A 56,455-nucleotide genomic window follows, 5' to 3' on the forward strand; every position below is an offset into this window, starting at 1 on the left:
CCGAGAACAACCTCTCGGTGGTGGTCGATGCCGGCTGGATCACAAAGGAAGCTCTCTGCCAGGGCGTGGAGAACGGCCCGCCGCCCTGCGACTGATCCGAGCTCGGGTCTTTCCAACCCTTCGGCCGGGGCGCGCCGCGCGCCCCGGCACCTGTGGCCCGCCGGCGCGGCGGGCGCGAGATCGAGAGACAATCCGCCATGACCGACACGGCTCCCCCTCCGGCAGTCCCGGCGAAGCGTTCGCTGTTCGCCCAGCTGGAGCTCGACAACCGGCTCCTGGGCATGATCGGCGCCTTCGTCCTCGTCGCCATCATGTTCAACATCCTCACCGACGGGCGCTTCCTGACCCCGCGCAACATCTTCAACCTCACCATCCAGACGGTTTCGGTGGCGATAATGGCCACGGGGATGGTGTTCATCATCGTCAGCCGTCACATCGACCTGTCGGTCGGCTCGGTGCTGGCGACCACCTCGGCGGTGATGGCGATGGTGCAGACGGTGGTCACGCCCGACTGGCTGGGGCTGGGGCTCAATCACCCCGCGACCGCGCCCATCGCCATTCTGGCGGGGCTTGCCGTGGGTGTGGCGATCGGCGCCTTTCACGGCTGGATGGTGGGCTATCTCGGCATTCCCGCCTTCATCGTCACGCTGGGCGGACTTCTGGTCTGGCGCAACGTCGCCTGGTATGTCACGCGCGGCCAGACCATTGGCCCGCTCGACGAGACGTTTCAGCTCTTCGGGGGGATCAACGGCACGCTCGGCGAGACGGCAAGCTGGATCATCGGCGCCCTTGCCGCGGTGGCAGCGGTGGCAGCACTTCTGAATGACCGGCGGCGCAAGCAGGCGCATGACTTCCCCGTCAAGCCGCTCTGGGCCGAAGCGACGGTGGCGGTGATCGTCGTTGGCGCAATCATGGGCTTCATCGCCGTTCTCAATTCCTACGAGATCCCGACGCGCCGGCTTGCACGCATGTTCGAGGCACGCGGCGAGACCATGCCCGAGGGCTATACTGCGGCCTACGGGCTGCCGATTTCGGTGCTGCTGCTCATCGCCGTGGCGGTGGTGATGACGGTGATCGCCCGGCGCACTCGGCTTGGCCGTTACATCTACGCCAATGGCGGCAACCCCGATGCCGCGCTTCTGGCCGGCATCAACACCCGTTTCCTCACCGTCAAGGTCTTCGCCATCATGGGCTTTCTCTGCGCCCTGTCGGCGGTGGTGGCCTCGGCGCGGCAGACCTTCCACTCCAACGACATCGGCACGCTCGACGAGCTGCGGGTGATCGCCGCCGCCGTCATCGGCGGCACGGCGCTCTCGGGCGGGATCGGCACCATCCACGGTGCGATCCTCGGCGCGCTCATCATGCAGTCGCTGCAATCGGGCATGGCGATGGTCGGGGTGGACACGCCGTTTCAGAACATCGTCGTCGGCGCCGTGCTGGTGCTCGCGGTGCTCATCGACACGATCTACCGCAAGCGCCTGGGGGTCCGGACATGACAGAGACACGCACAACCCCGCTCGTCGAGCTGCGCCACATGAAGAAGGCCTTCGGCGGCATCCACGCCGTCGATGACGTGAGCATCGACCTCTACCCCGGCGAGGTGGTGGGCGTTCTGGGCCACAACGGCGCGGGCAAGTCGGTGCTGATGAAGCTCTTGTCCGGCGCCGAGCGCCGCGACGGCGGGCAGATCTTCATCGACGGGCGCGAGGTTGACATCAACACCCCGCGCGATGCCCGCGACCTCGGGATCGAGACCATCTACCAGACGCTGGCGCTCGCGGACAACCTCGACGCCGCGGCCAACCTGTTCCTCGGCCGCGAGCTTGTCACCGCCACCGGCATGCTCGATGACGCGCGCATGGAGGCGGAGACGCGCAAGATCATGGCCCGCCTCAATCCCAACTTCCGCCGCTATACCACGCCGGTCGCGGGGCTTTCGGGCGGGCAGCGCCAGTCGGTGGCGATCGCGCGGGCGGTCTATTTCAACGCCCGCATCCTGATCATGGACGAGCCCACCGCCGCGCTCGGCGTGCAGGAGACGCGGATGGTCGCCGAGCTCATCGTCGAGCTCAAGCGGCAGGGCCTCGGCATCTTCCTGATCGATCACGACATCCACGCCGTCAAGCAGCTCTGCGACCGCGCCAGCGTGATGAAGAACGGCCGGCTCGTGGGCACGGTGAAGGTGGACGAGGTCACCGAGGATGATCTTCTGGGCATGATCATCCTGGGCAAGATGCCCGAGCATCTCGCGGCCTGAGATGTATCTCGGTCTCGATCTCGGCACATCGGGGCTGAAGGCGCTTCTGATCGGCGAGGATCAGGAGCCGAGGGCCGAGGCCTCGGCGCCGCTCTCCGTCTCACGCCCGGCAAGCGGCTGGTCCGAACAGGCGCCGGCCGACTGGATCGCGGCGGCGGAGGCGGCGCTCGATGCGCTGGCCGCCGAGGCCGATCTTTCCGCGGTGCGCGGCATCGGGCTGTCGGGGCAGATGCACGGGGCGACGCTCCTCGATGCCTCGGGCGAGGTGCTGCGCCCCGCCATCCTGTGGAACGACACCCGCGCCGCCGCCGAAGCCGCCGAGCTTGATGCCGACCCCGCCTTTCGCGCCATCACCGGCAACATCGTCTTTCCCGGCTTCACCGCGCCAAAGCTTCTCTGGGTCGCCCGGCACGAGCCGGGGATCTTCGCCCGCGTCGCCAAGGTGCTTCTGCCCAAGGACTACCTGCGGCTGTGGCTGACCGGCGAGGCGGTCTCGGAGATGTCCGACGCCGCCGGCACCAGCTGGCTTGACGTGGGCGCCCGCGACTGGTCGGAGCCGCTTCTGGCAAAGACCGGCCTGTCGCGCGCGCACATGCCCCGGCTCGTCGAGGGCTCGGAGGTCTCGGGCCATCTGCGCCCCGAGCTCGCTCGCCGCTGGGGGTTTTTGCCTTCGGTGCCGGTGGCGGGCGGCGGCGGCGACAATGCCGCCTCGGCCGTTGGCGTGGGCGTGGTGGAGGCGGGCCGCGCCTTCGTGTCGCTCGGCACCTCGGGCGTGCTCTTTGCCGCCACCGAAGGCTTCGCGCCCGCGCCCGAGACGGCGGTGCACAGCTTCTGCCATGCGCTGCCCGACCGCTGGCACCAGATGGGGGTGATCCTTGCCGCGACCGACGCGCTGAACTGGTTCGGCCGGCTGGTGGGGCAGGGGCCGGCCGAGCTCACCGCTGCGCTCGGGGCCGAGCTTCAGCCACCGGGCAGGACGCTTTTTCTTCCCTATCTCGGCGGCGAGCGCACGCCGCTCAACGATGCGGCCATCCGAGGCGCCTTCATCGGGCTCGAGCACGCCACCGACACCGCCGCGGCCACCCGCGCGGTGCTCGAGGGGGTGGCCTTTGCCATTGCCGATTGCGCCGCGGCGCTTGCGGCGACCGGCACCCGCATCGAGCATCTTCTGGCCGTGGGCGGCGGGAGCCGATCGGACTACTGGCTGACGCTTCTGGCCACCGTGCTCGGCACCGACATCGCCCGGCCCGAGGCCGGAGACTACGGCGGCGCCTTCGGGGCGGCGCGGCTTGCCATGATGGCTGCCACCGGCGCCGGCGCCGAGATCGCCACGCCGCCGCCGGTGGAGCGCCATTTCACCCCCGTCGCGGAGCTTACGGGCGCCTTTGCCGAGGGGCTTGCCCGCTACCGCGCCGCCCAATCCGCAATTCGAGGACTGACATGACCGACTTCTTCGCCGGCATCCCGAAGATCGCCTATGAAGGCCCGGAGACGGACAACGAATTCGCCTTCCGGCACTACAACCCTGACGAGATCGTTGCCGGCAGGCGCCTTGAGGACCATCTGCGCTTTGCCGTGGCCTACTGGCACAGCTTCGCGTGGGAGGGGGGCGACCCCTTTGGCGGGCGCACCTTCGACCGGCCCTGGTATCCGCAGGACACGATGGAGAACGCACGGCTGAAGGCCGACGCCGCCTTCGAGATGTTCGCGCTTCTCGGTCAGCCCTTCTTCTGCTTCCATGACGCCGACGTGCGCCCCGAGGGCGCGACGCTGGCCGAAAGCGTCGCGCGGCTTGACGAGATCACCGACTATTTTGCGGAGAAGATGGAGGAGACCGGCACCCGGCTCCTGTGGGGCACGGCCAATCTCTTCACCCATCGCCGCTACATGGCCGGGGCGGCCACCAACCCCGACCCGGAGGTCTTCGCCTATGCCGGGGCCACGATAAAGGCCTGCATGGACGCCACCATGAAGCTCGGCGGCGAGAACTATGTGCTGTGGGGCGGGCGCGAGGGCTACGTGACGCTGCTGAACACGGACCTTTCGCGCGAGGCCGACCAGATGGCGGCGATGCTCGCCAAGGTCGTCGATTACAAGCACAAGATCGGCTTCAAGGGCACGATCCTTGTCGAGCCGAAGCCGCAGGAGCCCTCGAAGCACCAGTATGACTATGACGTTGCCACCGTTTACGGCTTTCTCAAGCGCTACGGGCTCGAGAACGAGGTGAAGGTCAACATCGAGCAGGGCCATGCCATCCTTGCCGGCCACAGCTTCGAGCACGAGATCGCGCTTGCCGCGAGCCTCGGCATCTTCGGCTCCATCGACATGAACCGCAACGACTACCAGTCGGGCTGGGACACCGACCAGTTTCCCAACAACGTGCCCGAGGTGACGCTCGCTTACTACGAGATTCTCAAGGCGGGCGGCTTCACCACGGGCGGGACCAATTTCGACGCCAAGATCCGCCGCCAGTCGATCGACCCGGCCGATCTGATCCTCGCCCATGTCGGCGCGATGGATGTCTGCGCCCGCGCGCTCAAGGCCGCGGCGGCGATGCTCGAGGATGGCACGCTCGAGCGGCTGCGCGCCGAGCGCTACGCGGGTTGGGACACCGAAGAGGGCCGGCGGCTTCTGTCGCGCGAGACCGGGCTTGAGGCGCTCGATGCGCTGGTGCGCGAGCGTGGACTTGACCCGCAGCCGCGCTCGGGCCGGCAGGAGCGGCTGGAAAATCTCGTCAACCGCTTCGTCTGAGCGGGGCCCGCACGGCCTCTCGGCCGGCGGGCTTGCCGGCTTTTGCTGTTAGCGCTAACGTCAGCCTCCATGTGGTGGCGCCGCCTTTGCGCCGCCCGCCTCTTTCGCCTGCCGCCGCGGCGGAGTAGTCCGGGAACATGGGAAAGACGAAGAGGCCTGCCGTGACAGCAACGCCCCCCGCATCGGACCGGCTGCAGCGCGACATCCTGCGGCATCTGAAGTACACGCAAGGCAAGGACCGCGCGCACGCCACCCTTTATGACTGGCGCATGGCGCTTTCCTTTGCCCTGCGCGATCAGGTCGTTGACCCGTGGTTCACGGCGACTCGGCGCACCTATGACGAGGACCGCAAGCGCGTCTATTATCTTTCGGTGGAGTATCTCATCGGCCGGCTGATCGAGGATGTGGCCATCAACCTCGGTCTGCGCGAGGCCTCGCGCGCGGCGATCGAGGCTCTGGGCGTCGACTGGGAGGCGCTGGTCGAGAACGAGCCCGACGCCGCGCTCGGCAATGGCGGGCTCGGCCGGCTCGCCGCCTGCTACATGGAATCCATGGCCACGCTGGGCGTGCCGGCGATGGGCTATGGGATCCGCTACGAAAACGGCCTCTTCCGGCAGATCTTCCGCTCCGGCCAGCAGGTGGAAACGCCCGAAGACTGGCTGCAGGAGTTTCACCCCTGGGAGTTCGACCGCCCCGAGGCGGCCTATGAGATCGGTTTCGGCGGCAACGTGGCCGAACACGGCGGGCGCACGGTCTGGACCCCGGCCGAGAGCGTCTACGCCGTGGCCCATGACACCGCCATCATCGGTTGGCAGGGGCGCTGGGCCAACACGCTGAGGTTGTGGAGCGCGCGCCCCACGACGCGCTTTGACCTTGCCCGCTTCAATGCCGGCGACTTCGCCGCCGCGCAGGCGCCGGAGATGCTGGCGCGCACGATCACCCGGGTGCTTTACCCCGACGACTCCACCTGGGCGGGCAAGGATCTGCGGTTGAAGCAGGAGTATTTCCTCGCTTCCGCCTCGATCCAGGACATCCTGCGCCGCTACCTCTCCACCCATGAGGACTTCCGCGCGCTGCCCGAGAAGGTCGCCGTGCAGATCAACGACACGCACCCGGCGCTGGCCGCGCCGGAGCTCGTGCGGCTTCTGGTCGATCAGCACGGGCTCGCCTTCGACGACGCCGCCGAGATCATGCTGGGTGTGTTCGGCTACACCAATCACACGCTGATGCCCGAGGCGCTCGAGCGCTGGTCCACCTGGGCCATCGGCAACACGCTGCCGCGCCACATGCAGATCATCGAGCGGCTCGACGACTGGCACGCCCGGCGCAAGCCGGCACGTCCGCCGTCAACGGCCATCGTGGCCCATGACGAGGTGCGCATGGGCAATCTTGCCTTCATCGCCTCGCACCGGGTCAATGGCGTAGCCCGGCTGCACACCGAGCTGATGAAGAAGACGGTCTTCGCCGATCTGCACGCGCTTCATCCCGAGCGCATCGTCAATGTCACCAATGGCGTGACGCCGCGGCGCTGGATCGCCCAGGCCAACCCGGGGCTGGCCGGGCTCATCACCGAGACCATCGGCGAGGGCTGGCAGACCGATCTCGAGAGGCTCGCGGGGCTCGAGGCGCATGTGGAGGACGCCGCCTTCCGCGACGCCTTCGCCGCCGTCAAGCGCGCGGGCAAGGAGCGCGTTGCGCAGTGGCTCGCGGCCGAGCATGGGCTGAGCGTCGACCCCGCGGCGATGTTCGACGTTCAGGTCAAGCGCATCCACGAATACAAGCGCCAGCTTCTCAACATCCTTGCCACCATCGGGCTGTGGCTGAGGATGCGCGACGATCCCGGCCGCGACTGGGTGCCGCGGGTGAAGATCTTCGGCGGCAAGGCCGCGCCGGGCTATCACGCCGCCAAGGAGATCATCCGCCTCATCAACGACGCCGCCGCCGTCATCAACGCCGATCCCGCCACGAAGGGGCGGCTCAAGGTGGTCTTTCCGCCCAACTACAACGTCTCGATGGCCGAGAAGCTCATGCCCGCGGCCGATCTGTCCGAGCAGATCTCGACGGCCGGCATGGAGGCGTCGGGCACCGGCAACATGAAGCTGGCGCTGAACGGCGCGCTGACCATCGGCACGCTCGACGGCGCCAATGTGGAAATCCGCGAGCGGGTGGGGGCGGAGAACTTCTTTCTGTTCGGGCTCACCGCCGAGGAGGCCGAGGCGCGCCGCCGCCTGCCCGACCATGCGCGGCTCGCGATCGAGGAGACGCCCGAGCTTCAGCGCGTGCTCAAGGCCATTGGCGACGGAGTGTTCAGCCCCGGCGAGCCGCATCGCTATCACGGGCTTCTCGACCGGCTGTGGAATCACGATCACTTCCTCGTCGCCTCCGACTACGCGGCCTACGTCGCCGCGCAGGACAAGGTGGAGGAGGCGTGGCAGGATCGTGACCGCTGGCTGCGCATGGCCGCGCTCAACACCGCGCGGATGGGATATTTCTCCTCGGACCGGTCGATTCGTGATTACATGAGGGATGTCTGGGCCGTGGAGCCGGCGATCTGATGGAGGGGTAAGTGCCTGGTGCTCGGCTGGTAATGATTGGAGGATATGCCCGGCGCCAAGCGCCGGGCAGCGCCCGACCCGCCCCCCACGGGGCGGGCGCTTCGCTTTCCGCCCCGTCGGGCCGGGCGCTGGAGCTCCCCCGCCGGGCGGTGGCGGTGTCGCCATGAGCCGATCGGCGGGAATACGCGTTGAATCCCTCTTTCCCCCGCGCGAGGCGGCGCTTGCGCTTGTCGAAGGCCGGCATGGCGACCCCTTCGCGCTACTCGGGCCGCATGAGCGGGGCGGGCGGCGCTGCGTGACCGCCTTCGACCCCGGCGCGGAGGCCATGTGGCTCGTCACCGGCCGCGGCACGCTGACCGAGATGACCGCGGTGCCGGGCGCGCCGGGCCTCTTCGTGGGCCCGCTCTCGCCCCGCGCGCGGCGCTACCGGCTGCGCGGCGCCAATGCCCATGGCACATGGGAAATCGAGGATCCCTACCGCTTCGGCCCCGTCCTTGGCGAGATGGACGAATATCTGATCGCCGAGGGCACGCACCTTCGGCTGTGGCATGCGCTGGGTGCGCATCTGCGCGAGATCGACGGGGTGAAGGGCGTTTCCTTCGCCGTCTGGGCGCCCAATGCCGAGCGCGTGTCGGTTGTGGGCGACTTCAACCTGTGGGACGGGCGGCGCCACCCCATGCGGCGGCGCGGCGGCTCGGGCGTGTGGGAAATCTTCATCCCCGGCCTCGCCGAGGGCGCCGTCTACAAATACGAGATACGCGCCCGCGGCGGTGCGATCCTGCCGCTCAAGGCCGACCCGGTGGGCTTCGGCGCCGAGCATCCGCCCGCCACCGCCTCGGTGGTGCGCCGCCCCGGCTGGGACGGCTGGCAGGACGGGCGCTGGATGCAGGAGCGCGGGGCGCGCCAATCGGTCGATGCGCCGATCTCCATCTACGAGGTGCATCTGGGCAGCTGGCGGCGCGCCGACGAGGGGCGCCGGCCGCTCTCCTATCTCGAGCTTGCCGAGACGCTCGTGCCCTATGCCGCCGAGATGGGCTTCACGCATCTGGAGCTCCTGCCCGTCTCCGAACACCCCTTTGACGGCTCCTGGGGCTATCAGCCGATCGGGCTTTACGCCCCCACCATCCGCCACGGCACGCCGCAGGAGTTTGCCGCGCTTGTGGATGCCGCCCATCGCGCGGGGCTCGGGGTGATCCTCGACTGGGTGCCGGGGCATTTCCCGACCGATGTGCACGGGCTCGCCCGCTTCGACGGCACCGCGCTTTACGAGCACGAGGATCCGCGCGAGGGATTCCACCGCGACTGGAACACGCTGATCTACAATTACGGGCGGGTGGAGGTGGCCAACTACCTCGTCTCGAACGCCCTATACTGGCTCGAGGAATACCACGCCGACGGGCTGAGGGTGGATGCGGTGGCCTCCATGCTCTACCGCGACTACTCGCGCCCGCCCGGCGAGTGGATCCCCAACCGCGACGGGGGGCGGGAGAACTACGAGGCGATCGCCTTTCTCCAGCGCACCAACACCGTCTGCTACCGCGAGGCGCCGGGCATCGCCACATGGGCCGAGGAATCCACCGCCTGGCCCGGCGTGACGCGGGCCGTGGATCACGGCGGGCTCGGCTTCGGCTACAAGTGGAACATGGGGTGGATGAACGACACGCTGCGCTACATGGCGCACGAACCGATCCACCGCCGCTTCCACCACCACGACATGACCTTCGGGCTCACCTACGCCTGGTCCGAGAACTATGTGCTGCCGCTCAGCCATGACGAGGTGGTGCACGGAAAGGGCTCGCTGATCGCGAAGATGCCGGGGCCGGACCCCGACAAGTTTGCCAACCTGCGTGCCTATTTCGGCTTCATGTGGGCCCATCCGGGCAAGAAGCTTCTGTTCATGGGGGGCGAATTCGCCCAGTGGGCGGAGTGGGATCATGCCCGGTCGCTCGACTGGCACCTTCTGGAGGACAGCCCCCAGGCGCATTTGCACCGCGGCGTGCAGCGGCTCGTGCGCGATCTCAACACGCTTTACCGCGCCACGCCCGCGCTGCATGTGCACGACACCCGCCCGCAAGGCTTCCGCTGGCTCGAGGTCAACGACGCCGAGAACTCCGTCTATGCCTGGTTGCGCTTCGGCCAGCCGGGCGATGCGCCGGTGGCGGTGGTGGCCAATTTCACCCCGGTCGAGCGCGTGGGCTATCGCATCGGCCTGCCGAGGGCGGGGCGCTGGCGCGAGGTGATGAACACCGATGCCGCCATCTACGGCGGCGGCAACCGCGGCAACATGGGCGGCGTGACGGCCGAAGAGAGGCCGTGGCATGACCAGCCCGCCTCGACGGTGGTGACGCTGCCGCCCCTGAGTGTCATCATGCTCATGCCGGAATGAAGCGAGGGAGGAGAAGCCCATGCGGCCCAGCGTCAACACCCGCCTGTCGAACCGCTCGATGGCCTTCGTTCTCGCCGGAGGGCGCGGCTCGCGGCTCAAGGAGCTGACCGACAAGCGCGCGAAACCGGCGGTCTATTTTGGCGGCAAGGCGCGGATCATCGACTTCGCGCTGTCGAACGCGCTCAACTCCGGCATCCGCAAGATGGCGATCGCCACGCAGTACAAGGCGCATTCGCTCATCCGCCACATCCAGCGCGGCTGGAACTTCTTCCGCGCCGAGCGCAACGAGTATCTCGACATCCTGCCGGCCTCCCAGCGCGTGGACGGCGGGCACTGGTATCTCGGCACGGCGGACGCGGTGACCCAGAACATCGATATCGTCGACAGCTACGGCGTGGAGTTCGTGGTGATCCTCGCCGGCGATCACGTCTACAAGATGGACTACGAGGTGATGATCCGCCAGCACGTCGACACCGGCGCCGATGTCACCGTGGGCTGCCTCACCGTGCCGCGCGAGGAGGCCCGCGCCTTCGGGGTGATGAAGGTGGACGCTCATGGCCAGATCACCGAGTTTCTCGAGAAGCCGGAGGATCCGCCGGGGATGCCGGGCGATCCCGACATGGCGCTTGCCTCGATGGGCATCTATGTCTTCGACTGGCGCTTCCTGCGCGAACTCCTGCTGGCCGACGCCCAGGATCCCGACTCCTCGCACGACTTCGGCAAGGATCTGATCCCGCAGGTGGTGAAGGGCGGCCGGGCGATGGCGCACCTGTTCATCCATTCCTGCATCACCTCGGGTCTCGAGGAGGAGCCCTACTGGCGCGATGTCGGCACGGTCGATGCCTTCTGGCAGGCCAATATCGACCTCACCGACTTCACCCCCAAGCTCGACATCTACGACAATTCCTGGCCGATCTGGACCTATGCCGAGAACGTGCCCCCGGCGAAGTTCATCCATGACGAGGACGGCCGGCGCGGCCATGCCATCAGCTCGCTGGTGGCCGGAAACTGCGTGGTCTCGGGCGCGGAGGTGCGCAACTCGCTTCTCTTTACCGGCGTGCGTGCCCACTCCTACTCGGCGCTGGAATACGCCGTGGTGCTGCCCGAGGTGGTGATCCACCGCGGCGCGCGGCTGAGGAAATGCGTGATCGACCGGGGCGTGGAAATTCCGCCCGGGCTCGTCGTGGGCGAGGACCCGCAGGAGGATGCGCGCTGGTTCCGCGTCACCGAAGGGGGTGTGACGCTGATCACCCAGCCGATGCTCGACCGGCGCGCCGCCGAAACCGGCGAGGGGTAAGGGCATGGGCCGCGTCCTCTCCGTCGCTTCCGAATGCGCGCCGCTCGTCAAGACCGGCGGGCTTGCCGACGTGGTGGGCGCGCTGCCGCCGGCGCTTGCCGGGCAGGGCTGGGAGATGCGCGTGCTGATCCCGGCCTACCGGGGGCTTCTGGACCGGCTCGAGGTGCGGTCCGAGGTCATGGCGCTCGGCGATCTCTTCGGTGGCCCCGCGCGGCTTGTGGCCGGGCGGGCGGGCGCGCTCGAGGTGCTGGCCCTTGACGCCCCCCATCTCTACGACCGCGACGGCGGCCCCTATGCCGGCCCCGACGGGCGCGACTGGCCCGACAATCCTGAACGCTTCGCCGCGCTCGCGCGCGCGGCGGCGCGGGTCGCGGCCGAGGGGCTCGAGGATGGTTGGAAGCCCGACATCCTGCATGCCCATGACTGGCAGGCCGGCCTTGCGCCCGCCTACCTGCGCTACGAGGGGCTCGGCGTGCCCTCGGTGATGACCATCCACAACATCGCCTTCCAGGGGATCGCGCCTGCCGGGAAGCTCGCCGCTCTCGGCCTGCCGGGCTGGGCCTTCACCCCCGATCAGCTCGAGTATTTCGGCAACATCAGCCTCCTGAAGGCCGGGCTGGTCACCGCGGATGCCATCACCACCGTCAGCCCCAGATATGCGGAGGAGCTGATGCGGCCGGAATTCGGCATGGGGCTTGAGGGCGTGCTCGCCGCCCGCGCCGCCGACTTCACCGGCATCCTCAACGGCATCGACACCGGCATCTGGAACCCCGGGACAGATGCGCTCATCCCGCGCCGCTACACCTCGCGCAGCCTTGCGCGCAAGGCCGAGAACCGCGCCGCGCTCATCGAGCGCTTCGGGCTCGGCGAGGTGCCGGGGCCGCTTGCCGTGGTCGTCAGCCGCCTCACCGGCCAGAAGGGGATCGACCTCCTGCCCGAGGTGATCGGCGATTTCGTCGCCGTGGGGGGCGGGCTGGCGCTTCTCGGCTCGGGCGATCAGGCGCTTGAGGCGGCGATGCACGCGATGGCCGAGGCGCATCCGGGCCGCGTGGGCGTGAAGATCGGCTATGACGAGGTGCTGTCGCATCTGATGTTCGCGGGGGGCGATGCGGTTCTGGTGCCCTCCCGCTTCGAGCCGTGCGGGCTGACGCAGATGTATGGGCTTGCCTACGGCACGCCGCCCCTGGTCGCCGCCACCGGCGGGCTGGCCGACACGGTGATCAACGCCAACCCCGCGGCACTGGCCACGGCCGCGGCCACCGGCATCACCTTCCACCCCGTCGATGCGCTGGCGCTTGCGCAGGCATTGCGCAGGCTCTGCCGCCTTCACGCCGAGCCGCAGACCTGGCGGCGGCTGCAGCTCAATGGCATGAAACAGCCGCTGGGCTGGGAGGCTTCGGCCGCGGAATACGCCCGCCTTTACGCCCGCCTCGCCCCATGACCGGCCTGCCGCCCGAGGATTTGCCGGCAATTTTGCCCGGCCTGTCGCTCTCGGCCGGCAGCCCCGAGCCCTTGGGCGCCACGCCCACCGCTTGGGGCGTCAACTTCGCGCTCTTCTCGGCCAATGCCGACCGGGTGGAGCTGTGCCTCTTCGACGCGACCGGGGAAAAGGAGCGCGCCCGCATCCCGCTCACCGAGCGCTCGGGCGACATCTGGCATGTGCATGTGGAGGGGCTTCTGCCCGGCCAGCTCTACGGCTACCGTGTCCATGGCCCCTACCTTCCGGCCGAGGGGCACCGCTTCAACCCCGCGAAGCTGCTCATCGATCCATATGCCCGCGCCCTTCATGGCGCGATCCGCTGGCATGACGCGCTCTATGGCTACATTCCGGGCGACCCTCAGGCCGATCTCAGCTTCAACCCGCTCGACAGCGCGCCCTTCATGCCCAAATGCGTGGTCACCGAAGCGCCCCCGCCCGCGCCGGGGCCCCGGCCGCGCATCGCCGAGACCGAGACGCTCATCTACGAGGCGCATCTGAAGGGGCTCACCCGGCTGCATCCGGGCGTGCCGGAGCCGCACCGGGGCCGCGCGCTCGGCCTCTGCGCGCGGGCCATCCTCGATCATCTGCGCAGGCTCAACGTCACCTCGCTCGAGCTTCTGCCGGTGCAGGCGCATGTGGATGACCGCTTCCTCGTCGAGCGGGGGCTGTCGAACTACTGGGGCTACCAGCCGCTCGCCTTCTTCGCGCTGCATCCCGAATACGCCGGGGCAGGCGGTCTTGCCGAGTTTCGCACGGCGGTGCAAAGGCTCCATGGCGCGGGGATCGAGGTGATCCTCGACGTGGTCTACAACCACACCGGCGAGGGAGATCATCTCGGCCCCACGCTCTCATGGCGGGGCATCGACAATCTCAGCTACTACCGCCTTGTCGAGACGGGGCGCTACTACGCCAACGACACCGGCACCGGCAACACGCTGAATCTCACCCACCCGATGGTGCTGAGGATGGTGATGGACAGCCTGCGCCACTGGGTCGAGGCGGCAGGCGTCGACGGCTTCCGCTTCGACCTTGCCACGGTGCTTGCGCGCGAGGCGGAGGGCTTCGACGCGGGTTCGGGCTTTCTCGACGCCATCCGGCAGGATCCGGTTCTGCGCGCGGTCAAGCTCATCGCCGAGCCGTGGGATCTCGGCCCCGGCGGCTATCAGCTCGGCGCCTGGCCATGGCCGTTTCTGGAATGGAACGACCGCTTCCGCGATGGCGTGCGCCGCTTCTGGCGCGGTGACGCGGGGCTTGTCGGCGATCTTGCCGCGCGGCTCACGGGCTCGGCCGAGCTCTTCGACCACTCGGGGCGCCCCGCCACCTCCTCGGTCAATTTCATCACCGCCCATGACGGCTTCACGCTGGAGGATCTCGTCAGCTACCGCGTCAAGCACAACGAGGCCAATGGCGAGGGCGGGCGTGACGGGCGCGACGAGAACTTCTCCGACAATCTCGGCGTCGAGGGCCCCACGAGTGACCCGGCCATCCGCGCCGCCCGCGACGCGCGCAAGCGGGCGATGCTGGCCACGCTCTTTCTCTCGCAGGGCACGCCGATGCTGCTTGGCGGCGACGAGATCGGCAACAGCCAGTCCGGCAACAACAACGCCTACGCCCAGGACAACGAGATCGGCTGGATCGACTGGCGCGCGCCCGACGACCGTCTTGCCGCCTTCGTCGCCCGCCTCGCCGCGCTGAGGCGCGCCCATCCCGTGCTGCGCCAGCGCCGCTTCCTGCACGCCCGCCCCCGGCTCGTTGACGGCAAGCCCGACATCTTCTGGCGCCTGCCTTCGGGACGCGCACCAGACCCGGCCGATTGGCGCGACCCGGCCTGGCGCGCGCTCTGTGTCGAAATCCGCGCCGCCGCCGGCACCCCGCGCTACGCCGCCACCGACGACGCGATCTTTGCCGTCTTCAACGCAGGCGATAGGGTGGAGGTGCGCCTGCCCGACTGCCCCGCGGGGATGTGCTGGCAGGAAATCCTCGACAGCGCCGCGCCCGAGGCCGGCACGCGCGCGGTGGAGGGCGCAACCGTCGAGGTGGCGGCGCAGTCGGTGAAGGTCTTCACCCGCGCTCCGCGCGATCAGGGAGGAAAACCATGAGCGAGCACGTCACCAACGTCGAGACGCAACCCATCCCCGGCCAGAAACCGGGCACCTCGGGGCTGCGCAAGAAGACGCCGGTGTTCATGCAGCACCACTATCTGGAGAACTTCATCCAGTCGATCTTCGACGCCACCGGCGGGGCGCAGGGCAAGACCTATGTGCTCGGCGGCGACGGGCGCTATTTCAACGACCGCGCGGTGCAGGTGATCCTGCGCATGATGGCGGCCAACGGCGCGCGGCGGGTGATCGTGGGGCAGGGCGGGCTTCTCTCCACCCCCGCCGCCTCGCATCTGATCCGCCTCAATCGCGCCGACGGCGGCATCATCCTCTCGGCCAGCCACAACCCCGGCGGGCCGGACGAGGACTTCGGCGTGAAGTTCAACATCGCCAATGGCGGGCCCGCCCCCGAAAGCGTGACCGAGGCGATCTGGCGCGCGAGCCAGCAGATCACGCGCTACCGGATTCTCGAAACCCACGACGTGGACCTCTCCTCCCCAGGCCGCCGGCAGCTCGCGCAGATGGAGATAGATGTCGTCGATCCGGTCGCCGACTACGCCGCGCTGATGGAGAGCCTCTTCGACTTCAACGCGATCCGCGCCATGATCGCCGGCGGCTTCCGGCTGCGCTTCGACGCGATGTGCGCCGTCACCGGCCCCTACGCGGTGGAGATCCTCGAGAACCGCCTCGGCGCGCCGCGCGGCACGGTGGTGAACCGTCTGCCCCTGCCCGATTTCGGCGGGCTGCACCCCGACCCCAACCCGGTCTGGGCAAAGCCGCTGATGGACGAGCTTTTCGGCGCGAACGCCCCCGATTTCGGCGCCGCCTCGGACGGTGACGGGGACCGCAACATGATCCTCGGCCGCGGCATCTATGTCAGCCCCTCCGACAGCCTCGCGGTGATCGCCGCCAACGCCCATCTGGCGCCGGGCTACGCGAAGGGCCTCGCCGGCGTCGCCCGCTCCATGCCCACCTCCCAGGCGGTGGACCGGGTGGCCGCAAAGCTCGGCATCGACTGCTACGAGACGCCCACAGGCTGGAAGTTCTTCGGCAATCTCATGGATGCCGGCCGCGTGAACCTGTGCGGCGAGGAAAGCTTCGGCACGGGCTCGGACCACATCCGCGAGAAGGACGGGCTCTGGGCGGTGCTGATGTGGCTCAACATTCTCGCCGCCCGGCGCGAGAGCGTGGCCGACATCCTCGCCGCCCACTGGCGCGAATTCGGGCGCAACTACTACTCGCGCCACGATTTCGAGGGCCTCGAGACACAGGCCGCCGAAACCATGCTGGCCGATCTGCGCGATCGCCTCGCGCGCCTGCCGGGGCAGGAGATCGAGGGCATGCGCATCGCCGCGGCCGACGACTTCGCCTACCGCGACCCGGTGGACGGCTCGGTGACCGAGCATCAGGGCCTGCGCATCCGCTTCGCGGATGGCGCGCGCATCGTGATGCGCCTGTCGGGCACCGGCACCAGCGGTGCGACGCTGAGGCTCTACCTTGAGCGTTTCGTGCCCGGCCCCGACAGGCTTGCCGAGGACACGCAGGAGATGCTCGCCCCTGTGGTCCGCGCCGCCCATGCGCTCGCGCAAATCGAGGCTCATCTGGGCCGCAGCACCCCCGACGTGGTCACCTGAGGGGCGCGACGCTGAAGGAAGCACGCGCCGCAAGCCCCGATCATCCTGGCGAAAATACCCCCGCCGGAGGCATGAAATCTACGCTCCCCCCGGCGGTCAGGGGTTGATGCGGGTGTAGAGCGTGCCCTTCATCGACACGCCGGCCATGATGCCTGCCTGACCGAACACCAGCGCCACAACCGGCACGCCCATGGTCACCGTGTCGCCACCGAAGTTGCCGCCCTCGTCAGCCACCGCATATTCGATGTCCGCGCCAAGCGTGATCGAGTCGGCCGCCCGGAACGCCTCCAGCGCCGCATCGGTCATGAAGAAGAGCACATGGCTGTACTGCTGGGCGCCGATCTGCAGCCCGAAGCTTGCCGAGGAGGCCGCCCAGTAGCTGTCGGTCACCCCGCCCACGCGCAGCGCGCCCTTGCCATAGGCGCCGCCCAGGAACAGGCCGGCCTTGGTCACCACCGGCATCACCAGCATGCCCACCGCACGATCCCTGAGCGCCACGGTGTCGGGGTAGGTGGTGAAGAGATAGTCGAGCGTGGCATCGACCCGCGCGTCGATGGCCTCCGCCCCGCTCGGGCGCGGCCGGCGCGGGGTGTTGTTCGAACATGCGCCGAGCGCGAATGCCCCGGCCGCGCCAAGCCCGCTCAAAATGAGCGCCCGTCTGGTCGATGTTGTCATGGCTGCCGCCCTCGTCCTGCCTGATCCTTGCCTCGGGCAGCCCCTCTTGCGGAGGCGTTCGCCCGTCATACCGTGTCCGTCTTTTACGGGATCGTGCCGCATCTGTCATCATCATCGGCGCAGGCCGCAGACGCACCGGCGAAACGCCGCCGGCGGTGCTGGCCGGATGTGCATCTGCGCACAAACACTGTGGCCCGGCAGGCGTTGCATGCAACCGGCCCCGCAGCCCAGATGGGAACCGCAGACACACCCACAACGCAACACGGGATTCGTGGAAAATGGAACGTCTTCAGCAATACGCAATGCCTCTCGGCCGGGTGCTTCTGGCCTTCATCTTCGTCCTTTCAGGGTTGATGAAGCTCGGCGACATCCCCGGAAACATGGCCTACATCGAGTCGGGCGGTCTTCCCGGCGTGCTGATCTGGCCGACGATCCTCCTTGAAGTGGCGGGAGGCATGGCCGTCGCCCTCGGCTGGCAGACGCGCCTCGCGGCACTGCTTCTTGCCGGTTTCACGCTTCTGACCGGCCTTCTCTACCATCTGATCCCGGCCGGGAGCGCCGAGGGCATGATGGCACAGATGCAGATGATCATGTTCCTCAAGAACCTGTCGATCACCGGCGGCCTGCTCATCCTGTTCGCAACCGGCGGGGGCGCCTATGCGCTCGACGCCCGCCATGGAGGGGCCGCGCCCGCGTGACGCGGCTCAGCCGCCGCGCGCCATAAGGCGCGCGGCGCGCGGCGCGAAGTAGGTCAGGATCCCGTCGCAGCCGGCGCGCTTGAAGGCCAGAAGCGATTCCATCATCACCTTCTCGCCGTCGAGCCAGCCGTTTTGCGCCGCGGCCATGAGCATCGCGTATTCGCCCGACACCTGATAGGCGAAGGTCGGCACCGCGAAGGCCTCGCGCACCCGCGCCACCATGTCGAGATAGGGCATGCCTGGCTTGACCATCACCATGTCCGCCCCTTCGGCGATGTCGCGGGCCACGCAGCGCAGCGCCTCGTCCGAATTCGCCGGGTCGATCTGATAGGTCTTCTTGTCGCCCTTGAGCGCGCCCGAGGCGCCCACCGCATCGCGGAACGGGCCGTAGAAGGCCGAGGCATATTTCGCCGCATAGGACATGATCGTCACATCCTTGTGCCCGGCCGCCTCCAGCGCCCTGCGGATCGCGCCGATGCGCCCGTCCATCATGTCCGACGGGCCGAGGATGTCGGCCCCCGCCTCGGCCTGCGCCAACGCCATCTTCACCAGCGCCTCGACCGTCTCGTCATTGAGGACGACGCCATCCTTCACGATCCCGTCATGGCCGTTGGCGTTGTAGGGGTCGAGCGCGACGTCGGTCATCACCGCGATCTCCGGCACCGCCGCCTTGATCGCCCGCACCGCCCGGTTCGAGAGGTTGTCGGGGTTCCACGCCTCCTCGCAGCCTTCGGTCTTCAGCTCCGGCTCGATGTAGGGAAACAGGCAGATCGCGGGAATGCCGAGCTCCACTGCCTCGCGTGCGGCCCCCACCACCCGGTCGATGGTCAGGCGCGCGACGCCGGGCATGGACGGGATGGGCGTTTCGGCATCCTCGCCCTCCATCACGAAGACCGGCCAGATCAGGTCGGCCGGCGAGAGGGAAGTCTCGCGCACCAGCCGGCGCAGCGCCTCGGTCCGGCGCAGGCGGCGGAAGCGGGTGGCGGGAAAGGGAGCGGAAGGGCCGGGCGTTGGCATGGGCAGCACTTTCGGTTAAGCGACGCCTTCGGACATACAGGGCAAGCGGCCCGCGCCACAAGGGGCGGAAGCGGCGCGCCGGCAGCAGGGGATCGCGGTGGACTGGTACACGACCGTCTTCGAAGTGATCGACATGCGATCCTTCTCCAACCTGTGGTACTGGATCATGCTGGCGATCCTGTGGTCCACCGTCACCCACTGGGTGCTCGGCGTGCCGTGGGACATGGTGCACCGCGCCCGCCGGCATGGGGGCCAGCTCGAGGCGGATCTGCACACGCTGGTGATGATCTATGCCCGCCGCATGGTCCATATCGCCGATGTGGCCGGCTTTGCGCTGGTGTGGTTCGCCTCGGCCATTCTCTCGGCCCTGGCGGTGATCGGATTCTGGCATGGGGTCGAGTTCGCCCAGGCCGTGTTCCTGATGCTGTTTCCGCTGGCGATCGTGATGCTGCTGAGCTTCCGCGTCGCGCGGCGCGTGCTTGATGCGGGCGAGAGCGGCGAGGCGCTCTACCGGCGGCTCGGCCGCCACCGGCTGGTCGTGCGCATGATCGGGATGGTCTCCATCTTCGTCACCGCCATGTGGGGGATGTACCAGAACCTCGCCGTCGGCCCCCTTGGCGGCTGAAATTCCGGCCCGGCGCTCGGCGGCGCAGGCTTTCCTTCGGGCCGTCCCGGCGCATATGCTGGCGGGCGGAATCGGCGAAGGGGTCGGGTGCGATGAGCGGCAGTCGGGTGCGGCTTGGGGTCGATATCGGCGGCACCTTTACCGATCTGGTGCTCGAGGCGGGGGACAGGCTGCATTCCGCCAAGGTGCTCACCACCCATGCCGCGCCGGAGGAAGGCATCATCACCGGCCTCGCCGAGGTCTGCGCGCGCGCCGGCATCGAGCCTTCGCAGATCGGCCAGATCATCCACGGCACGACGCTGGCGACGAACGCGCTCATCGAGCGGCGCGGCGCGAAGACGGCGCTCGTCACCACCGAAGGCTTCCGCGACGTCATCGAGATGCGCAGCGAAAGCCGCTTCGAGCAGTATGACCTGAACCTGCAGCTCCCCGAGCCGCTCCTGCCGCGCAACCGCCGCTACACGCTGCGCGAGCGGGTGGATGCCGACGGCGGCGTGCTGATCCCGCTCGAGCGCGCCGAGGTCGAGGCGCTGGCGGCCGAGCTTGCCGCGGCCGGTTACGAGGCGGTGGCGGTGGGGTTCCTGCACGCCTATGCCAATGACATTCACGAACGGCTGGTGGCCGAGGTGCTCGCCGAGCGGCTGCCGGGTGTGGCGGTGTCGCTCTCCTCGCGCGTGAGCCCGCAGATGCGCGAATACGAGCGTTTCAACACCACCGTCGCCAACGCCTACATCCAGCCCTTGATGAAGTCCTATCTCGAGCGGCTCGGCGCGCGGCTCAGGGCGGAAGGCGCCGATTGCCCGGTGTTCCTGATCCACTCGGGCGGGGGGCTGATGTCGCTCGAGAGCGCGGCGGAGTTTCCGGTGCGGCTCGTCGAATCGGGGCCGGCGGGCGGCGCGATCTTTGCCGCGCATCTGGCGCGGGCGCATGGGCTGGGGCGCGCGCTCAGCTTCGACATGGGCGGGACCACGGCCAAGATCTGCCTCATCAAGGGCGGCGAGCCGCGGCGCGAGCGCGTCTTCGAGGTCGCCCGCAGCTATCGCTTCAAGAAGGGCTCGGGCATGCCGATCTCGATTCCGGTGATCGACATGGTCGAGATCGGCGCAGGCGGCGGCAGCCTCGCCCATGTCGATGCCATGCGCCAGATCCGCGTGGGCCCCGAAAGCGCCGGCTCCGAGCCGGGCCCCGCCGCCTACGGGCGCGGCGGCACGCGCCCCGCGGTGACCGATGCCGACCTCGTCCTTGGTCGGCTCGACCCGGGGAATTTCGCCGGCGGTGCCATCGCCCTTGCGCCCAATCTTGCGCAGGCCGCGCTTGCCGAACATGTCGGCCGGCCGCTTGGCATGGGGGTGGAGGAGGCGGCCTTCGGCGTGTCGGAGGTGGTTGACGAGACCATGGCCAATGCCGCGCGGGTGCATGCGGTGGAAAACGGCGAGGATCTCGCGGGCTACACGATGATCGCCTTCGGCGGCGCCGCCCCCCTGCATGCGGGGCGGCTGTGCGAGAAGCTCGGCATCGCGCGCTGCCTCGTGCCGGTGGGCGCGGGGGTGGGCTCGGCCATCGGCTTTCTGCGCGCGCCCTTCAGCTTCGAGGCGAGCCGCTCGGTGTTCATGCGCCTGTCCGCCTTCGATGCGCACCGGGTGCGCGCGCTCTTCGAGGAGATGGAAGAGGAGGCGACCGCCTTCGTGCGCCGCTGCGATGAGACGGCGCGGGTCCGCACCGCGCTGAAAGCCTACATGCGCTATGCCGGACAGGGCTGGGAAATACCGGTGCCGCTTGCCCCCGAACTTGCCCGCGCCCCGCGCGCCGAGGCGCTCCGCGCGCGTTTCGAGGCCGAGTATGAGCGGCTCTTCGGCCGCATCGTCTCGGGGCTCGAGGCGGAGGTGACCGTCTGGTCGCTCGCCGCCTTCACCGAGGCGCCCGTGCCCGCCCGCCTGCCGCCCGTCGAGGCCCTGCGCCTGCGCCGCCCCGCCACCACGCGCCCGCTTTTCGACCCGGCGCGCTCGCGCTTGCTCGAGGCGGGGGTGTTTGCCCGCGCCGATCTTGAGCCGGGCGAGGCGGTGGAGGGCCCCGCGCTCGTCGTCGAGCGCGAAACCACCGTGGTGGTGCCGGCAAGCCGGATGCTCGTCGTGCACGCCGACGGCACTCTGGAGCTGCGGCAGAAGGAGAAGAATGATGGCTGAAGCAGGGACCGGACCCAGCAAGGTTGCCTGGCAGGTGATGTGGAACCGTCTCGTCTCGGTCGTCGAGGAGCAGGCACGCGCGCTGATCCGCACCGCGTTTTCGCCCTCGGTGCGCGAGGCGGGCGACCTGTCGGCCGGGGTTTATGACGCCCAGGGGCGGATGCTCGCGCAAGCCGTCACCGGCACGCCGGGCCATGTCAACGCCATGGCCGAGGCGGTGGGCCATTTCATCCGCCGCATCGGCCGGCAGAACATGTTCGAAGGCGACGTGTATCTGACCAACAACCCGTGGGAAGGCACCGGCCATCTGCATGACATCACCGTGGTCACCCCGGTGTTCCGCGAAGGCATTCTGATCGGCTTTTTCGCCTGCACCGCCCATGTGACCGACATCGGCGGGCGCGGCTTCGGCGCCGACGGCGAGTCGATCTACGAGGAAGGGCTGCACCTGCCGATCATGAAATTCGCCGAGCGGGGCAGGGTGGACGAAACCCTGCTCACCCTCATCCGCGCCAATGTGCGCGAGCCCGACCAGCTCGTGGGCGACATATACGCGCTTGCCGCCTGCAACGAGGTGGGCCTGCGCAGGCTCCACGACATGCTGGGCGAATTCGCCCTGTCCGACCTCGCGGGCCTCGCCGCCTTCATCCTCGAGCATTCCCGCGCGGCGACGCTCGCGCGCATCAAGGCCCTTGCGCCCGGCAGCGCCACCGCCTCGATGACCATCGACGGCTACGAGCGGCCCATTGACCTCTGCGTTCGAGTGACGATCGAGGGGGAGCGCATCCTCGCCGACTGGGCCGGCAGCTCGGGCGTCGATGCCAAGGGCATCAACGTGCCGCTCGTCTATACCAAGGCCTATACCGCCTATGCACTGAAATGCGCCATCGCTCCCGAGATCCCCAACAACGCGGGCTCACTTGCGCCCTTCGAGATCACCGCGCCCGAGAACACCATCGTCAACGCCCTGCCGCCCGCGCCGGTGGCGCTGAGGCACGTCATCGGCCACATGCTGCCCGATGTCGTCTTCGGCGCCCTTGACGAACTCATGCCCGGCACCGTTCCGGCCGAGGGCGCGGGGGCCCTGTGCAACTTTCAGCTCTCGCTGCGCCCCCGCTCCGATGCCCCGCCCCCGCCGGGCGTGCGGCGCGCGGAAGTGCTGATGTTCAACTCCGGCGGCTCGGGCGCGCGCCCCGCGCTCGACGGGCTCAACGCAACGGCCTTCCCCTCGGGCGTGATGACCATGCCGGTCGAGGCGATCGAGCACGCCGGCCCCGTGATCGTCTGGCGCAAGGAGCTGCGCCCCGATTCGGGTGGGCCGGGGCGCCAGCGCGGCGGGCTCGGGCAGGTGATGGAGGTGGGCGCGCGCGAGGGCCACGAGTTCCACCTCTCGGCCATGCTCGACCGGCTCCGCCACCCCGCCCGCGGCCGGCGCGGGGGCGGGCCGGGCGCGGCCACGATCATCACCCGCGAGGACGGCACGCCGCTCGGCGGCAAGGGCCGGCACTTCGTGCCGCACGGCGGGCGGGTGCACATGGCCTTTCCCGGCGGCGGCGGTTACGGCCCGGCCGAAGAGCGGGCGCGCGCCCTCGTTGAGCGCGATCTGGCGCTGGGCTACATCAGCGCCGAGACCGCCCGCGATCTCCACGGCCTTTCGACCGAGCGCATCGCCGAGGTGCTGGCGCGCGCGCGCCGGGGCGAGATCTTCGGAGGAGAGCAGCCATGACCCTGCCCGCGCCTCGCGGCGATGCAGCTTCCGCCCCCCTCGACCGCCTCGCCAACGAGGCGCTCGCGCTGTGGGATCTGCCGCCCGGCGCCGCCGCACGGCTCATCAACCTCTCCGAAAACGCCACCTATCTGGTTGAAGCGCCGGGCGGCTGGCGGTCGATCCTGCGCGTGCACCGCGAGGGCTACCACTCGCGCCGAGCCATCGAATGCGAGCTGGCCTGGGCGCGCGCGCTCAGCGAGGCCGGCGCGGTGGAGACGGCGCCGCCCATCCCGGGCCGCGATGGCGCGCTGGTCCAGAGCCACCCCGTGCCGGGTGGGGCGGGCGCGCGGCGGCTGGTGATGTTCGAGCATCTTCCCGGCACCCATCCCGACGAGCGGGGCGACCTTGTGCCGGCCTTCCGCACCCTGGGCGAGATCGCCGCGCGCACGCATCTGCACGCCATCTCCTGGGCCCGGCCCGAGCCCTTCGAGCGGCTGCGCTGGGACGAGCGCGCCGTCTTCGGCCCCGAGCCCATCTGGGGTGACTGGCGCGCCGCGCCCAATGTCACCCCCGCCATCGCCGCGGTGCTCGAGCGGCTCGAGGCCACGCTCAGGCGCCGGCTCGCCGCCTACGGCAAGGGGGCCGGGCGGTTCGGGCTGATCCATGCCGACATGCGGCTGGCCAATCTGCTGATCGAGGGTGACAGCATCCGCCTCATCGACTTCGACGACTGCGGCTTCGGCTGGTTTCTCTACGACTTCGCCGCGGCGGTGAGCTTCATCGAGGATAACCCGGCGCTGCCCGCGCTCAAGGCCGCCTGGCTTGATGGCTACCGCCGCCTGCGCCCGCTGCCTGCGGAGGAGGAGGCCGAGATCGACAGCTTCGTGATGCTGCGGCGCATGGCGCTTCTGGCCTGGATCGGCAGCCACATCGAGGCCCCCGAGCCGCAGGCGCTGGCGCCACATTTCGCCGCCGTCACCGCCGAACTCGCCGAAGCCTGGCTCACCCGCAACGGCTGAGCCTCAGGCGCGCCCGTAGCCGGCGATCCTTGCGTGCACCTCGGCCATCTGTTCCGCGTTCAGGCGCGGCGGCTCGCCCATGGGCAGGCAGAGCAGATACTGCCGCGCGAGCGCTTCGAGCTCCTCGGCCAGCCACCAGGCGTGATCAAGGTCGCGTCCGGCCACGATCATGCCGTGATGGGCGAGCAGGCAGGCATTGCGCCCCTCGAGCGCGGCCAGCGCATGGGCCGAAAGCGCCTCGGTGCCGTAGGTCGCATAGGGCGCGCAGCGCACGTCATCGCCGCCGAAGACCGCCACCATGTAATGAATGGGCGGGATGTCCCGCTCCATGATCGCGAGCGCCGTGCAATGGGGCGGATGGGCATGCAGCACCGCCCCCGCCTCCGGCCGCGCCGCAAGGATGTCGCGGTGAAAGCGCCACTCGCTCGAGGGCTTCCATCGCCCCTCCGCACGCCCGTCCATCGCCAGATACACGATGTCCTCGGGCACAAGGCTCTCGTAGGGCCGGCCCGAGGGGGTGATCAAGAGCCCCTCGCCATGGCGCAGGCTGACATTGCCGGACGTGCCCTGATTGAGCCCCGAGGCGTTCATCTTCAGGCAGATGTCGATGATCGCCTGCCGCTTGCGCCGCTCTTCCGTCTCCATCCCGGCCTCCCTGGCATCCTCTCCGTCCCTTAGCCTTTGGCCGCCGCGAGGGAAAGCGCCGCGCCCGCCCCTTGACGCGCGCCGCGCTGCTGTCACCCTGCGCATACGCGTCCAGCCACAGGGGAGTGTGCCATGAGCGACCGCCCGATCGCGCTTGTCACCGGTGCCGCGCGCGGCATCGGCCGCGCCTGCGCCGAGATCCTTGCCGAGGCCGGCCACCGCCTCGTCATCGTCGATGTCGATGCCGAAGGCGCCGAGGAAGCGGCCGCCTCCATCGGCGGCGGCGCCTTCGCCCATGTCTGCGACATGGGCGAGCCGGTCGAGGTCGACGCCCTGTTCGACCGGGTCGAGGAGGAGGCGGGGCCGGTTTCGGTGCTGGTCAACAATGCCGGGGTCGCGCTGCCGGCGGACTTCCTGGACTATTCCGTTGACGACTTCCGCCGGGTGCTCGACATCAATCTCGTCGGCCCGTTCCTTGCCACCCAGCGCGCCGCGCGCGCGATGGTCGCCCACGGCATCGAAGGCGCCATCGTCAACATCTCCTCGATCAATGCCGAGGTGGCGATCCCGTCAATTCCGGCCTATTGCGCCTCCAAGGGCGGGATCCGGCAGCTGACAAAGGCCGCGGCGCTGGCGCTCGCCCCCTACAACATCCGCGTCAATGCGGTGGGGCCGGGCTCCATCGACACCGCCATGCTCGCCGGCATCAACGCCAACCCCGAGGCGATGGAGGTCGTTCTCTCCCGCACGCCCCTGCGCCGCCTCGGCACCGCCCGCGAGATCGCCGAGGTCGTGGCCTTCCTCGCCTCCCCCAAGGCAAGCTACATCACCGGCGAGACGATCTACGCCGACGGCGGCCGGCTCGCCCTGAACTACACGGTGTGAGCGGTTTCATCATCCTGGTCCAAATACCCCCGCCGGAGGCACCGCGCCGCAGGCGCGGCGGCAGGGTTCCGGGGCGGCTGGCTCAGTCGCCCCGGTCCCCATGCACCGCGAAGGCGACGAGATCGGCCGCCTCGGGCACGATCACGCGGATGCGCTCGCGCACGCCCGCCTCGACAAGCTCGCGCTCGACCACCAGAAGCGTGTTGGTGTCGTGATCCTCGCACATCGCCCGCATGTCGGCGATCTCGCCCTCCGCCACCGGCCATGCGGCCTCCAGCGACGGCGCCCCCCAGCGCTCGACGAAATGCTGCGCGAGCGCGCGCGTCGCCGCCTCCAGTTCCTCCTGCGTGACCGGCGCCACGGCCACGAATGTGGCCCGCCCGAAGCTTGAAAGCCCCAGCCAGCCGTTGGCGAAGGCCTGCCGCGCCTTGCCCACAAGGTCGGCCTCGCTCCAGTCGGAGAAGGCAAACGCCCCCGACACCGCCCATTCGCCGGGCTCGGCCACCGGGTCGAAGACGTTCACGTCGCTCTCGTCGAGCCGGATCACGCGGGCAAGCTTCGGCTCGGTTGACATCAGGGCGCCTCCAGCATGGTTGTGAGCGGTATGATGCGCGTGCCGCTGCCGGTGCGAAGCAGCATGCCGCCATGCTCGTCGAGCCCGGCGAAGAAACCCGCCTGCGGTTCGGTGATGTCCTGTTCGAGCGTGTCGCATTTCGCCCGCCAGGCGGCATGGGCGGGGCCGAGACCGTCGGCCATGAAGGAATGCACCCAGACGAGCATGTGCCGCGCGAAGCTCGAGATGAGCGCCGGCACGGTGACATCGGCGCAGCCCTCGGCATGGAGCCAGGTGCGGTCCGGTGTCCTGCCCGTCTCCGTGCCCGGCTCGGGGGAGACGTCAAGCTCCACACCCACGACCAGCCAGTCGGGCTCGGCGGCGGGGTCGGTGGTGGAAGCGGCCGCCCTGATCCGCCCGCAGGCCGCGCCATTGACCTTCACGCCGGCAGGCCAGGTGAAATGCACCGCCACCTCGGGGGGCGCGAGGGCGCCGATCGCGTCAGCGAGGCCAAGCTCCACCGCAAGCACCACGCCCATGGCATGACGAAGGGGCGTCTCCGGCGCGAAGGTCACCGCAAGGCGCAGCGCCCGGTCGGTCTCGGCGTAATGCACGGTGCCGGGCTCGACCTCGCCGCCCTGCGCCTGCGCCACGGCCCTGGCAAAGGGATCGACGCGCGCCCCCAGCGGCACGCCGGTCTGAAGCGGCGGGAAGGTCGGCCCCTCAAGTCCCGGCTCGACGCTCATCGCCGCCTCCTCACGCCCCCGCTCTCGCCTCGGCCTCGATAAGCTGGTCGGCAATGCGCCAGAAGGCCTGCGCCTCGGGGCTTTCCGGGCTCGAGACCACGATCGGCGCGCCGCTGTCGCCGCCCACGCGGATGGCCAGATCGAGCGGCACCTCGCCGAGGAAGGGCACACCGAGCTTTTCGGCCTCCGCCCGCGCGCCGCCATGGCCGAAGGGATAGTGGGTCTTGCCGCACTCGTCGCAGACGAAGCCGGCCATGTTCTCGACGATGCCGAGGATCGGCACGTTGAGCTTGCGGAACATGTCGATGCCCTTGCGCGCATCGATGAGCGCAATGTCCTGAGGCGTGGAGACGACGACCGCGCCGGCCACCTCGAATTTCTGGCACAGCGTCATCTGCACGTCGCCCGTGCCCGGCGGCAGATCGACGATCAGGTCGTCAAGCTGGCCCCATTGCACCTGGGTCAGCATCTGCTGCAGCGCCCCCATCAGCATCGGCCCGCGCCAGGCGATGGCCTCGCCCTCGGGTGCCATGAAGCCAAGGCTCATCACCGTCACCCCGTGGCCCCTGAGCGGCAGGATGGTCTTGCCGTCGGGGCTGGCGGGCCGGCCGGTGATGCCGAGCATGCGCGGCTGGGAGGGGCCGTAGACATCGGCATCGAGCAGGCCCACGCGCCGGCCGCGGCCGGCAAGCGCCACGGCGAGGTTCGAAGCCAGCGTCGACTTGCCGACCCCGCCCTTGCCCGAGGCCACGGCGATGATCCGGCCGACGCCCTCAAGCCTCGCCGGGGCTGCCGGTCGCCGGGGCTGGGGTGCGGGGCCACCGTCCCGCAGTTTCGGCGCCGGGCCGCGGGGCGCCTCGGGCCGTGCCGCGCCCTGAGGGTTGTGGGCGGTCATCACCGCGCGCACGCGCTCCACGCCCTCGAGCGCCTCCACCGCCGCGCGCGCGGCCTCGAGAAGCGGCTGGGCGGCGGCTCCACGGGCCGGATCGACTTCGAGAACGAAGCTCACCTCGCCCCCCTCGACACGCAGCGCCTTTACCTGATCGGCTGTCAGAATGTCCCTGCCGGTGGCCGGATCGACAACCCTTGCCAGTGCCGCGCGCACTTGCGCCTCATCAACCACGTCTCATCCTCCGTTTCGTTCCACCCGTCTGCCCAGCCGTCGCTCCGCCCCGGGAAGGGGGCGCGTCGTCTCCGCCGCTGGCGCCGGAGCGGGCGTCAGTTCGCGTCTCTGCCGGGATCTATCTCACCGGTGATCTCGTGGCGCATGTCGAGCCCGTCAAGGGTGATGACGGCGCGCGCCCGGATCGGGCCTTCGGGCAGCGTTCCCGCTTCCCGGGCGGCACGCACCGCCGCCTCGATTTCGCGCTGCGATGTCACCCCGACGGTCTTGAGAAACTTTCTCAGCGACATGTTGAAGGCATCTTCGCTCATGGGCTCAGCTCCTGTGTGCGCCATTGATGTCCTGCCCGCCGCTCCGGCCCCTTGCTGCCACGGCCCCTTGCTGCCACGGCCCCTTGCTGCCACGGCCCCGCAACGCGCGGGCGCCCGTGTGCGTTGCCGAAGAAACCAGTAGCCTCCGCGCGCCGTCAGCGGTTAGCATCCTTCCCGGAGAAACGCCATGACGCGAGCACGTGCGCCCTTCCTTCTTCCGCCGCCGCTGCTGGCCGGCCTTATCGCGCTGATGCTCGCGGTCGTCTTGGCTTCGGGGCAGGCGCAAGCCCAGGACGGCCCCCTGCGCCTCGCCGCGCCGCCCGAGATGGTCGAGAACGGTTTTCTGCGCCACCTCCTGCCGCGTTTCAAGCTCAAGCATCGCATCGCCGTCGCGCCGGTCGCCCCCGACGCACCCGCCGACATGGTGCTGAGCGCCGAGGGCGAGGGTGTTCCGGTCTTCGCCGAGGCGAAAGAGGGCGGGCGGCGCTTCCGCTTGCGCCTCGTCAGCCGCAACCCGCGCACTGAGAAATTCCTCGAGTGGCTCACGAGCCCGCCCGGCCGCGCCGCGATCGAGGGCTTCCCGCGCGGTGGCCCGCCGCTCTACACCGCGAACGTCGCCGAGGAAGTCGCCGAGGCCGCTCCCGAGATCACCGGCAATGCCGCGCGCGGGGCCGAGCTTGCGCTGGTGCACTGCGGGCGCTGCCATGTGATCGACGAGCGCAACCGCATGGCCGGGATCGGCTCGACCCCTTCCTTCGGCGCGCTGCGGGCGCTTGACGACTGGCACGAGCGTTTCTCCAGCTATTACGCGCGTAACCCGCATCCGAGCTTCACCGAAATCCTCGGCGTCACGCCACCCTTCACCGAAGACCGCCCGACCCATGTGCAGCCGGTCACCCTGTCGCTCGAGGATGTCGACGACATCCTCGCCTTCGTCGAGGCACTCGAGCCGAAATTCCTCGGCGCGCCGGTCAGAAGCGCCGGCCCCGGTGCGGGCGAGTGACCCCGCGCCCGGCGTCGCCGTGGCGCCTGCTCGGTGCCCCGAGTGATGCCCGCCGCGTCGCCCTTGGCGCTCAATTGGGCTTCTTGCGCTCGTCACGATAGTCGTCGGTGGTGCGCGGCTTCGGCCGCTCGCCAAGAAAGAACGGCGCGTTTTCCTGGTGGAACTGCGCCTTCACCCGACAGTCGTCGCACATCTGAATGAGCTTGACGTTGTCCGAGCCGGTGAACATGCGGTGCTTGCCCTCGAGCTTTTCGACGATCCGCTCGATGGTGGAGCGCACGCCGAAGGGCTTGCCGCAGGAGATGCATTCGAAGGGTTCTTCCTCGTTGAGCACCCGGTGGCCGAGCGCGTCGGGGTCGAGCCACATGCGCGGGGTGAGGCGGATGGCATCCTCCGGGCAGGCGCGCGCGCAGATGCCGCATTGCAGGCAGGCGGCCTCCTGAAAGCTCACCTGCGGCTTGTCGGGGTTGTCGAGAAGCGCGCCCGACGGGCAGAGCGAGACACAGGCAAGACACAGCGTGCAGGCGTCGGTGTCGATCTCCACCGCGCCGTAGGGCGCGCCCCCGGGCAGCGGCAGGACGCTCTCCTGCGCCTCATGCGCCACCGCGAGCGCGCCGGCCACAAGGCGGGCGACCTCGCGGCGGCTGCCCGCGGGCAGCACCGGCTCGGGCAGGGGGGCGGCAAGCCCGCGGGGGGCAGGGTAGAGCGCTTCCTCCAGCGCGTCGGGGCTCTCTGGAGCAAGGATGTCCAAGGCGTCCGCCGCCGCCGGCGCTAGCGCCCGGGCGAGCGCCAGCTCGCGTTCGGGCACGGTCATCTCCGTGTCGGGGGCGGTCAGGATCGTCACCCGCCCGAAGCCCACCCCAAGCGCGGCGAGCATCTCGGCATGGCCGAAGCCTTCGACGTTGTTGACCTCGAAGGGGATCACATCGGCCGGCAGCCCGCGCCCGAAGCGCGCCGAAAGGCGGATCATTTCCGCCCCGAAGCCGTCATGGACGAGCAGCCTCGGCACCCCGCCCCCGGCGGCGCGATAGCCGCCGGCAAGCGTGCGCAGCCGGGCGAACAGAAAGCCCACGGGCGGATCGTCATAGCTTGCCGCGCCCGAGGGGCAGACAGCCGCGCAGCCGCCGCAGCCCGCGCAGATCAGCGGGTCGATGGTGACGTGATCGCCGTCGGGGCTGATCGCGCCGGTGGGGCAGATGTCGAGACAGCGCGTGCAACCCTGCTGGCCGGCACGGGAATGGGCGCAGAGCTGCGCGTCGAACCGCACGTAAAGGGTCTTTTCGAACTCGCCCTGCAGCCCGGCGGCGTCGAAGATGGCGCGCTCCACCGCTGCCGGGTCGCGCGGGTCGGCGCGCAGATAGCCGTCGCGCTTGTGGGGGGCGGGGAAGAGCGGCGCTGCACCGCGGCGCAGATCAAGGATGATGTCGCAGGCCGAGCTCACCCGCGCGGTGGGCGCGCCGAAACGCCCCGCGGCGCGTCCGCCGGGCTCGAGGGAGGCGAAATTCTCGACCACCACCGAGAAACCGCCCAGCGCGCCGGCCGCCTGGCTGAGCCGCCCGCGTCCGACATCCATCGCGGCCGTGGGCACCAGATCCTCCGCCTCGGGCATCTCGTCGGGATCGATCAGAACCGTCACCGCGAGGCTGTCGGCAAGGCGCCGTCCCGCCGCGATCGCCGCCGCGCCCCCGAGAACGAGGCAGGTGCCCTGCGAGACCACGTCGCGCATGGGCGTCATCGGCGCTTCGAGCGCTGCCTCGGCGAGCAGCGCGGCCTGTTTCGCCGTGGCCTTGCCGTCGGCCGTCCAGCCGGCGCGGTCGCGGATGTCGGCCGTCGCGAGCCGCTCCTCCGCCTCCAGTTCTTCGGCCAGATCGGCAAAGCGGGCCGCCATCTGCCCGCAGGCGACGAGCGTCCGGCCGCCCGCCGAAAGCGCCTTGGCGGCGCGCTCGATCTCGTCGGTGCACAACCGGCTGGCACGGATCACCTCCGCCGCCCCGCTGGCCTGCGCGGCGGTTTCGGGGTCGAGCGCCATGCTCCCCTCGCAATCGCACAGAATGAGCCTGTCGATGCGCGCCATGCCGGATTTCCTCCCCTTGTGCCGCGGGCCGCGCGGCGCCGGGGTCCATATTGGTCAAGTCTTTTGACAGGTGCAATCATCTGGTTCTAGACTGCCCCCGATTGCGGTTTCGCGCGCACTCAAAGGCGGACGGCGGCGAGATGAGCGACGGGATGAGCGAGGACATGAGCCACCCATCGGGCAACGCGCGCCGGGGCGGCGATGACGGCGAGGGCGGTCGGCCGAAGGCGCCGCGCAGCGTGTCGATGCCTGTCGGCGTGGTGATCGAGCGGCGCCCCGGCGTGACGCGCTGGCAGCGCTGGGTCTATCGCCCGGTCGCGGTGCTGCCGGGGGCGGGGCCGGCCGACTGGCGGCTTCTGCGCAGCGAAGGGGGTATCGACACCTACCACGCAGCGACCAGGACGCTCGAGCTTCACCGCGCCGATGTGGAGGCCTACAAGATTTCCCTGAGCATGACGCCGCCGAGCGTTTTCGTCGTGCTGCGCCCGGACGATGCCGGCACCGGCGGACATCCCTTCAAGGTGCATGCCGTCACCGCCTCCGCCTACGAGGCGCAGGACTATCAGGACAGTGGCGACGAGATCGTGGAGCCGGTAGCGATGACGCCGGGCCTCGAGGCGTGGGTGCGCGGTTTTGCCGATGCGCATTTCGTCGCCGAGCCCTTCAGGAAGCGCCGCCGAGGCGGGAAGCGCCCCGAACCGGTGGAGGAGGGCCTCGGTGATCCGCGTATCCGGCAGGCGGCGGACGTCTATCGCGCGCCGGTGGAGATCAGGCGGGCGACGCTGAGGAAAGCGCCCCGCCGCGGGGACGGAGGAGATCAGGATTGAGCGGCGCGCCGGATTCGCTTTTCTCCCGCTGGTCGCGGCGCAAGTTGGCCGGACGGCGGCGCGCGGGCCATGCGGCGCCTGGCGGCGAGGGCGAGGGCGGCGAGGAGCGCCACGTGCCAGAGACCGCCACCGAGGCCACCACCGAGTCCGCCGCCAGGGCCGCCACCGGGGCCGCTGCGAAGCCCACCGCACCGGCGGCTGCCGAGCTGGCTCCGCCGGCTCCGGGCGATTCGGTGCAGGAGGGGGCGGCAGCGCGCGAGGTTCTCGAAAAGCTCGGGCTGCCCGATCCCGACACCCTCGGGCCCGGAGACGACTTTCGGGCCTTCATGGCGCGCGAGGTGCCGGCCTTCCTGCGGCGGCGCGCGCTGAGAAGGCTGTGGCGGCTCAATCCGGTGCTCGCCAACATCGACGGGCTCGTCGATCATGGCGAGGATTTTCACAGCCCCGAATTCAGGCCGGCGGTCCTGACCACAGCCTATCAGGTGGGCAAGGGAATGATCCTTCAGGAGGCGCCGGCCCCGGAAGAGGTGTCGTCGCCGGTCGCTGATACGGCGAATCGGTCAGTTGAGATGACCAGTTTTCCGCAGGCTGCGGCGGCGGATGAACACCCTGCGACGCGCGCGCCAGAGGCCGGGACGCGGCGCGCGGAGGAGAGTGCGCCGGATGACGATGGCGCCGCGCCCGTGGCCCGAGAGGCCGCGCAGGCCCGGCAGACAAGCGGGGCAGAGGCGCATTCGCGCCCGGAAGATCGGCCGGCGCGGCTTCCGCGCCCGGCGCGCATGCGTTTCCGTCCGGCCTGAGCGGGCAGCCTGAAGCGCGCGGTTGCGACAGATTGTCATTGCCCTGATGGCGTTGTTTGCGTAGCGTAAGGGTACGGAGGACGTTGAAAAGCAATGGCAGACAATCCCGGTACCGCGGTGGTCGAAGACAGGGCGCTTCCCGAAGAGGAGCAGTTGCGCGCCGATCTCTATGGTCTTCTGGCGCGGCTTCTCTCCGCGCCGCCGGGGGCGAAGGAGCTTGGGGCGCTCAGGGCGCTCAAGGGCGACGACAGCGCGCTTGGCCGTGCCGTCACCGCGCTCGGAAAGGTGGCCGCCGTCACCTCCGTCGAGGCGGCCGAGCGCGAATACAACCGCCTCTTCATCGGCGTCGGTCGCGGCGAGCTTCTGCCCTACGGGTCATATTATCTGACCGGTTTTCTCAACGAAAAGCCGCTTGCCGTGCTGCGCGAGCACATGGCCAAGCTGGGGATTGCCCGCGTCGACAACGTGCACGAGCCCGAGGATCACATCGCCACGTTGTGCGAGATCATGGCCGGGCTCATCACCGGCGCCTTTGGGCGGCCCTTCTCGCTGGAGGATCAGGAAGCGTTCTTCAACACCCATCTGGCGCAGTGGGCGGGGCACTTCTTCACCGACCTGGAGGCGGCGGAGTCCTCGGTTCTCTACGCGCCGGTCGGTCGGATCGGGCAGGAATTCATGCGCATCGAAGTCGAGGCCTGGCGCATGGACGCGTGAGCGGCGCCGGCCCCGTGAGCTCTTGTGATCGGCAATGCAGTGAAAGGGAGGAGCAATGGAAGAGAGAAAGGCCGGAGCAAGCCGGCGCGATTTCCTCAAGCTCGCCGGGACGGGTGCGCCCGCGGCGGTGGCCGCAGCGGCACTTGCACCCGTGTCGGCCGAGGCGGAGGAGGCCACCGGCTCCATGCTCAGGGAAACCGAGCATGTGCGCAAGTATCTCGAAAGCGCCCGCTTCTGAGTCCGCTTTCGGGAAGGCGAGACAGGGGAGGTTTGCGCGGCGCGTCGGATAGGGGCTGGGTGAGGCCCTGACCGAGCCGCGCGGACATGAGGTCCACGGGCAGGCGCGATTTCGGGCGGCCCGAGAGGAGACAGACAGATGCTCAGGAAAAAGACGAACGGGGTAGCGAGAAGCCCCCGGGGCGGATCGATCCTTCAGGCGGCCGCCTCGAAGAAGGTTGATCGCCGCACGTTTCTGCGCGGCTCGGGGCTCGCCATCGGCGGGCTCGCCGCGCTGGCCACCACCGCCGGGCGGGTGACCCGCGCCGAGGCGCAGGTGGCCAACCCAGGCAAGCTGGAAATCAAGAAGACCGTCTGCACCCACTGCTCGGTGGGCTGCACGGTGCTCGCCGAGGTGCGCGACGGCGTCTGGGTCGGGCAGGAGCCCGGCTGGGACAGCCCCTTCAACCTCGGGGCCCATTGCGCCAAGGGCGCCTCGGTGCGCGAGCATGCCCATGGCGAGCGCCGCCTGAAGTACCCGATGAAGCTCGTCGGCGGCGAGTGGAAGCGCATCAGCTGGGAAGACGCCATCAACGAGATCGGCGACAAGATGCTGGAGATCCGCGAGACCAGCGGGCCTGACAGCGTCTACTGGCTGGGCTCGGCCAAGCATAACAACGAGCAGGCCTATCTGTTCCGCAAGTTCGCCGCCTACTGGGGCACGAACAACGTCGACCACCAGGCGCGGATCTGCCACTCCACCACGGTTGCGGGGGTTGCCAACACATGGGGCTACGGCGCCATGACCAACTCCTACAACGACATCCACAACTCCCGCGCCATTTTCCTCATCGGCGGCAACCCCGCCGAGGCGCACCCGGTGTCGCTTCTGCACATCCTGCGCGCCAAGGAGCAGAACAACGCGCCGCTGATCGTCTGCGATCCGCGCTTCACCCGCACCGCGGCGCACGCCGATGAATATGTGCGCTTCCGCCCCGGCACCGATGTGGCGCTGATCTGGGGCATCCTCTGGCACATCTTCGAGAACGGCTGGGAGGACAAGGAGTTCATCCGCACCCGCGTGTGGGGGATGGACCAGATCCGCGAGGAGGTCGCCAAGTGGACGCCCGAGGAGACCGAGCGGGTCACCGGCGTGCCCGGCAGCCAGCTCGAGCGCGTCGCGCGCACGCTCGTCAACAACAAGCCCGGCACGGTGATCTGGTGCATGGGCGGCACGCAGCACACCAACGGCAACAACAACACCCGTGCCTACTGCATCCTGCAACTGGCGCTGGGCAACATGGGCGTGGCCGGCGGCGGCACCAACATCTTCCGCGGCCATGACAACGTGCAGGGCGCGACCGACCTTGGCGTGCTCAGCCACGACCTGCCCGGCTACTATGGCCTTTCGGACGGCGCCTGGGCGCACTGGGCGCGTGTCTGGGAGGAGGACCTCGACTGGCTGAAGTCGCGGTTCGCCTCGGATGAGATGCGCACCTCGAGCGGCATTCCTGTGAGCCGTTGGATCGACGGTGTGCTCGAAGCCAAGGAGAACATCGACCAGCCCGACAACGTCCGCGCCATGGTGTTCTGGGGGCACGCGCCCAACTCGCAGACGCGCCTGCCGGAAATGAAGAAGGCGATGGAGAAGCTGGACCTGCTGGTCGTGGTCGATCCATACCCGACGATGTCGGCGGTGATGCACGACCGCACCGACGGGATGTATCTGCTGCCCGCGTCCACGCAGTTCGAGACCTACGGTTCGGTCACCGCGTCGAACCGCTCGATCCAGTGGCGCGAGAAGGTGGTCGATCCGCTCTTCGAGAGCCGGCCGGACCACATCATCCTCGCCATGTTCGCGCAGAAGTTCGGCTTCGCCGACCGGCTGTTCCGCAACATCGAGGTGCAGGACACGAAGTGGGGTCCCGAGCCGCTGATCGAGGACATCACCCGCGAGTTCAACCGCGGCATGTGGACGATCGGCTACACCGGCCAGAGCCCGGAACGGCTGAAGAAGCACATGGCCTATCAGCACACCTTCGACCGCACCACGCTGCAGGCGGTCGGCGGGCCGTGCGACGGCGAGTACTACGGTCTGCCGTGGCCGTGCTGGGGCACGCCGGAGATGGGGCATCCCGGCACGCCGATCCTCTATGACATGTCCAAGCCCGTCTCCAAGGGCGGCCTCACGTTCCGCGCCCGCTTCGGCGTGGAGCGCAACGGCGAGAACCTGCTCGCCGAGGGCGTCTACTCGGTCGGCTCCGACATTCAGGACGGCTACCCCGAATTCACCATGCAGATGCTGATGGATCTGGGATGGGATTCGGAGCTGACGCCGGAGGAGCGCGCCACCATCGAGAAGGTCGCGGGCTCGCCCGACAAGATCGGCTCGGTCAACTGGAAGACCGACCTTTCGGGCGGTATCCAGAGGGTGGCCATCGCCCATGAATGCGCACCGTTCGGCAACGCCAAGGCGCGCGCGGTTGTGTGGACCTTCCCCGACCCGGTGCCGCTGCACCGCGAGCCGCTCTACACGCCGCGGCGCGATCTGGTGGCGGACTACCCGACCTACGAGGACCGCAAGTTCTACCGCCTGCCGACGCTCTATGCGTCGATCCAGAAGCAGGACTTCTCGAAGGACTTCCCGCTCATCCTCACCTCCGGCCGTCTGGTCGAATACGAGGGCGGCGGCGACGAGACGCGGTCGAACCCGTGGCTCGCCGAGCTGCAGCAGGACATGTTCGTCGAGATCAACCCGCGTGACGCCAACAACCTCGGCGTGCGCGACGGGGAGATGGTCTGGGTCGAGGGCCCCGAGGGCGGCAAGGTGAAGGTCATGGCCATGGTCACCCGGCGGGTTGGCGAAGGGGTGGTCTTCATGCCCTTCCACTTCGGTGGCTGGTTCCAGGGCGAGGATCGCCGTCACAAGTATCCCAAGGGCGCTGATCCTTACGTGCTCGGGGAAGCTTCGAACACCGCACAGACCTACGGCTACGACTCGGTCACCCAGATGCAGGAGACCAAGACGACGCTGTGCAAGGTCTATGCGGCCTGAGGGAGGAATGACGAATGGCTAGGGTAAAGTTCCTCGTCGACGCGGAGCGCTGCATCGAGTGCAACGCCTGCGTGACGGCCTGCAAGAACGAGCACGAGGTGCCCTGGGGCATCAACCGCCGCCGCGTCGTCACCATCAATGACGGCGTGCCGGGCGAGCGGACGATCTCGGTGGCCTGCATGCACTGCTCGGATGCGCCGTGCATGGCGGTCTGTCCGGTGGACTGTTTCTACCAGACGGCCGACGGCATCGTGCTGCATTCGAAGGATCTGTGCATCGGCTGCGGCTACTGCTTCTATGCGTGCCCCTTCGGCGCGCCGCAGTATCCGCAGGCGGGCGCCTTCGGCTCGCGCGGCAAGATGGACAAGTGCACCTTCTGTGCCGGCGGTCCCGAACCGGACAACTCCACCGAGGAGTTCGTCAAGTACGGCCGCAACCGGATCGCCGAGGGCAAGCTGCCCATCTGCGCGGAGATGTGCGCCACCAAGGCGCTTCTGGCCGGCGACGGCGACGTCGTCTCCAACATCTACCGCGAGCGCGTCGTGGCGCGCGGCTTCGGCTCCGGCGCCTGGGGCTGGGGCACCGCCTACGAGCAGAAGGGCGGCTGAGAAGGCTGAAGAGACGGCAGACGCCCTGGCCTCCGAGCCGGGGCGTCTCCCCGCCTGCGTCCGGTGTCCCCTCCTCCGGCCGCGCGCGTCCGTCGAACGGCGGGGGAATTTCCGGCTCGGGCGGCGCCCGTCGCATGGCTCGCCCGGCTCGGCACATCGGCTCAGCATGGCAAACGGGAGACGACCGATGCGCATGATCCGTCTGGTCATGACGGGAATTGTTGCCGCCCTGCTCTGGGCGGGCGCCGCCCCGGCGCAGGATGGCAGCGCCGCCGCCGAGGACGGAGCGGAAGAAAGCCACATCCAGACTCTCGAGGACATCCTCAAGCGCCAGCAGGGGCTCGACCTTCAGCGCTTGAAGGAAGATCTGCTGCGCCGGCCGCCGCCGCCGCGCGAGGCGCCCCTGCCGCCGGAGCTCGCGGTTCTGGGAGGGCAGTCCGACTCCGACATCTGGCGGGCCATCAAGGGGGGGCTGCAGGCAAGCCCCGCATCCGACACCGCCAGCGGCTGGCTCATGCAGACCTTCGGCGAGGACTGGCGGCACTTCCGGCGCGAGGTGATCCTTAAGTACACGCCATGGATCCTCGGCGGCGTGCTCGCGCTGATCCTCGCCTTCTACCTCATCCGCGGGCGCATCCCGATCGAGGGCGGCCGTTCGGGGCGCTGGATTCCGCGATTTTCGCTGTCGCATCGCGTGGTGCACTGGTGCCTGGCCGTGACCTTCATCATCATGGGAGTCACCGGCCTGTTCATCATGCTGGGCCGGCCGCTCCTGCTGCCGCTCATCGGCAAGGAAATTCACGCCGCGCTCCTCAATGCCGCGCTGCGCATCCACAACCTGCTCGGGCCGGTGTTCATCGTCGCTCTCGTGGCCATGGTGATCCGCTTCATGCGGGGCAACTTCTTCTCGCGCGTCGATCTGCAATGGCTGCTCAAGGGGGGCGGGCTCTTCGGCGGACATGCGCACTCGCACTTCTATAATTTCGGCGAGAAGACCTGGTACTGGGTGGTTGTGTTCGTCGGGCTTGGCATGGCCGCGACGGGTACGCTGTTGCTGTTTCCCTGGCTTGCGGAGGATCTGCGTTGGCTGCAGCTCTCCACGGTGCTGCACGGCATCGGCGCCGTGCTGATGATCTCCTTTGCGCTCGGTCACATGTATGTGGGCTCCATCGGCATCGAGGGGGCGCTCGACGGCATGGTGCGCGGCGAGGTGGACGAGAACTGGGCCAGGGAACATCACGACCTGTGGTATGAGGAGGTGACCGGCAAGAAGGCCGGACACGCCGAGGATGCGGACGCAAGCGGGTCGCTGGCAAAGGGCACGTCCTGATCGGACCCGCCGGGTCAGGGTCCGGCGGGGGAGGGTCCGGCGGCACGGTCCGCGGCCGCTTGTGCGGGTGGCCTCGGCCCTCCTCGCCGGGCTCTGGGCCGCCGCCCTCCTTGCCGCCGCCGATGCGCAGGCGAACGGCTTTGCCTCGCTGGAGGGGCACGGCGGGCCGGTGATGGCGGTGGACATCTCCGAGGATGGCGCCCGCGCGCTCACCGGCAGCTTCGACAATTCCGTGGGGCTGTGGGATGCGGAGCGCGCGGCGCCGATCCGCTGGCTTGACGGACACGAGGCGGCGGTCAAGGCCGTGCGCTTCATCGATGCGCGCCGCGCGGTGTCGGGCGGCGACGACATGACCGCGCGCATCTGGGATCTCGAGACGGGCGAAGCGCTGCATGTGCTCGAGGGCCACACCGGCGTGGTGGAGGCCGTCGCCGTCTCGCCTGACCGCCGGCTTGTCGCCACCGCGAGCCGCGACCGGCGCGTGGGGCTGTGGGATGTCGAGAGCGGCGCGCATCTGGGCTGGCTCGAGGGGCACGGCGGGCCGGTCAATGACGTCGCCTTCGCGGATGGGCTGATCTTCACCGCCGCGGCGGACGGCACCATCCGCAGCTGGGATCCCGCGACGCGCCAGATGAAGCGCATCATGCTGCGCCACGGCTTCGGCGTCACCGCCGTGCTTGTCGATCCCGCGCGCGGCTGGCTTGTCTACGGCGCGCAGGATGGCGGCACCAGGGTGATCGACCTTGCCACCGATGCGCTCCTCGCCGATCTGACCGCCGACCGCCGCCCGGTGCTGGCGCTTGCCGAAAGCCCCGATGCCGGCCAGCTCGCCATCGGCGACGGGCAGGGCCACATCATGGTGGTGAACACGGCCGACTGGTCGGTCGTCAGCGACTTCCGCGCCGCCCTGAGGGGGCCGATCTGGGCTCTCGCGTGGGATGGCGCGGGCACCCGGCTTCTGGCCGGAGGCATCGCCGACAGCGCCCATTTCTGGCCGGTGGGCGCGAAAGCCGCGGGCCCGCTCATGGACGCGCGCAACCGCCCGTTCCTGCGCGATCCGGCCACCATGTCGAATGGCGAGCGCCAGTTTCAGCGGAAATGCTCCATCTGCCACGCGCTCACCGAAGACGGCGTGCGCCGCGCCGGCCCCAGCCTTGCCGGCATCTTCGGGCGCAAGGCCGGGACGTGGCCGGGCTATGTCTATTCCGATGCGGTGGCGCGCTCGAGCATTGTCTGGAGCGAGGAGACCATCGACGCGCTGTTCGCGATCGGGCCCGAGCACTATATCCCCGGCACGAAGATGCCTGCCCAGCGCATCACCGACCCGCAGGACCGTGCCGATCTGATCGCCTTCCTGCGCGACAACAGCTGAGGATGCGGGGCGGGGCACAGTGGTTGCAGCCGGTCATGGGCTGTGAAAAGCTCCGCGCGAACAGGGAGTTGCCGCAAGAATGTGGGAAATCTGGCAGGGGATCATCGCCGCCGCCCGATTGCTGGTCACGCTCGATGCGGACCTCGTCGAGATCACCCTGCGCTCGCTTCAGGTAACGCTGACGGCGGTGGCCATCGGCTCGGCCATCGCCCTGCCCTTGGGCGCCTGGCTCGCGGTGCAGCGCTTTCGCTGGCGCCGCGCGGTGATCGCCACGCTGAATGCGCTGATGGGCCTGCCGCCGGTGGTGGTGGGGCTCGTTGTCTATCTGCTTCTGTCGCGCTCGGGGCCTTTCGGGGCGCTCGGGCTCATCTTCACGCCAACCGCCATGATCATCGCGCAGGTGATCATCGTGGTCCCGCTCATCGCCTCCATCGCGCATCAGGCCATTCGCGAGCTGTGGTCGGACTATCACGACCTCCTGCTCTCGCTCGGCGCCTCCAAGCGCCAGCGCATCGCCACGCTGATCTGGGATGCCCGCCGCGCGCTTCTGACCGCCGGGCTCGCTGGCTTCGGCCGCGCCATCGGCGAGGTCGGCGCGATCATGATCGTGGGCGGCAACATCGACCACGCCACGCGGGTTCTGACCACCGCCATTGCGCTCGAGACCTCCAAGGGCGATTTCGCGCTCGCGCTGGGGCTCGGCTTCGTGCTGATCGGGCTGGCGCTACTGGTGAACTATGCCATCCACGCGCTCTCGCGCACCGAGCGGGAGGGCCGCTGGTGAGCGCGATCCTGCCCGCCCGCGCCGAGGGGCTCACGGTCAGGCGGCGGGGGCGCACTCTCGTCGGCCCGGTTGACCTCGACATCTCCGCCGAGGGCCTGACCATCCTCATGGGGCCGAACGGGGCGGGCAAGACCACGCTTCTGCGCGCTCTGCACGGGCTCGAGCGGCTGGCGGCGGGGCGGGTGCTCTGGGGAATGCCGCTCAGGGCCGCGCGCGCCGCACAGGCCTTCGTCTTTCAGACGCCGGTTCTCTTGCGCCGCAGTGTCATCGACAACATCGCCTATCCGCTGCGCCTCCAGGGCGTGGGGCGCGCCGAGGCGCGGGCGCGCGCGGCGGAGTGGGCCGGCCGGGTGGGGCTCGCGCAGGCGCTCGAGCGGCCGGCCGAAGTGCTTTCGGGCGGGGAGCGGCAGAAGATGGCGCTCGCGCGGGCGCTCATCCGCAGCCCGCAGATCCTGTTTCTCGATGAGCCGACGGCCAATCTCGACGGCCGCTCTATGCGCGAGATCGAGGCGATCCTGCGCGAGGCGCGGGCGGCGGGCACGCGCATCTTCATGGCCACCCACAACATTGGCCAGGCGCGGCGGCTGGCAAGCGAGGTGGTGTTCCTCTACCGTGGGCGCGTGCATGAGGCCGCCACGGCAGAGGCTTTCTTCGACGCACCTGCCACGCCGGAGGCCGCGGCCTTCATCCGGGGAGACATCGTGGAATGAGACCGATCCTGACGGCAGCCCTGATGCTTCTCGCATGGGCGGGGCTCGCCCAGGCGCAGGAGAAGGTGGTGCGCCTTGCCGTGACCACCTCCTTTCACAACTCGGGGCTCGCGGAAGTGCTCCTGCCCGAGATCAGGCGCGATCTGGGCCTCACCGTGCAGCTTCTCGTTGTCGGCACGGGTCAGGCGCTCAGGCTGGGGCAGGCGGGGGATGTCGATGCGGTGCTGGTGCATTCCCGCGCGGCGGAGGAGGAGTTCGTGGCCCAGGGCTGGGGCACGCATCGCCGCGAGATCATGTACAACGACTTCGTGCTGATCGGCCCCGAAGATGACCCCGCAGGCGTTGCCGGGGCGGCGGGCGCGGCGGAGGCGTTGCAGCGCATCGCCACGGCCGGGGCGCCGTTCGTGAGCCGGGGCGATGACAGCGGCACGCACCGGCGCGAGCGCGCGCTCTGGCAGGCGGCCGGTATCGACCCTTTGCACGCGAGCGGGCGGTGGTATCGCGAGGCGGGGGCGGGAATGGGCGCGGCGCTCAACATCGCCGCCGGCATGGGCGCCTACGTGCTTTCTGACCGCGCCACATGGCTCAATTTCGGCCACAAGGACGGGCTCAGGATACTGTTCGAGGGGGATCCGGCGCTTTTCAACCAGTACGCCTTCATCCCCGTGAACCCCGAGCGTCACGGCCATGTGAAGGCCGATCTCGTGGCCGCGCTCGAGGCGTGGCTGACCTCCGAGAAGGGCCAGCGGCTCATCGGCGTCTATGAGATCGACGGGCAGAAGCTTTTCGTGCCGAATGCCGCGCAGGAGGGAAGCGATGGGTAGTGGAGCATCCCTTGGCGTGAAGGTCGTAACCGGCCGTCAGGCCGGGCAGCGCCCGGCCCGCCCCCCCCGTCGGGCCGGGCGCCGCCCTTCGCGTGGCGCCAGCGGAAGGGGACTGGCGCCATGACCACGCCCCCCTTCCTCATCGCCCCGAACCCCGACGACCCGCGCCTGACGCGCGCCGTCGAGGGGGTGGATCACGAAGGCAAGCCCGTCTCCGCCCGCGTCGTCATGGAGCGGCCGCTGACGATCTTCCTCAATTCCCAGGAGATCGTCACCGCCATGACGATCGGCGACTATCCCGAATATCTCGCGCTCGGTTTCCTGCTCAATCAGGGGATGCTCAAGCGCGACGACGAGGTGACGGGCATCGACTTCGACGAGGAGCTCGAGACGGTCGTGGTGCGCACCGCCCGCGCGACCGATTACGAGGAGAAGCTGAAGAAGAAGACCCGCACCTCGGGCTGTGCCGTCGGCACCGTCTTCGGCGACATGATGGAGGGGCTCGAAGGGCTCACCCTGCCGGCGGCCGAGCTGCGCACCTCCTGGCTCTATAAGCTCTCGCGCGCCATCAACACCGCACCCAGCCTCTATCTCGCCGCCGGCGCCATCCACGGCACGGTGCTCTGCCGGCAGGACCGCCCGCTCGTCTACATGGAGGATGTCGGCCGCCACAACGCGGTCGACAAGATCGCCGGCTGGATGTTCGCCGAAGGCGAGCAGGGGGCCGACAAGATCCTTTACACCACGGGCCGGCTGACCTCCGAGATGGTGATCAAATGCGCGCAGATGGGCATTCCCGTGCTCGCCTCGCGTTCGGGCTTCACCGCCTGGGGGGTGGAGATCGCCCGGCAGGTGGGCCTCACGCTGATCGGGCGGATGCGCGGGCGGCGGTTCTTATGCCTCTCGGGGGCCGAACGCATCGTCTGGGACGCAGGCCCCGAGGCGGGCGAGGAGGAAGACCCGCGCCTCATGCGCAAGGGCGCGCGGGGCGCGGACTGAGCGGCCGCCATGCCGGCGCGCGCTGACGGCGCGCATGGGCCGGCTGCGGCGAGAGGTGGGCAAGGAGGAGCAAGCCATGACGCAGCAGCAGGAGGCGTGCAGCGAGCGCGTGCGCGGCTGGTGGCGCACCGCCATCATCGACATGGCGCCGGGGCGCATCGCCCTGCGCGGCCGGCCGGTCGAGGAACTCATCGGCAATGTCGGCCTTGCCGAGATGATCTGGCTGATGCTGCGCGGCCAGATGCCCCAGCCGGGGCAGGCCGCGCTTCTCGAAGCCGCGCTCGTCGCCGCGGTCGATCACGGGCCGCAGGCTCCCTCCATCGCCGCCGCGCGCATGGCCGCGACCTGCGGGGTCGGTCTCAACAATGCCATCGCCACCGGCGTGAACATGCTCGGCGACGTTCACGGCGGGGCAGGCGAGCAATGCGCCGAGCTTCTCAATGACATCGCCGCGCGCATCGATGCCGGCGCGCCACTCGGGCGCGCGGTGGAGGAGGGGCTTTCGGACTGGCGCGCGCGCCGCGGGCGGATCGTGCCGGGCTATGGTCATCGCTTCCACAAGCCGGTGGACCCGCGCGCGCCGCGGCTGATGGCGCTGGTGCGCGCCGCCGCGGCCGAAGGCACGGTCTCGGGCCGGTTTGCCGACATCGGCGAGGCGGTGCAGGCATCCGTCGGCCGGGCGCGCGGGGCGCCCATCGCCATGAACATCGACGGCGCGACGGCAGTGATCTTCTGCGAGCTCGGCTTTGCGCCCCCGCTTGCGCGCGGGCTGTTCTGCCTCTCGCGCTCGGTCGGCATCCTCGCCCACGCCTGGGAGCAGATGTGCCAGGGCGGGCGTAACAAGGGCCCGATGCCGCCCGAGTGCCTGCCTCTTCACGAGGAGGGTGGCACGGGCTGAGCGCCCCGCCCGCACGCCCCAACCCTTCCCGCCGCCGCTTAACCGGCCATTAAGAAAACCGAAGGTTAATGCTCTGGCCGCGGGCCCGGCCGCCCTTGCGCGTTCCGGCGGGCGGCACGGTTGTGGCGCTCGACAGGGGAGGGCAGATGCAGATGAACACGCCGCTGATCGCAACTCGCGCGGGGCAGGAACGTGAGGCGGCTTGCGCGCCGCCGCTCCACGCGCGCCTCAAGCGGCCCGCTCCCGCGGCGATGACAGAGGTTCTGGGCATTCCCCTGACCCTTGTCGATCTCGACACCGCCGCCGCCCGCATCCGCGCCTGGGCGCGTGACGGGCAGGGGCGCTATGTCGGCGTGCGCGATGTCGCCTCGACCGAGGCGATGTCACGCGATCCCGCACTCCTGCAGGTGGCGCGCGGCGCGGCGATGAACCTGGCCGACGGGATGCCGCTTGTGTGGCTGGCGCGCGCGCGGGGATTGCCGGCGACCCGCGCGGCCGGGCCTGACCTGATGGAGAAGATGCTCTCCGAGGGCGGCGACGGGCTCAGGCACTTTCTCTATGGCGGCGCGCCGGGAGTGGCCGAGCGGCTGGCGGCGCGCTTTGCGCCTCGCACGCGGATCGTGGGCGTCTGCAGCCCGGCCTTCCGCCCGCTGACGACCGAGGAGGATGCCGCGATCACCGCGCAGATCCGCGACAGCGGCGCCGATGTGGTGTGGGTGGGCATCTCCTCGCCCAGACAGGATGTATGGATGGCCGAGCATGTCGATCGCCTGCCGGCAACGCTCATCGGCGTCGGCGCCGCCTTCGACTTTCTCTCCGGCGCCCGGCCGCGCGCCCCGCGGTGGATGCAGCGCGCGGGGCTTGAGTGGAGCTTTCGGCTGGCCACGGATTTCCGCCGCCTCTGGCCGCGCTATCTGATCGGCGCGCCGCGCTTTCTGGCGCGGCTGGCGCTTGCCGCCGCGGCCGGGCGCGGCTGAGGTTCCGATGACGTCGCCGCCGGTGCCGCCGCGCGCCTCATGGCCGTCGCGAGGCGGGCGCCCGCACGCCCGCCCCGCCGGGACGGCTTCCGGCTCAAAGGATGCGCAGCCGCCGCACCCACCGCTCGGCAAAGGGGCTTGCGACATGCCCCGGCGCGAGTGCCACGGCGCTGCGCAAGTCCACCGCGCCGCTCCCGTGGGTGATCTCGAGGTCATGCGTGCCGCTCCAGCGCTCAAGCGTCACGACATCCCCGGCCCGCGCGCCGGGCCCGCCCGAGGAGAGGATCAGGCTCGTCGCCACATCCCCGGCCTCGATCTGCGCGCCGAGCACGATGACATCCTCGCCCGCGACCGCGCTGTTCGGCCCCACGCCAAGCCGCCCCTCGTCGGCGGCAGCATCGGGCGTGAAGGTCATCTCCACCTTCCGCACGCCGCCGGCGAGCACCAGATTGCGCACATCGCTGATCGCTCCGGCCCCGCCGCTCAGCGCCGCCACCGCGCCGGCCGGCCCCGTGGCCACCGATTCCACCCCCGCCGTCACGTTGCGGATGTTCACCATGATCTCGCCGGAGCTGCCCGGCAGATACCACACGCTCAGCTGGAGCGGTGTGCCGGCGCTCCACCCGCCGGTGACCACCTGGGCGCGGTGCCATTTCTCGCCACCGCCGGCCACGGCGAGCCCCGGAAAAAGCCCCATGGCACCAAGCGAAAGCGTGGTGAGCGTGGCATTGAGCGCGCTCCAGCGCGGCCCCGCCGCCACCGCCTCATGCACCAGATTGGTGGCCGCCGGCTCCACCAGAAGGCCGAGCGGCGCGAGGCTGACCGGGTCATGGTCAAACCGTGGCGCGTCCGGGCCGATGAGCTCGATCGTGCCATCGGCGGCGATGCGGGTCGCGGGCGAGGCCCGGGCGAGGCCCACGCCGGCGGGCAGCCGGGGCCCGCCGAGCTCCAGCGTCACCGGGAAGGGGCGGCGCCCACGCACCGCCACCGCCGGTATCGAAACGCCAAGCATCGCTCAGACCCGGAAGGCGTGAATGCCGGCCGCGGTGGTGCCTGTTGCCATCACCTGCCGCACGCCCACGGGCAGGATGGCGAAATCACCCACGGTGAAGCTGCGTGTCTCGCCCGCCGCGGTGACCACGCTCAGCGTGCCGCCCGTCTCCACATAGAGCGCCACGGCGGTGAAGCCGAGCCCCACGGCATCATCGGCGTTCACCGGCACGAGGTCGCGCGCCGGCCCGCCAAGCGGCATCGCCCGGCTCGAGAAGGGATTGTCCATGATGCGTCACTCCTCATTGCAACGATTCCGCCCAAAGCGTGAAGCCAAGGGGTTTCCGGCCTCTGACCTCACCGTGCGCTGCGCGGGAAGTGTGATGAGAAGTGCTTCAAAAACAGCACTCAAGAGGCTGAAAAATAGCGTTTTGTCCCCCTCGGCGTTCGTGACTTCGGACCCGGTCCGAAAGGCGGCGGAATGAGCGTGGCGCCCGCCATTTCCGTCGTCACGGCCGCCCGCAACATGGAGCGCTTCGCGGCCGAGACGATCCGTTCGGTGATCGCCCAGAAGCAGGCCGGCGACGAGTATCTGTTCATCGACGGCGCCTCGACCGACGCCACCCTCGCGATCGCCCGCGGCTTCGGCCAGGCGATCGACGTCCTCGTCTCCGAGCCCGACGCCGGCCAGTATCACGCCATCGCCAAGGGCATGGCGCGCGCCCGCGGCGAGATCCTCTGCTGGATCAACGCCGATGACGTCCTCATGCCGTGGACCTTTGCCGTGGTGCGCGAGATCTTCGCCCGCTTTCCCGAGATCGACTGGATCATCGGCACGCCCGCCTATCTCTCCGCCAGCGGGCAGTTGACGCGAATCCAGAGCAAGCTTCCCGCCTATCCGCGCCGCTTCATCGCCAACGGCTGGTATCGCCGCGCGCTCGGCGGCTATCTGCAGCAGGAAAGCATGTTCTGGCGCCGCCGCCTGTGGGAGCGGACGGGCGGACTCGATCTGCGCTGGCGACTTGCCGCCGATTTCGAACTCTGGACGCGGTTTGCCGAACACGCCGAACTCGTCGCCGTGGACGTGCCCCTTGCGGCCTTCCGCGAGCGGCCGGGAGAGCAGCGCTCCTCGGCGCAAGCCGCGGACTATGACGCGGAGGTCGAGGCGATCTGCCGGCAAAAGCCCGCCCCGCCCCTGCCATGGCGCTGGCTGGCGCGCCGGGGCGTCGTCGCCCGCAGCCTGTGCCGCGGGCTGATTTCCTGCCACGGCGCGGCGCTTGTCCACGACAGGGGGCGTGGCGGATGGCGCAAGCTGGCGCGCAGGCGCAGCCTTGCGCGCGTGGGCTGGGGGCGGCTGGCTGACGAGTGGCTCGCCGCGCGGGGCGTGTCGTGACGGCGGCAACGTCACCGCGCGCGCGCCCCTTGCGAGGGCTTGCGGCAGAGGGGGCCACTCTCATCGTGCTGCGCGCCACTCAGGCGGGGTTCGGAATGCTTTCGATCGCGCTTCTCAGCCGCTCGATGGGGGAGGCGGCCTTGGCCCACGCGCTGATCGTCCTGTCGTTCATGGCCGCGGCCGGGCCGCTGACGGTGCTCGGCTTTGATACCGCGCTGCTGCGCGCTCGGGGCGCGCGCTCGCTGATCGTCCCGCTCGCGCGCCGGTTCGCACTGGTCTGGTCGGTGATCGCGGGGCTCATGGGCATCGCGGCAGTCTCCTTCGTTCCCGGCGACTGGCTTGCTGCCTGGCTCGGCGTGCGGCCGCTGCTGCTCGTGGCATGGCTTGCGCTGGTCGCGGCCCAGTCATTCCTGTCGGCGCTCCTGCTCGCTCTGGGGCGCTGCCGCTGCGCCCTCCTGTTTGGCGGCACGCTGTCGAGCGGGGTTGTCTGCCTTGCCATCGCGATCTTTCCAGCCGCCGGCACCGGCCTTTCCGGCCTCGCGGCGGCCCAGCTGGCCGGCCTTGGCCTGAGCATCGCCGCAGGCATGGCGGTTGTGCGCCGGGCAATGGCCGAAGCCGGGCCCGCGCGCCCCCTCTCGCCGAACTGGGGCGACATCGCGAGCGGCGCGCTGACCAACGCCGTTGCGGTCGTCGCCGGCCAGCTGCCCCTGTGGATGGTCGCCGCTCTCGGCACGCAGTCGCAGACGGTCGATCTTGGCCTTGCGATGCGGCTTGTGCTGCCGCTTGGATTCGTGCTGGTCGCCGCGCGCGCCATGGCCGCGCCGGTTCTTGCAACCGCGCGATCCGGCGGCTGGCCCGCACAGGCGGGCGGCGCGCTGTGCCGCATCGCGCGCGTCGCCGCGCTCGCGAGCGTGACGATGGCGCTCTGCATCGTGGTTCTTGCCCGGCCAGTGACGGAGGCACTCTTTGCGCGCGTGCCGGCCGATGCCGCCCTCCTGATCGGGCTCCTCGGCGTCGGCTCCTGTCTGCAGGCGGCCATCGGGCCGGGGCAGCTCGCCTTGCGCATCGCGGGCGGCGAGGCGGAGGCACTTGTCATCGCCGCGGGCCTCCTTGCCGGGCTCGCCGTTGGCGCGGGAGTCGGGTTTCTTATCCTTGGGCCGGCCGGTGTTGCGCTGGCGGCGTCGACGCATCTCGCCCTCGGCTCGGCGATTCCCGCCTGGCGCTTCACCCGCCGGAGCGGCGTCAGACTGGGCGCGGTGGGACCATGTGCCTGACGCCGGTCTTTCTTCTGTCTCTGCCGCGCTCGGGCTCCACCCTCCTGCAGCGCCGACTGGCGGCACATCCGGGCGTCGCCACGGTCGCCGAGCCATGGCTCCTTCTGCCCTTGCTCCTGGCCGGCCGCGCAGACATGGTCGCCGGCGTCCATGACCACGGCATGATGGCGCGCGCTCTGGAGGAGTTTCGCGGGCGCCTTCCCGCCGGCCAGAGCGACTGGGACGCGGCCGTGCGCGGCTTCGCCATGGGGCTGTACCGCAAGCTGGCCGGGCCGGGGGCGCGCGTGTTCATCGACAAGACGCCGCGCTATGCCCTCCTGGCCCGCGATCTGCTGCGCCTGTTCCCGCAGGGAAGGTTCATCGTCCTGACCCGGGAGCCGCCGGCCATCATCCAGTCGATCAACGACACATGGGGTGACGGTCGATGGATGGTGCCGCGCCACGCGATCGATCTCTTCGAGGGGCTCGACGGGCTTGCCGCCCTGGCGCGTGCGGCCGACCAGCGCATCCGCCTGATCCGCTACGAGGATATGCTCGAGAGGCCCGAAGACGTGCTGGCAGGGCTGTTCGAGTGGCTCGGGCTCGATCCGGCAGCCGCCCGTGTCAAGACGCCCCTGCTTGAGGGCACCATGGGAGACCCGCGCCGCCATGGCGACGACGGGCGCATGCGCCGGCGTTCGCCCGACTGGCGCGCGCGCGCCATCAATCCCCTGCGGCGCCGCTGGCAGCGCCGCTACCTCCTCTGGGCGGGCCGGGAGCGGCTGGCGGCCTTGGGCTACGGGCTCGAGGCGCTGCTTGACGATCTTGCCGCGGTGCCGTCAACCCTCGAGCATCTGGCCAGCGACGCCTGGCGCATGGGGGCGGCGCCGTTCTATCACCTTCTCGACGTGCCGTTGCGCCGCGAGAAGTTCGCGCGGCTCAGACGGGGGCGGCGCTGCCATGCATACCGCTGAAGCTTTTGCCCACAAGCGGCTGGAAGACCTGCTTGTTGTCCTCGTTCTGCTCGTCTCCAGCCGCGCCGCCCTGGTGAATTTCGCCGATGCCTTCCAGCTCGGCGTCTTCGCTCTGGCCCTTGCCTTCTGGCTCCTGCGCGGGGGCGGGATTTCGCCGGTTGTGATCGCCTTTCTCCTGCTCTCGCTCCTGTGGCTCGGGCTGCATGCGCTCATCGACGGCGCGATCGTTGTGCGCACCTGGGCGGGCCATTTTCTCAGGCTCCTGACCGCAGCCTTCGTGATCGGGGCCGTCTCGCGGCCGCTCGAGCGCCTGTCCCGCTGGGTCGTGATGCTGGCAGCGCTCTCGCTTGGGCTCTACGCCGCCGGGCTTGTCCTGCCCGGTCTGCCCGAGGCTCTGTACCGGCTGGCTCCCGAACCGTTGCGGTTTGTCGGCGGCACGCAGGTTGGCGAGACGCTCACCGGCTCGTGGCGGCGCGCGAGCTGGCTTGTGTACACCGTCGCGCCAGACAGGGCGGGGCAGAATCACGGCTTCATGTGGGAGCCGGCGGCCTTCGGCATGGTGCTTGCCCTGGCGCTCTGGGCGCGCCTGCTTGCCGGGCGCATCGGGCTCGATCCGGGCAACATCGTTCTGCTCGCGGCGATGGCGTCGACCTTCTCCACCACCACCTGGATCGGCGCGATGGTGAGCGTGGCTTTCATCCTTTGGCGTCACGGCGGCGGCTGGCGCCTCCTGCTTCTCCCGACGATTCCCGCCGCGGTTCTGGCCTGCCTCACCGCCGATTTTCTCCTGCCGAAGATAATTAAGGAAATTCAATCTGGTTACGCGCCGTACATGAGGTGGAGCCTGAGCCGGATGGCAAGTTTTCATCTCGACATTGCCGATCTCGTCCAGAGGCCGCTTCTTGGGCGCGGTCTCGTCATCTCGGGAGACGAGACCGCGCGCCTTCCCTCGAACAACGGCCTCAGCGACTATCTGGCGCGCTACGGGCTGGTGATGTCGCTGGCAAGCGCCTCGCTTCTCGTGACGAGCCTGCGGCGGGCGTTCGGGGCCGACGTGACCGCGCTTGCCGGCTTTCTGGCGGTTCTGCTGATCTTTGCCTGGGCCGAGAAATACTGGGAGCTGCCGCTCTTTCAGCTGTGGCTCTTCGCCGGCTTCTCCGGCGCCCGCCCGCACCACGCGGCATTGCGTGCGCCCGGGCAGGCGCACGGCGCGCGCGGCTACTGACCGGTGCCGCGCAGGACAGCGCCGACGGTGCAGAGCAGCAGCTGGAGGTCCTTGCCGAGGCTGATCGTGGCCAGGTAGTGCTCGTCATGGGCGACGCGGCTCGCGAAGACACCCCGCGCGCGTTCGGAGACCTGCCATGGCCCGGTCAGGCCCGGACGATGAAGGAAATAGGACCGCCCCCCGGCCCGACGGTAGGCGGCTTCTTGCCCGGGCGTGAACGGGCGCGCGCCGACCAGACTCATGTCGCCGCGCAACACGTTGATGAGTTGGGGAATTTCATCGATGCTGGTCTTGCGTAGAAAGCGGCCCAGCCGGGTGATGCGCGGATCATCCGACAGCTTCTGGAACCGCTCCCATTCGAGGCGCAGCCTCGGGTCGCGCGCGCAGAGATCAGCGAGCACGCCTTCTGCCCCCGGCACCATGGTGCGCAGCTTGAGGCATCGGAAGCGCCGCCCCCCGCGGCCAACGCGCGTCTGCGCATAAAAGGCAGGCCCGCCGTCGCAGCGGATGACGATCACGAGAATGGCCAGAAGCGGGAGAAACGCGGCAAGAAGGACGGCCGCGCCGAGAATGTCGAACAGGCGTTTGCCATGTCTCGCATAGAAGCCGTGCAGGGCGGAACCGCTTGCCGCGCCGCCGCGGTCGGGGACGGCGTCACCGACCGCAAGTTGCAAGGCTGCATTGACCGTTTCGTCCGACATCGCGCCCTCCCTGCCGGGCCAGCCTGCGGCTGTGGCCGGCCACGTCGGGGCTCATGAAGGCGAAATTTCCCTAAGGATCCGTAAAGCGGTTAATGGCCGTCTAACGGCAGAGGCAAACGCCGCGGTCCGGTGTCCGGGCGCGGCTTCGAAGATCCGGCATTTTTGCTGAATTTCAAAGAACAAGGCACCGTCTCTTAACAGGTTTCTCACCTTCCGACGCAAGGCTCTCTGGTGGTGGGGGCAGTTGGGCAGGCGCGCGCCTGCATCGAGGGGGTGAGATGATGGCTCAAGGGGCAAGAGGCCGCCTTCTGGCGGCGGCCTGTCTTGTATCAGTTCTCATGCCGGCGGCCTGCGCCGGGGCTCAGGGCAGGCTCGTGGTGGGCGATGATCCGGGCGGATCCTTGCCCGCGCGGGTGGCGCAGGTCGCCCGGCTGCGCGCCGAAGGGGCGGTTGTGGAGATTCGCGGGCGCTACTGCCTGTCGGCATGCACGCTCTACATCGGGCTGCCGCGCGCCTGCGTCTCCCCGGCAACAGTATTCGGCTTCCACGGGCCGAGCTCGCGCTTTTACGGCATCTCCCTACCGCCCCGCCAGTTCGAGCATTGGTCGCGGGTGATGGCGGCGCATTATCCGCCCCGGCTTCGCCGCTGGTTCATGGCCAGCGCGCGTCATGTAACCATGGGCTTTGCCCGCCTCTCCGGGCGAGAGCTGATTGCACTCGGGGTTGCCGCCTGCCCCGGCGCAGCTGGCGCCAGCCTCGACCCCGGCCGCAGCGATGCCGGTCTGCCCCCCTCTGTCACGACGGGCTCGCCGCCACCGGCGTGAACAGCTCGAGGCCGTCAAGCGCGACGGCCGGATCGGCCAGAATTGCGGCAAGCGTCCGCATCGAGTGCGCCTGCGCGGCATCTGTCGAAGCCTCGGCAAGCAGTCGCAGGGCCGCTGCGACGGCGGAGCGCGCGGCAGTGCCGCTGTGCGCTTCGGCGATGAGGAGCGCCGCCAGGATGCCGAGGCGTTCATTGAGCTCGGGCAGTGGCGCGCCTTGCCTGCGCAGCGCTTCGACAAATCCCCCGGCCCAGGCCACGCAGGCGCGCTCGGCGCTGCAGGCACCGCGCAGTGCCGGCCCGTCGAGGGCGGTGCCGCCAGGTGGGAGGGTCTCCTCCGCCCCTGCCGCGAACGGCAGCACCAGCGGCAGGATAACGGCCAGGATGCGCCCAGGAGCGCACAACGCCCGTCCTCTTTGTCGCCTCAAGATCGCGTCCATGCCGCCGAGTGTGTCCGAGCACGCTTAACATTTCCCTAACCTTCGCCTGCTTGCATGGCCGTGCGGTCGCAGAAGGCGGCTTGCGCCGAGGGCGGAGATGTCGTGACATGCAGCGCGCGAAATCAGGCATGGCCTCATCCGGTGCGGTGCAGGCGGGCAGCGGGGGGCGGGCGATGAAGCTCGGCGGCGCAGTGCTGCTCGTCGCCCTCGCTGCCCTGTCAGTCTGGTTGCTGCCGCGCGAAATCGCCGCCGAGCGCCTTGCGCGGGCGGGCCCGGCCGCAACGGTCGCCCGGCTTTCCGCGGTCGGGGCGCCAGCCGACATGCCCCTGTCCCAGCGCGGACGCGTCGCGCTCATACGCGGCTGTCTCGAAGGGCTCGTGGGCACGCTTTCCGGTCTCGTGGTGGGGCGGGCGCGTGCCCGTCTGTCAGAGCGCTGCGCCGCCGCGGCCGAGACGGCCGCGCAGGAATGGCCGGGTCATGGGCCGGCGTTCCTCGTGCGCGCCGCCGCTCTCGCCGCTCGGGAAATCAGGCGCGAAAACCAGCTCGCGCTCGCGCGGCCGCAACGGGTGGAGGCGCTGCTCGAGGCGGCCCGCCGCCGCGCGCCGGCGGAAGCCTGGCAAGCGGGTTGGCGTCTGGCCGTGGCCATGCGGCTTGGCCCTCCCGAGGCGCTGGCCGGTCTTTATCGCGCGCGGTCCGACATGGTCATCCTCTCCGAAAGCCCGCCCGGAGACGCGCTGGCGCGGTTGCTTGTTCGACACCCTGACTGGCGCGAGGAGGTCGGCGCGGCCCTTGCCGTGGCCAGCGCCAGGGCGCGGGCCAATGTCGCGGCGGCGCTCAGGCGCCTCTCGGGGGCGGCGGGGCGAGACAATGACGGTTGAGGCGTCGGGCATGCGTTTCAGCAGCAGTCGGGCGGCCTCGGCGGCCCCACCGGGCCGGATGCGAGCTGTCGGGTTCGCCTCCGCACATGTTCTCGAAGCGGCAACCTTGCCGATCCTCGCGCTGTCGCTGTGGGCCGTCGCGCTGGCCGACGGCGCCGCCCGCCCGGTGCTCTGGCTCGCAAGCACGGCGGTCTTCTGCGCGCTTCTCGCCCTGCGCCTCGCCGCCGACTGCTCGTTTCCGGCCGCGCCGGCGCACATGGCCCTGCCGCCCGGCCTTCGCATTCTCATCGCGATCGGCGCCGCCTTTCTCGCCGGTCTCGGGCTGCAGCTCGTGCCCCTGCCGCCGCCCCTGGCCGCTCTGGCGCCGCTGCCGCTCGAGCTGCCGGCAACCGCCCGGCCGGTCAGCCTGACCCCCTCGGCCACGGCCCTCGGCATTTTGCGCGGGGCGGGCGCACTGGCGCTGTTCTGTCTCGTCGCGCAACTGGCCTGTTGCCCGCGCGCGGCGCGGCGCCTCGCCTGGCTGATCGTGCTTGGCGTTGCCGGTCACGCTCTCCTGGCTCTGGCGGCTCTGCAGATGCCCGGGGAGGGGGTGCTCTGGTCGGCGAACAGCGCCTATCCCGGCTTCGCGACCGGCGGTTTCGTCAACCGCAACGCCTTTGCCGCCCATATGGGTCTGGGGATGAACCTGGCCCTTGCCCTTGCGCTGGCGGACGCGCGCCGGCGGCCGCCCGAGGCGCTGCTCCTCGTCAGTCTGGCCGGTGCGATGCTCGCGGCCCTGGCCGCCAGCGGATCGCGCATGGGGCTCGTCTCGTCACTGGTCGGCGCGGGCGTCGTGCTGTTTTTCGCGCGGCCGCGTCGCAGCCTGGCGCGGCGGCGTGGGGCGCAACACCCGTTGCGCGTGGCGCTTCCGGGCGTTCTTGCGCTCGGGCTCGTGGCCTTCCTCGCGGGGCGCGCGCTGCCTGACCGTCTGCTCGCCACGCCCGCGGCGCTGGAGGAGCGGCTCCTGCTCTGGCGCCAGAGCCTGCGGCTCATCTCCGAGCGACCGTGGACGGGCTTCGGATGGGACGGTTTCGCCGCGGCCTTCGAGCTCTATCACCGGCCCGAATTGTCCCCCGCGCGGGTGTGGGACTTTCCGCATGCGACGTATCTGACGCTTTGGTGCGAGGCGGGGCTCATCTGGGGCAGCTTGCCGCTCCTTGCCGGGCTGCTCGCGGGTGCGCGTCTCGTCGCGGGCCTTGGCGGCGCCGCCGCGCCGGCAAACCCGATGGCGGTGGCGGCGCTGGCCGCTCTCGTACAGGCGGCGCTGCACGCGGCGGCAGACTTCAGCTTCGAAATCGACGCCAACCTGCTTCTGTTGCTGGCGCTCATCGCACTCGGCCTGGGCCGCGCCGAGGCCCGTCGCTGCGGCGCCCTTGCCCGAAAGGAGTGCGACGATGGCTGACGGATCGCTTGCGCCTCCACCCGTGGCATCCCCGCGCACGGGCGTCACCGTACTTCCCGAGCGCGTGCTTGACGCGCGCGAGATCGCCGCCATCTGTCGGCGGCGCCTGCGCGACATCCTCGCCGTCACCGCGGCGGTGATGCTGATGTTTGCAACCGGGCTTCTCGTCGTCGAGCCGCGCTACACCGCGACCGCCCTGTTGCTCGTCGACCCGAGTCAGCAAGCCTTGCTGACGCCAGATGCACCGGGTTCCGCCCCAAGACCCGGCGCCGAGGGCGCCCGCGTCGAGAGCGAGGTCGAGATCGCCCGATCGAAAGCGACGCTCCTTGCCGCGATCGACCGTCTCGCCCTTGCCTCCGATCCCGAATTCGGGGCGGGCCCCACGCTGCCGGACAAGCTGCGTGCCGCGCTCGGCCTGCCCGCGGGCCCCCTGCCTTCGGGGCGCGTGCTGCTCGACAGTACCCTGGATCGCCTCGCGCGGGCGCTTGCGGTGCGGCGCCGC

General features: G+C 69.8%; 51 protein-coding genes (1 of these 51 cut by a window edge). 39 read left to right on the forward strand and 12 right to left on the reverse strand.

What is annotated here, in order from left to right:
• The first annotated feature begins 197 nt into the window (after positions 1-197).
• The 10 genes from BLQ14_RS10955 (at position 198) to BLQ14_RS11000 (ending at position 16,459) form a co-directional block, all read left to right on the forward strand.
• Positions 198-1,496, forward strand: a complete 1,299-nt coding sequence (locus BLQ14_RS10955; RefSeq protein WP_092500617.1) for a sugar ABC transporter permease — start codon at positions 198-200, stop codon at positions 1,494-1,496.
• Positions 1,493-2,257, forward strand: coding sequence for an ATP-binding cassette domain-containing protein (locus tag BLQ14_RS10960; RefSeq protein ID WP_092500618.1), 765 nt, complete (start codon positions 1,493-1,495; stop codon positions 2,255-2,257). Before BLQ14_RS10955 ends, BLQ14_RS10960 begins: the two co-directional genes overlap by 4 nt.
• 1 nt (position 2,258) lies before the next feature.
• Entirely contained in the window at positions 2,259-3,701 is a 1,443-nt protein-coding gene (xylB, locus tag BLQ14_RS10965; RefSeq protein WP_092500619.1) for a xylulokinase, read from the forward strand.
• Positions 3,698-5,008 carry a xylose isomerase gene (xylA, locus tag BLQ14_RS10970; protein ID WP_092500620.1) on the forward strand — a complete coding sequence of 437 codons (1,311 nt, stop codon included), beginning with the start codon at positions 3,698-3,700 and terminating at the stop codon, positions 5,006-5,008. Before xylB ends, xylA begins: the two co-directional genes overlap by 4 nt.
• A gap of 161 nt (positions 5,009-5,169) precedes the next feature.
• The gene (locus BLQ14_RS10975; protein ID WP_245657086.1) at positions 5,170-7,563 is read left to right on the forward strand and encodes a glycogen/starch/alpha-glucan phosphorylase; all 2,394 of its coding nucleotides are present in this window, start codon (positions 5,170-5,172) and stop codon (positions 7,561-7,563) included.
• Between the two features lie 163 nt (positions 7,564-7,726).
• Complete coding sequence (glgB, locus tag BLQ14_RS10980) at positions 7,727-9,949, forward strand: 1,4-alpha-glucan branching protein GlgB (RefSeq protein WP_092500622.1); 2,223 nt, start codon at positions 7,727-7,729, stop codon at positions 9,947-9,949.
• 19 nt (positions 9,950-9,968) lie between these two features.
• The gene (gene glgC / locus BLQ14_RS10985) at positions 9,969-11,246 is read left to right on the forward strand and encodes a glucose-1-phosphate adenylyltransferase (RefSeq protein ID WP_092500623.1); all 1,278 of its coding nucleotides are present in this window, start codon (positions 9,969-9,971) and stop codon (positions 11,244-11,246) included.
• A gap of 4 nt (positions 11,247-11,250) precedes the next feature.
• A complete protein-coding gene (glgA, locus tag BLQ14_RS10990) occupies positions 11,251-12,687 on the forward strand; it encodes a glycogen synthase GlgA (protein WP_092500624.1) in 1,437 nt (478 codons plus the stop codon).
• A complete protein-coding gene (gene glgX / locus BLQ14_RS10995; RefSeq protein WP_092500625.1) occupies positions 12,684-14,825 on the forward strand; it encodes a glycogen debranching protein GlgX in 2,142 nt (713 codons plus the stop codon). Before glgA ends, glgX begins: the two co-directional genes overlap by 4 nt.
• Positions 14,822-16,459 carry an alpha-D-glucose phosphate-specific phosphoglucomutase gene (locus BLQ14_RS11000; protein WP_092500626.1) on the forward strand — a complete coding sequence of 546 codons (1,638 nt, stop codon included), beginning with the start codon at positions 14,822-14,824 and terminating at the stop codon, positions 16,457-16,459. Before glgX ends, BLQ14_RS11000 begins: the two co-directional genes overlap by 4 nt.
• Positions 16,460-16,555: 96 nt before the next feature.
• Here BLQ14_RS11000 and BLQ14_RS11005 read toward each other — a convergent pair whose 3' ends face one another.
• Positions 16,556-17,134 (reverse strand): lipid-binding SYLF domain-containing protein, encoded by a 579-nt coding sequence (locus tag BLQ14_RS11005; protein ID WP_092500627.1) that lies wholly within the window; start codon positions 17,132-17,134, stop codon positions 16,556-16,558.
• Between the two features lie 278 nt (positions 17,135-17,412).
• On the opposite strand from BLQ14_RS11005, the gene BLQ14_RS11010 reads away from it, so the two are divergent.
• The gene (locus BLQ14_RS11010) at positions 17,413-17,832 is read left to right on the forward strand and encodes a DoxX family protein (RefSeq protein ID WP_092500628.1); all 420 of its coding nucleotides are present in this window, start codon (positions 17,413-17,415) and stop codon (positions 17,830-17,832) included.
• A 6-nt stretch (positions 17,833-17,838) separates the two neighbouring features.
• Here BLQ14_RS11010 and hemB read toward each other — a convergent pair whose 3' ends face one another.
• Positions 17,839-18,849 carry a porphobilinogen synthase gene (hemB, locus tag BLQ14_RS11015; protein WP_092500629.1) on the reverse strand — a complete coding sequence of 337 codons (1,011 nt, stop codon included), beginning with the start codon at positions 18,847-18,849 and terminating at the stop codon, positions 17,839-17,841.
• Between the two features lie 97 nt (positions 18,850-18,946).
• On the opposite strand from hemB, the gene BLQ14_RS11020 reads away from it, so the two are divergent.
• The 4 genes from BLQ14_RS11020 (at position 18,947) to BLQ14_RS11035 (ending at position 24,384) form a co-directional block, all read left to right on the forward strand.
• Positions 18,947-19,474 (forward strand): component of SufBCD complex, encoded by a 528-nt coding sequence (locus BLQ14_RS11020; RefSeq protein ID WP_092500630.1) that lies wholly within the window; start codon positions 18,947-18,949, stop codon positions 19,472-19,474.
• A gap of 92 nt (positions 19,475-19,566) precedes the next feature.
• Entirely contained in the window at positions 19,567-21,657 is a 2,091-nt protein-coding gene (locus tag BLQ14_RS11025) for a hydantoinase/oxoprolinase family protein (protein ID WP_092500631.1), read from the forward strand.
• Positions 21,647-23,383 (forward strand): hydantoinase B/oxoprolinase family protein, encoded by a 1,737-nt coding sequence (locus tag BLQ14_RS11030; protein ID WP_425412103.1) that lies wholly within the window; start codon positions 21,647-21,649, stop codon positions 23,381-23,383. Before BLQ14_RS11025 ends, BLQ14_RS11030 begins: the two co-directional genes overlap by 11 nt.
• Positions 23,380-24,384, forward strand: coding sequence for a phosphotransferase enzyme family protein (locus tag BLQ14_RS11035; protein ID WP_092500633.1), 1,005 nt, complete (start codon positions 23,380-23,382; stop codon positions 24,382-24,384). The genes BLQ14_RS11030 and BLQ14_RS11035 overlap by 4 nt, the downstream gene beginning before the upstream one ends.
• A 3-nt stretch (positions 24,385-24,387) precedes the next feature.
• Here the strand turns inward: BLQ14_RS11035 and BLQ14_RS11040 are convergent, their stop codons facing one another.
• Positions 24,388-25,029 (reverse strand): class II aldolase/adducin family protein, encoded by a 642-nt coding sequence (locus BLQ14_RS11040; RefSeq protein WP_092500634.1) that lies wholly within the window; start codon positions 25,027-25,029, stop codon positions 24,388-24,390.
• Positions 25,030-25,161: 132 nt separating this feature from the next.
• Here BLQ14_RS11040 and BLQ14_RS11045 point away from each other — a divergent pair, with 132 nt between their 5' ends.
• Positions 25,162-25,914: an SDR family NAD(P)-dependent oxidoreductase gene (locus BLQ14_RS11045; RefSeq protein ID WP_092500635.1), complete on the forward strand. Its 753-nt coding sequence runs from the start codon at positions 25,162-25,164 to the stop codon at positions 25,912-25,914.
• Between the two features lie 82 nt (positions 25,915-25,996).
• Here BLQ14_RS11045 and BLQ14_RS11050 read toward each other — a convergent pair whose 3' ends face one another.
• From BLQ14_RS11050 to BLQ14_RS11065, 4 genes are all read right to left on the reverse strand, one after another.
• The gene (locus tag BLQ14_RS11050; RefSeq protein WP_092500636.1) at positions 25,997-26,488 is read right to left on the reverse strand and encodes a DUF6505 family protein; all 492 of its coding nucleotides are present in this window, start codon (positions 26,486-26,488) and stop codon (positions 25,997-25,999) included.
• The gene (locus tag BLQ14_RS11055; protein ID WP_092500637.1) at positions 26,488-27,213 is read right to left on the reverse strand and encodes a biotin/lipoate--protein ligase family protein; all 726 of its coding nucleotides are present in this window, start codon (positions 27,211-27,213) and stop codon (positions 26,488-26,490) included. The genes BLQ14_RS11050 and BLQ14_RS11055 overlap by 1 nt, the downstream gene beginning before the upstream one ends.
• Before the next feature lie 10 nt (positions 27,214-27,223).
• Complete coding sequence (locus tag BLQ14_RS11060) at positions 27,224-28,336, reverse strand: Mrp/NBP35 family ATP-binding protein (RefSeq protein WP_092500638.1); 1,113 nt, start codon at positions 28,334-28,336, stop codon at positions 27,224-27,226.
• A gap of 95 nt (positions 28,337-28,431) precedes the next feature.
• Positions 28,432-28,647, reverse strand: a complete 216-nt coding sequence (locus BLQ14_RS11065; protein WP_092500639.1) for a DUF6494 family protein — start codon at positions 28,645-28,647, stop codon at positions 28,432-28,434.
• Positions 28,648-28,834: 187 nt separating this feature from the next.
• Between BLQ14_RS11065 and BLQ14_RS11070 the strand changes: the two genes are divergently transcribed.
• The gene (locus tag BLQ14_RS11070; protein WP_092500640.1) at positions 28,835-29,650 is read left to right on the forward strand and encodes a hypothetical protein; all 816 of its coding nucleotides are present in this window, start codon (positions 28,835-28,837) and stop codon (positions 29,648-29,650) included.
• A gap of 70 nt (positions 29,651-29,720) precedes the next feature.
• Here BLQ14_RS11070 and BLQ14_RS11075 read toward each other — a convergent pair whose 3' ends face one another.
• The gene (locus BLQ14_RS11075) at positions 29,721-31,724 is read right to left on the reverse strand and encodes a 4Fe-4S dicluster domain-containing protein (protein WP_092500641.1); all 2,004 of its coding nucleotides are present in this window, start codon (positions 31,722-31,724) and stop codon (positions 29,721-29,723) included.
• Between the two features lie 140 nt (positions 31,725-31,864).
• Between BLQ14_RS11075 and BLQ14_RS11080 the strand changes: the two genes are divergently transcribed.
• From BLQ14_RS11080 to BLQ14_RS11145, 14 genes are all read left to right on the forward strand, one after another.
• Positions 31,865-32,551 (forward strand): DUF3305 domain-containing protein, encoded by a 687-nt coding sequence (locus tag BLQ14_RS11080; RefSeq protein ID WP_342670242.1) that lies wholly within the window; start codon positions 31,865-31,867, stop codon positions 32,549-32,551.
• Entirely contained in the window at positions 32,548-33,351 is an 804-nt protein-coding gene (locus tag BLQ14_RS11085; RefSeq protein ID WP_092500642.1) for a DUF3306 domain-containing protein, read from the forward strand. Before BLQ14_RS11080 ends, BLQ14_RS11085 begins: the two co-directional genes overlap by 4 nt.
• A 93-nt stretch (positions 33,352-33,444) precedes the next feature.
• Complete coding sequence (locus tag BLQ14_RS11090) at positions 33,445-34,065, forward strand: TorD/DmsD family molecular chaperone (protein ID WP_092500643.1); 621 nt, start codon at positions 33,445-33,447, stop codon at positions 34,063-34,065.
• A 55-nt stretch (positions 34,066-34,120) separates the two neighbouring features.
• Positions 34,121-34,303 (forward strand): twin-arginine translocation signal domain-containing protein, encoded by a 183-nt coding sequence (locus tag BLQ14_RS11095; RefSeq protein WP_092500644.1) that lies wholly within the window; start codon positions 34,121-34,123, stop codon positions 34,301-34,303.
• A gap of 138 nt (positions 34,304-34,441) precedes the next feature.
• Positions 34,442-37,336, forward strand: a complete 2,895-nt coding sequence (locus BLQ14_RS11100; RefSeq protein ID WP_092500645.1) for a formate dehydrogenase subunit alpha — start codon at positions 34,442-34,444, stop codon at positions 37,334-37,336.
• Between the two features lie 14 nt (positions 37,337-37,350).
• Positions 37,351-37,944 carry a formate dehydrogenase FDH3 subunit beta gene (fdh3B, locus tag BLQ14_RS11105; protein WP_092500646.1) on the forward strand — a complete coding sequence of 198 codons (594 nt, stop codon included), beginning with the start codon at positions 37,351-37,353 and terminating at the stop codon, positions 37,942-37,944.
• Positions 37,945-38,131: 187 nt separating this feature from the next.
• Positions 38,132-39,274, forward strand: a complete 1,143-nt coding sequence (locus BLQ14_RS11110; RefSeq protein ID WP_170068357.1) for a formate dehydrogenase subunit gamma — start codon at positions 38,132-38,134, stop codon at positions 39,272-39,274.
• 67 nt (positions 39,275-39,341) lie between these two features.
• Positions 39,342-40,646, forward strand: a complete 1,305-nt coding sequence (locus BLQ14_RS11115) for a c-type cytochrome (protein ID WP_245657087.1) — start codon at positions 39,342-39,344, stop codon at positions 40,644-40,646.
• A gap of 79 nt (positions 40,647-40,725) precedes the next feature.
• Positions 40,726-41,430 carry an ABC transporter permease gene (locus BLQ14_RS11120; RefSeq protein ID WP_092500649.1) on the forward strand — a complete coding sequence of 235 codons (705 nt, stop codon included), beginning with the start codon at positions 40,726-40,728 and terminating at the stop codon, positions 41,428-41,430.
• Positions 41,424-42,140, forward strand: a complete 717-nt coding sequence (locus BLQ14_RS11125; protein ID WP_092500875.1) for an ATP-binding cassette domain-containing protein — start codon at positions 41,424-41,426, stop codon at positions 42,138-42,140. The genes BLQ14_RS11120 and BLQ14_RS11125 overlap by 7 nt, the downstream gene beginning before the upstream one ends.
• On the forward strand, positions 42,137-42,964 hold the full coding sequence (locus BLQ14_RS11130; RefSeq protein WP_092500650.1) for an ABC transporter substrate-binding protein: 828 nt from the start codon (positions 42,137-42,139) through the stop codon (positions 42,962-42,964). Before BLQ14_RS11125 ends, BLQ14_RS11130 begins: the two co-directional genes overlap by 4 nt.
• A 120-nt stretch (positions 42,965-43,084) precedes the next feature.
• Positions 43,085-43,963 carry a formate dehydrogenase accessory sulfurtransferase FdhD gene (locus BLQ14_RS11135; RefSeq protein WP_092500651.1) on the forward strand — a complete coding sequence of 293 codons (879 nt, stop codon included), beginning with the start codon at positions 43,085-43,087 and terminating at the stop codon, positions 43,961-43,963.
• Positions 43,964-44,039: 76 nt separating this feature from the next.
• Positions 44,040-44,861, forward strand: coding sequence for a citryl-CoA lyase (locus BLQ14_RS11140; RefSeq protein ID WP_092500876.1), 822 nt, complete (start codon positions 44,040-44,042; stop codon positions 44,859-44,861).
• 68 nt (positions 44,862-44,929) lie between these two features.
• The gene (locus BLQ14_RS11145) at positions 44,930-45,838 is read left to right on the forward strand and encodes a WecB/TagA/CpsF family glycosyltransferase (protein ID WP_092500652.1); all 909 of its coding nucleotides are present in this window, start codon (positions 44,930-44,932) and stop codon (positions 45,836-45,838) included.
• A 94-nt stretch (positions 45,839-45,932) separates the two neighbouring features.
• Here BLQ14_RS11145 and BLQ14_RS11150 read toward each other — a convergent pair whose 3' ends face one another.
• Together BLQ14_RS11150 and BLQ14_RS11155 are read right to left on the reverse strand one after the other, a co-directional pair.
• Entirely contained in the window at positions 45,933-46,850 is a 918-nt protein-coding gene (locus tag BLQ14_RS11150; RefSeq protein ID WP_092500653.1) for a phage head spike fiber domain-containing protein, read from the reverse strand.
• A gap of 3 nt (positions 46,851-46,853) precedes the next feature.
• Positions 46,854-47,117: a spike base protein, RCAP_Rcc01079 family gene (locus BLQ14_RS11155; protein ID WP_092500654.1), complete on the reverse strand. Its 264-nt coding sequence runs from the start codon at positions 47,115-47,117 to the stop codon at positions 46,854-46,856.
• Positions 47,118-47,309: 192 nt separating this feature from the next.
• Here BLQ14_RS11155 and BLQ14_RS11160 point away from each other — a divergent pair, with 192 nt between their 5' ends.
• From BLQ14_RS11160 to BLQ14_RS11170, 4 genes are all read left to right on the forward strand, one after another.
• Positions 47,310-48,221 (forward strand): glycosyltransferase family 2 protein, encoded by a 912-nt coding sequence (locus BLQ14_RS11160; protein WP_092500655.1) that lies wholly within the window; start codon positions 47,310-47,312, stop codon positions 48,219-48,221.
• A gap of 95 nt (positions 48,222-48,316) precedes the next feature.
• Positions 48,317-49,495 (forward strand): polysaccharide biosynthesis protein, encoded by a 1,179-nt coding sequence (locus BLQ14_RS15430; RefSeq protein WP_170068355.1) that lies wholly within the window; start codon positions 48,317-48,319, stop codon positions 49,493-49,495.
• Complete coding sequence (locus BLQ14_RS15435; protein WP_170068354.1) at positions 49,486-50,448, forward strand: sulfotransferase family protein; 963 nt, start codon at positions 49,486-49,488, stop codon at positions 50,446-50,448. Before BLQ14_RS15430 ends, BLQ14_RS15435 begins: the two co-directional genes overlap by 10 nt.
• Entirely contained in the window at positions 50,435-51,673 is a 1,239-nt protein-coding gene (locus BLQ14_RS11170; protein WP_092500656.1) for a hypothetical protein, read from the forward strand. The genes BLQ14_RS15435 and BLQ14_RS11170 overlap by 14 nt, the downstream gene beginning before the upstream one ends.
• On the opposite strand, the gene BLQ14_RS11175 is transcribed toward BLQ14_RS11170, so the two are convergent.
• Positions 51,667-52,374 carry a sugar transferase gene (locus BLQ14_RS11175; RefSeq protein ID WP_092500657.1) on the reverse strand — a complete coding sequence of 236 codons (708 nt, stop codon included), beginning with the start codon at positions 52,372-52,374 and terminating at the stop codon, positions 51,667-51,669. The two genes, BLQ14_RS11170 and BLQ14_RS11175, sit on opposite strands and share 7 nt — an antisense overlap.
• Before the next feature lie 377 nt (positions 52,375-52,751).
• On the opposite strand from BLQ14_RS11175, the gene BLQ14_RS11180 reads away from it, so the two are divergent.
• A complete protein-coding gene (locus tag BLQ14_RS11180; RefSeq protein ID WP_143004486.1) occupies positions 52,752-53,198 on the forward strand; it encodes a hypothetical protein in 447 nt (148 codons plus the stop codon).
• Here the strand turns inward: BLQ14_RS11180 and BLQ14_RS11185 are convergent.
• On the reverse strand, positions 53,170-53,634 hold the full coding sequence (locus BLQ14_RS11185; RefSeq protein WP_143004487.1) for an amino acid synthesis family protein: 465 nt from the start codon (positions 53,632-53,634) through the stop codon (positions 53,170-53,172). The genes BLQ14_RS11180 and BLQ14_RS11185 overlap by 29 nt on opposite strands.
• 107 nt (positions 53,635-53,741) lie before the next feature.
• Here BLQ14_RS11185 and BLQ14_RS15440 point away from each other — a divergent pair, with 107 nt between their 5' ends.
• The 3 genes in view from BLQ14_RS15440 to BLQ14_RS11195 are tightly spaced (at most 10 nt apart) and all read left to right on the forward strand, a layout consistent with a single transcriptional unit that may run on beyond the window.
• Complete coding sequence (locus BLQ14_RS15440; RefSeq protein WP_176759544.1) at positions 53,742-54,512, forward strand: hypothetical protein; 771 nt, start codon at positions 53,742-53,744, stop codon at positions 54,510-54,512.
• Between the two features lie 10 nt (positions 54,513-54,522).
• The gene (locus BLQ14_RS15445) at positions 54,523-55,953 is read left to right on the forward strand and encodes an O-antigen ligase family protein (RefSeq protein ID WP_215904815.1); all 1,431 of its coding nucleotides are present in this window, start codon (positions 54,523-54,525) and stop codon (positions 55,951-55,953) included.
• Positions 55,946-56,455 carry the start of a GumC family protein gene (locus BLQ14_RS11195; protein ID WP_092500661.1) on the forward strand. It continues 1,668 nt past the right edge of the window, so the window shows 510 of its 2,178 coding nt (coding positions 1-510); it begins with the start codon at positions 55,946-55,948; its stop codon lies off the right edge, out of view. Before BLQ14_RS15445 ends, BLQ14_RS11195 begins: the two co-directional genes overlap by 8 nt.

This window comes from Meinhardsimonia xiamenensis (assembly GCF_900102905.1).
Lineage (GTDB): Bacteria > Pseudomonadota > Alphaproteobacteria > Rhodobacterales > Rhodobacteraceae > Meinhardsimonia > Meinhardsimonia xiamenensis.

Coding starts and splice junctions, on each gene's coding strand:
- BLQ14_RS11100 (WP_092500645.1), top strand. CDS start 34,442: ATGCTCAGGAAAAAGACGAACGGGGTAGCGAGAAGCCCCCGGGGCGGA.
- BLQ14_RS11145 (WP_092500652.1), top strand. CDS start 44,930: ATGCTCTGGCCGCGGGCCCGGCCGCCCTTGCGCGTTCCGGCGGGCGGC.
- BLQ14_RS11110 (WP_170068357.1), top strand. CDS start 38,132: ATGCGCATGATCCGTCTGGTCATGACGGGAATTGTTGCCGCCCTGCTC.
- BLQ14_RS11065 (WP_092500639.1), bottom strand. CDS start 28,647: ATGAGCGAAGATGCCTTCAACATGTCGCTGAGAAAGTTTCTCAAGACC.
- BLQ14_RS15440 (WP_176759544.1), top strand. CDS start 53,742: ATGCAGCGCGCGAAATCAGGCATGGCCTCATCCGGTGCGGTGCAGGCG.
- glgC (WP_092500623.1), top strand. CDS start 9,969: ATGCGGCCCAGCGTCAACACCCGCCTGTCGAACCGCTCGATGGCCTTC.
- fdh3B (WP_092500646.1), top strand. CDS start 37,351: ATGGCTAGGGTAAAGTTCCTCGTCGACGCGGAGCGCTGCATCGAGTGC.
- BLQ14_RS11135 (WP_092500651.1), top strand. CDS start 43,085: ATGACCACGCCCCCCTTCCTCATCGCCCCGAACCCCGACGACCCGCGC.
- BLQ14_RS11050 (WP_092500636.1), bottom strand. CDS start 26,488: ATGTCAACCGAGCCGAAGCTTGCCCGCGTGATCCGGCTCGACGAGAGC.
- BLQ14_RS11140 (WP_092500876.1), top strand. CDS start 44,040: ATGACGCAGCAGCAGGAGGCGTGCAGCGAGCGCGTGCGCGGCTGGTGG.
- BLQ14_RS11170 (WP_092500656.1), top strand. CDS start 50,435: ATGCATACCGCTGAAGCTTTTGCCCACAAGCGGCTGGAAGACCTGCTT.
- BLQ14_RS11030 (WP_425412103.1), top strand. CDS start 21,647: ATGATGGCTGAAGCAGGGACCGGACCCAGCAAGGTTGCCTGGCAGGTG.
- BLQ14_RS11045 (WP_092500635.1), top strand. CDS start 25,162: ATGAGCGACCGCCCGATCGCGCTTGTCACCGGTGCCGCGCGCGGCATC.
- BLQ14_RS11000 (WP_092500626.1), top strand. CDS start 14,822: ATGAGCGAGCACGTCACCAACGTCGAGACGCAACCCATCCCCGGCCAG.
- glgX (WP_092500625.1), top strand. CDS start 12,684: ATGACCGGCCTGCCGCCCGAGGATTTGCCGGCAATTTTGCCCGGCCTG.
- BLQ14_RS11130 (WP_092500650.1), top strand. CDS start 42,137: ATGAGACCGATCCTGACGGCAGCCCTGATGCTTCTCGCATGGGCGGGG.
- BLQ14_RS11155 (WP_092500654.1), bottom strand. CDS start 47,117: ATGGACAATCCCTTCTCGAGCCGGGCGATGCCGCTTGGCGGGCCGGCG.
- BLQ14_RS11185 (WP_143004487.1), bottom strand. CDS start 53,634: ATGGACGCGATCTTGAGGCGACAAAGAGGACGGGCGTTGTGCGCTCCT.
- BLQ14_RS15445 (WP_215904815.1), top strand. CDS start 54,523: ATGCGTTTCAGCAGCAGTCGGGCGGCCTCGGCGGCCCCACCGGGCCGG.
- BLQ14_RS11095 (WP_092500644.1), top strand. CDS start 34,121: ATGGAAGAGAGAAAGGCCGGAGCAAGCCGGCGCGATTTCCTCAAGCTC.
- BLQ14_RS11090 (WP_092500643.1), top strand. CDS start 33,445: ATGGCAGACAATCCCGGTACCGCGGTGGTCGAAGACAGGGCGCTTCCC.
- BLQ14_RS11075 (WP_092500641.1), bottom strand. CDS start 31,724: ATGGCGCGCATCGACAGGCTCATTCTGTGCGATTGCGAGGGGAGCATG.
- hemB (WP_092500629.1), bottom strand. CDS start 18,849: ATGCCAACGCCCGGCCCTTCCGCTCCCTTTCCCGCCACCCGCTTCCGC.
- BLQ14_RS10955 (WP_092500617.1), top strand. CDS start 198: ATGACCGACACGGCTCCCCCTCCGGCAGTCCCGGCGAAGCGTTCGCTG.
- BLQ14_RS11040 (WP_092500634.1), bottom strand. CDS start 25,029: ATGGAGACGGAAGAGCGGCGCAAGCGGCAGGCGATCATCGACATCTGC.
- BLQ14_RS11120 (WP_092500649.1), top strand. CDS start 40,726: ATGTGGGAAATCTGGCAGGGGATCATCGCCGCCGCCCGATTGCTGGTC.
- glgA (WP_092500624.1), top strand. CDS start 11,251: ATGGGCCGCGTCCTCTCCGTCGCTTCCGAATGCGCGCCGCTCGTCAAG.
- BLQ14_RS11035 (WP_092500633.1), top strand. CDS start 23,380: ATGACCCTGCCCGCGCCTCGCGGCGATGCAGCTTCCGCCCCCCTCGAC.
- BLQ14_RS11055 (WP_092500637.1), bottom strand. CDS start 27,213: ATGAGCGTCGAGCCGGGACTTGAGGGGCCGACCTTCCCGCCGCTTCAG.
- BLQ14_RS10960 (WP_092500618.1), top strand. CDS start 1,493: ATGACAGAGACACGCACAACCCCGCTCGTCGAGCTGCGCCACATGAAG.
- BLQ14_RS11150 (WP_092500653.1), bottom strand. CDS start 46,850: ATGCTTGGCGTTTCGATACCGGCGGTGGCGGTGCGTGGGCGCCGCCCC.
- glgB (WP_092500622.1), top strand. CDS start 7,727: ATGAGCCGATCGGCGGGAATACGCGTTGAATCCCTCTTTCCCCCGCGC.
- BLQ14_RS11080 (WP_342670242.1), top strand. CDS start 31,865: ATGAGCGACGGGATGAGCGAGGACATGAGCCACCCATCGGGCAACGCG.
- xylA (WP_092500620.1), top strand. CDS start 3,698: ATGACCGACTTCTTCGCCGGCATCCCGAAGATCGCCTATGAAGGCCCG.
- BLQ14_RS15435 (WP_170068354.1), top strand. CDS start 49,486: ATGTGCCTGACGCCGGTCTTTCTTCTGTCTCTGCCGCGCTCGGGCTCC.
- xylB (WP_092500619.1), top strand. CDS start 2,259: ATGTATCTCGGTCTCGATCTCGGCACATCGGGGCTGAAGGCGCTTCTG.
- BLQ14_RS11070 (WP_092500640.1), top strand. CDS start 28,835: ATGACGCGAGCACGTGCGCCCTTCCTTCTTCCGCCGCCGCTGCTGGCC.
- BLQ14_RS11025 (WP_092500631.1), top strand. CDS start 19,567: ATGAGCGGCAGTCGGGTGCGGCTTGGGGTCGATATCGGCGGCACCTTT.
- BLQ14_RS11010 (WP_092500628.1), top strand. CDS start 17,413: ATGGAACGTCTTCAGCAATACGCAATGCCTCTCGGCCGGGTGCTTCTG.
- BLQ14_RS15430 (WP_170068355.1), top strand. CDS start 48,317: ATGCTTTCGATCGCGCTTCTCAGCCGCTCGATGGGGGAGGCGGCCTTG.
- BLQ14_RS11160 (WP_092500655.1), top strand. CDS start 47,310: ATGAGCGTGGCGCCCGCCATTTCCGTCGTCACGGCCGCCCGCAACATG.
- BLQ14_RS11005 (WP_092500627.1), bottom strand. CDS start 17,134: ATGACAACATCGACCAGACGGGCGCTCATTTTGAGCGGGCTTGGCGCG.
- BLQ14_RS11175 (WP_092500657.1), bottom strand. CDS start 52,374: ATGTCGGACGAAACGGTCAATGCAGCCTTGCAACTTGCGGTCGGTGAC.